Source organism: Nostoc sp., from assembly GCF_036919815.1.
Taxonomy (GTDB): Bacteria; Cyanobacteriota; Cyanobacteriia; order Cyanobacteriales; family Nostocaceae; genus Nostoc.
The window spans coordinates 1-56,262 of record NZ_JBALCE010000034.1 but is presented as its reverse complement, the minus strand read 5'-3'; the positions used below and the strand labels follow the sequence as shown (position 1 = coordinate 56,262).

Annotated in this window: 66 protein-coding genes and 2 pseudogenes (1 of these 68 only partly in view); 18 read left to right on the top strand and 50 right to left on the bottom strand. The window is 42.8% G+C overall.

Translation table 11 applies throughout. From position 1 onward, the window contains the following. Positions 1 to 179: the beginning of a glycosyltransferase family 4 protein gene (locus V7K15_RS09925; protein ID WP_334905232.1), read on the bottom strand. 1,093 nt of this gene lie to the left of the window's left edge; 179 of the gene's 1,272 nt are visible here — the first part of the coding sequence; it begins with the start codon at positions 177 to 179; its stop codon lies off the left edge, out of view. Positions 180 to 584: 405 nt separating this feature from the next. Between V7K15_RS09925 and V7K15_RS09920 the strand changes: the two genes are divergently transcribed. From V7K15_RS09920 to V7K15_RS09890, 7 genes are all read left to right on the top strand, one after another. Continuing rightward, positions 585 to 1,763 (top strand): DNA cytosine methyltransferase, encoded by a 1,179-nt coding sequence (locus V7K15_RS09920; RefSeq protein WP_334905230.1) that lies wholly within the window; start codon positions 585 to 587, stop codon positions 1,761 to 1,763. Positions 1,764 to 1,935: 172 nt separating this feature from the next. Then, entirely contained in the window at positions 1,936 to 2,616 is a 681-nt protein-coding gene (gene deoC / locus V7K15_RS09915) for a deoxyribose-phosphate aldolase (RefSeq protein ID WP_334905228.1), read from the top strand. Positions 2,617 to 2,709: 93 nt separating this feature from the next. After that, entirely contained in the window at positions 2,710 to 3,654 is a 945-nt protein-coding gene (recO, locus tag V7K15_RS09910) for a DNA repair protein RecO (RefSeq protein WP_334905226.1), read from the top strand. Beyond that, positions 3,641 to 5,293, top strand: a complete 1,653-nt coding sequence (locus tag V7K15_RS09905) for an MFS transporter (protein ID WP_334905258.1) — start codon at positions 3,641 to 3,643, stop codon at positions 5,291 to 5,293. The genes recO and V7K15_RS09905 overlap by 14 nt, the downstream gene beginning before the upstream one ends. A gap of 339 nt (positions 5,294 to 5,632) precedes the next feature. Next, positions 5,633 to 6,781: a glycosyltransferase family 4 protein gene (locus V7K15_RS09900; protein ID WP_334905224.1), complete on the top strand. Its 1,149-nt coding sequence runs from the start codon at positions 5,633 to 5,635 to the stop codon at positions 6,779 to 6,781. 146 nt (positions 6,782 to 6,927) lie between these two features. Next, positions 6,928 to 7,323, top strand: coding sequence for a hypothetical protein (locus tag V7K15_RS09895; RefSeq protein WP_334905222.1), 396 nt, complete (start codon positions 6,928 to 6,930; stop codon positions 7,321 to 7,323). 165 nt (positions 7,324 to 7,488) lie between these two features. After that, positions 7,489 to 7,932, top strand: a complete 444-nt coding sequence (locus V7K15_RS09890) for a DUF29 domain-containing protein (RefSeq protein WP_334905220.1) — start codon at positions 7,489 to 7,491, stop codon at positions 7,930 to 7,932. A 117-nt stretch (positions 7,933 to 8,049) separates the two neighbouring features. Here the strand turns inward: V7K15_RS09890 and V7K15_RS09885 are convergent, their stop codons facing one another. From V7K15_RS09885 to V7K15_RS09860, 6 genes and pseudogenes are all read right to left on the bottom strand, one after another. Continuing rightward, positions 8,050 to 8,865 carry a peptidase gene (locus V7K15_RS09885; protein WP_334905218.1) on the bottom strand — a complete coding sequence of 272 codons (816 nt, stop codon included), beginning with the start codon at positions 8,863 to 8,865 and terminating at the stop codon, positions 8,050 to 8,052. Positions 8,866 to 8,875: 10 nt separating this feature from the next. After that, positions 8,876 to 9,109, bottom strand: coding sequence for a preprotein translocase subunit SecG (gene secG / locus V7K15_RS09880; RefSeq protein WP_334905216.1), 234 nt, complete (start codon positions 9,107 to 9,109; stop codon positions 8,876 to 8,878). 120 nt (positions 9,110 to 9,229) lie between these two features. Continuing rightward, entirely contained in the window at positions 9,230 to 10,828 is a 1,599-nt protein-coding gene (gene gpmI, locus V7K15_RS09875) for a 2,3-bisphosphoglycerate-independent phosphoglycerate mutase (RefSeq protein ID WP_334905213.1), read from the bottom strand. Between the two features lie 220 nt (positions 10,829 to 11,048). Beyond that, the gene (locus V7K15_RS09870) at positions 11,049 to 12,743 is read right to left on the bottom strand and encodes an ABC-F family ATP-binding cassette domain-containing protein (RefSeq protein ID WP_334905211.1); all 1,695 of its coding nucleotides are present in this window, start codon (positions 12,741 to 12,743) and stop codon (positions 11,049 to 11,051) included. 156 nt (positions 12,744 to 12,899) lie between these two features. Beyond that, positions 12,900 to 13,694, bottom strand: a pseudogene (locus V7K15_RS09865) (Rpn family recombination-promoting nuclease/putative transposase). Between the two features lie 34 nt (positions 13,695 to 13,728). Further along, positions 13,729 to 14,238: a hypothetical protein gene (locus V7K15_RS09860; RefSeq protein ID WP_334905210.1), complete on the bottom strand. Its 510-nt coding sequence runs from the start codon at positions 14,236 to 14,238 to the stop codon at positions 13,729 to 13,731. 457 nt (positions 14,239 to 14,695) lie between these two features. Here V7K15_RS09860 and V7K15_RS09855 point away from each other — a divergent pair, with 457 nt between their 5' ends. Beyond that, on the top strand, positions 14,696 to 16,786 hold the full coding sequence (locus tag V7K15_RS09855) for a hypothetical protein (protein ID WP_334905208.1): 2,091 nt from the start codon (positions 14,696 to 14,698) through the stop codon (positions 16,784 to 16,786). Positions 16,787 to 16,878: 92 nt separating this feature from the next. Then, complete coding sequence (locus V7K15_RS09850) at positions 16,879 to 17,616, top strand: type I restriction enzyme HsdR N-terminal domain-containing protein (protein WP_334905206.1); 738 nt, start codon at positions 16,879 to 16,881, stop codon at positions 17,614 to 17,616. 52 nt (positions 17,617 to 17,668) lie between these two features. On the opposite strand, the gene V7K15_RS09845 is transcribed toward V7K15_RS09850, so the two are convergent. Together V7K15_RS09845 and V7K15_RS09840 are read right to left on the bottom strand one after the other, a co-directional pair. Continuing rightward, the gene (locus V7K15_RS09845; protein WP_334905256.1) at positions 17,669 to 18,127 is read right to left on the bottom strand and encodes a DUF29 domain-containing protein; all 459 of its coding nucleotides are present in this window, start codon (positions 18,125 to 18,127) and stop codon (positions 17,669 to 17,671) included. Positions 18,128 to 18,285: 158 nt separating this feature from the next. Beyond that, complete coding sequence (locus V7K15_RS09840) at positions 18,286 to 18,648, bottom strand: helix-turn-helix domain-containing protein (protein WP_334905204.1); 363 nt, start codon at positions 18,646 to 18,648, stop codon at positions 18,286 to 18,288. Between the two features lie 193 nt (positions 18,649 to 18,841). Here V7K15_RS09840 and V7K15_RS09835 point away from each other — a divergent pair, with 193 nt between their 5' ends. Further along, entirely contained in the window at positions 18,842 to 19,288 is a 447-nt protein-coding gene (locus V7K15_RS09835; RefSeq protein WP_334905202.1) for a hypothetical protein, read from the top strand. Positions 19,289 to 19,297: 9 nt separating this feature from the next. Here the strand turns inward: V7K15_RS09835 and prfA are convergent, their stop codons facing one another. From prfA to rplC, 31 genes are all read right to left on the bottom strand, one after another. Next, a complete protein-coding gene (gene prfA / locus V7K15_RS09830; protein WP_334905200.1) occupies positions 19,298 to 20,395 on the bottom strand; it encodes a peptide chain release factor 1 in 1,098 nt (365 codons plus the stop codon). Between the two features lie 103 nt (positions 20,396 to 20,498). Beyond that, entirely contained in the window at positions 20,499 to 20,741 is a 243-nt protein-coding gene (gene rpmE / locus V7K15_RS09825; protein WP_292799343.1) for a 50S ribosomal protein L31, read from the bottom strand. Between the two features lie 607 nt (positions 20,742 to 21,348). Then, a complete protein-coding gene (gene rpsI / locus V7K15_RS09820) occupies positions 21,349 to 21,765 on the bottom strand; it encodes a 30S ribosomal protein S9 (RefSeq protein ID WP_012410698.1) in 417 nt (138 codons plus the stop codon). After that, positions 21,765 to 22,226, bottom strand: a complete 462-nt coding sequence (gene rplM / locus V7K15_RS09815) for a 50S ribosomal protein L13 (protein ID WP_292799340.1) — start codon at positions 22,224 to 22,226, stop codon at positions 21,765 to 21,767. Before rplM ends, rpsI begins: the two co-directional genes overlap by 1 nt. 65 nt (positions 22,227 to 22,291) lie before the next feature. Next, positions 22,292 to 23,140: a tRNA pseudouridine(38-40) synthase TruA gene (gene truA, locus V7K15_RS09810; RefSeq protein ID WP_334905254.1), complete on the bottom strand. Its 849-nt coding sequence runs from the start codon at positions 23,138 to 23,140 to the stop codon at positions 22,292 to 22,294. A gap of 67 nt (positions 23,141 to 23,207) precedes the next feature. Next, positions 23,208 to 23,558, bottom strand: coding sequence for a 50S ribosomal protein L17 (gene rplQ / locus V7K15_RS09805; protein WP_094349105.1), 351 nt, complete (start codon positions 23,556 to 23,558; stop codon positions 23,208 to 23,210). A 32-nt stretch (positions 23,559 to 23,590) separates the two neighbouring features. Further along, positions 23,591 to 24,538 (bottom strand): DNA-directed RNA polymerase subunit alpha, encoded by a 948-nt coding sequence (locus tag V7K15_RS09800; protein WP_334905198.1) that lies wholly within the window; start codon positions 24,536 to 24,538, stop codon positions 23,591 to 23,593. Between the two features lie 393 nt (positions 24,539 to 24,931). Further along, a complete protein-coding gene (gene rpsK, locus V7K15_RS09795) occupies positions 24,932 to 25,327 on the bottom strand; it encodes a 30S ribosomal protein S11 (RefSeq protein ID WP_012410703.1) in 396 nt (131 codons plus the stop codon). A gap of 54 nt (positions 25,328 to 25,381) precedes the next feature. Continuing rightward, positions 25,382 to 25,762 carry a 30S ribosomal protein S13 gene (gene rpsM, locus V7K15_RS09790; protein WP_334905196.1) on the bottom strand — a complete coding sequence of 127 codons (381 nt, stop codon included), beginning with the start codon at positions 25,760 to 25,762 and terminating at the stop codon, positions 25,382 to 25,384. Positions 25,763 to 25,877: 115 nt separating this feature from the next. Continuing rightward, entirely contained in the window at positions 25,878 to 25,991 is a 114-nt protein-coding gene (gene rpmJ / locus V7K15_RS09785; protein ID WP_015129703.1) for a 50S ribosomal protein L36, read from the bottom strand. 117 nt (positions 25,992 to 26,108) lie between these two features. Then, the gene (gene infA / locus V7K15_RS09780) at positions 26,109 to 26,333 is read right to left on the bottom strand and encodes a translation initiation factor IF-1 (protein WP_006276978.1); all 225 of its coding nucleotides are present in this window, start codon (positions 26,331 to 26,333) and stop codon (positions 26,109 to 26,111) included. 206 nt (positions 26,334 to 26,539) lie between these two features. Continuing rightward, positions 26,540 to 27,094 (bottom strand): adenylate kinase, encoded by a 555-nt coding sequence (locus V7K15_RS09775; protein WP_334905194.1) that lies wholly within the window; start codon positions 27,092 to 27,094, stop codon positions 26,540 to 26,542. Next, on the bottom strand, positions 27,094 to 28,407 hold the full coding sequence (gene secY / locus V7K15_RS09770) for a preprotein translocase subunit SecY (protein WP_334905192.1): 1,314 nt from the start codon (positions 28,405 to 28,407) through the stop codon (positions 27,094 to 27,096). The genes V7K15_RS09775 and secY overlap by 1 nt, the downstream gene beginning before the upstream one ends. A gap of 74 nt (positions 28,408 to 28,481) precedes the next feature. Then, positions 28,482 to 28,925 carry a 50S ribosomal protein L15 gene (rplO, locus tag V7K15_RS09765; protein WP_292799326.1) on the bottom strand — a complete coding sequence of 148 codons (444 nt, stop codon included), beginning with the start codon at positions 28,923 to 28,925 and terminating at the stop codon, positions 28,482 to 28,484. 75 nt (positions 28,926 to 29,000) lie between these two features. After that, positions 29,001 to 29,528 (bottom strand): 30S ribosomal protein S5, encoded by a 528-nt coding sequence (gene rpsE, locus V7K15_RS09760; protein ID WP_094328453.1) that lies wholly within the window; start codon positions 29,526 to 29,528, stop codon positions 29,001 to 29,003. 106 nt (positions 29,529 to 29,634) lie between these two features. Beyond that, positions 29,635 to 29,997 carry a 50S ribosomal protein L18 gene (gene rplR, locus V7K15_RS09755; protein ID WP_099101131.1) on the bottom strand — a complete coding sequence of 121 codons (363 nt, stop codon included), beginning with the start codon at positions 29,995 to 29,997 and terminating at the stop codon, positions 29,635 to 29,637. A 2-nt stretch (positions 29,998 to 29,999) separates the two neighbouring features. After that, complete coding sequence (gene rplF, locus V7K15_RS09750; RefSeq protein ID WP_292759691.1) at positions 30,000 to 30,548, bottom strand: 50S ribosomal protein L6; 549 nt, start codon at positions 30,546 to 30,548, stop codon at positions 30,000 to 30,002. 110 nt (positions 30,549 to 30,658) lie between these two features. Next, positions 30,659 to 31,060: a 30S ribosomal protein S8 gene (rpsH, locus tag V7K15_RS09745; RefSeq protein ID WP_012410712.1), complete on the bottom strand. Its 402-nt coding sequence runs from the start codon at positions 31,058 to 31,060 to the stop codon at positions 30,659 to 30,661. Between the two features lie 20 nt (positions 31,061 to 31,080). Then, entirely contained in the window at positions 31,081 to 31,629 is a 549-nt protein-coding gene (gene rplE, locus V7K15_RS09740; RefSeq protein ID WP_334905190.1) for a 50S ribosomal protein L5, read from the bottom strand. 119 nt (positions 31,630 to 31,748) lie between these two features. Then, positions 31,749 to 32,102 (bottom strand): 50S ribosomal protein L24, encoded by a 354-nt coding sequence (rplX, locus tag V7K15_RS09735; RefSeq protein WP_334905188.1) that lies wholly within the window; start codon positions 32,100 to 32,102, stop codon positions 31,749 to 31,751. After that, positions 32,102 to 32,470, bottom strand: coding sequence for a 50S ribosomal protein L14 (gene rplN / locus V7K15_RS09730; RefSeq protein ID WP_069070772.1), 369 nt, complete (start codon positions 32,468 to 32,470; stop codon positions 32,102 to 32,104). The genes rplX and rplN overlap by 1 nt, the downstream gene beginning before the upstream one ends. Before the next feature lie 46 nt (positions 32,471 to 32,516). Further along, positions 32,517 to 32,765: a 30S ribosomal protein S17 gene (gene rpsQ, locus V7K15_RS09725; RefSeq protein ID WP_292799315.1), complete on the bottom strand. Its 249-nt coding sequence runs from the start codon at positions 32,763 to 32,765 to the stop codon at positions 32,517 to 32,519. Between the two features lie 6 nt (positions 32,766 to 32,771). Then, complete coding sequence (gene rpmC, locus V7K15_RS09720) at positions 32,772 to 32,999, bottom strand: 50S ribosomal protein L29 (protein WP_334905186.1); 228 nt, start codon at positions 32,997 to 32,999, stop codon at positions 32,772 to 32,774. Between the two features lie 3 nt (positions 33,000 to 33,002). Continuing rightward, entirely contained in the window at positions 33,003 to 33,428 is a 426-nt protein-coding gene (rplP, locus tag V7K15_RS09715; protein ID WP_334905184.1) for a 50S ribosomal protein L16, read from the bottom strand. A gap of 87 nt (positions 33,429 to 33,515) precedes the next feature. Then, entirely contained in the window at positions 33,516 to 34,295 is a 780-nt protein-coding gene (rpsC, locus tag V7K15_RS09710) for a 30S ribosomal protein S3 (RefSeq protein ID WP_334905182.1), read from the bottom strand. Positions 34,296 to 34,349: 54 nt separating this feature from the next. Next, positions 34,350 to 34,706 (bottom strand): 50S ribosomal protein L22, encoded by a 357-nt coding sequence (gene rplV / locus V7K15_RS09705; protein WP_334905180.1) that lies wholly within the window; start codon positions 34,704 to 34,706, stop codon positions 34,350 to 34,352. A gap of 81 nt (positions 34,707 to 34,787) precedes the next feature. After that, the gene (rpsS, locus tag V7K15_RS09700) at positions 34,788 to 35,066 is read right to left on the bottom strand and encodes a 30S ribosomal protein S19 (RefSeq protein ID WP_012410721.1); all 279 of its coding nucleotides are present in this window, start codon (positions 35,064 to 35,066) and stop codon (positions 34,788 to 34,790) included. 107 nt (positions 35,067 to 35,173) lie between these two features. Beyond that, a complete protein-coding gene (rplB, locus tag V7K15_RS09695) occupies positions 35,174 to 36,037 on the bottom strand; it encodes a 50S ribosomal protein L2 (protein WP_334905178.1) in 864 nt (287 codons plus the stop codon). Between the two features lie 154 nt (positions 36,038 to 36,191). Next, on the bottom strand, positions 36,192 to 36,506 hold the full coding sequence (locus tag V7K15_RS09690; protein ID WP_196518341.1) for a 50S ribosomal protein L23: 315 nt from the start codon (positions 36,504 to 36,506) through the stop codon (positions 36,192 to 36,194). Further along, entirely contained in the window at positions 36,499 to 37,137 is a 639-nt protein-coding gene (rplD, locus tag V7K15_RS09685) for a 50S ribosomal protein L4 (RefSeq protein WP_334905252.1), read from the bottom strand. The genes V7K15_RS09690 and rplD overlap by 8 nt, the downstream gene beginning before the upstream one ends. A 103-nt stretch (positions 37,138 to 37,240) precedes the next feature. Further along, positions 37,241 to 37,873, bottom strand: a complete 633-nt coding sequence (gene rplC, locus V7K15_RS09680; RefSeq protein ID WP_334905176.1) for a 50S ribosomal protein L3 — start codon at positions 37,871 to 37,873, stop codon at positions 37,241 to 37,243. 292 nt (positions 37,874 to 38,165) lie between these two features. On the opposite strand from rplC, the gene V7K15_RS09675 reads away from it, so the two are divergent. Then, positions 38,166 to 38,411, top strand: coding sequence for a hypothetical protein (locus V7K15_RS09675; RefSeq protein WP_334905174.1), 246 nt, complete (start codon positions 38,166 to 38,168; stop codon positions 38,409 to 38,411). A gap of 457 nt (positions 38,412 to 38,868) precedes the next feature. Beyond that, positions 38,869 to 39,345: an NAD(P)H-quinone oxidoreductase subunit N gene (locus V7K15_RS09670; protein WP_334905172.1), complete on the top strand. Its 477-nt coding sequence runs from the start codon at positions 38,869 to 38,871 to the stop codon at positions 39,343 to 39,345. Between the two features lie 42 nt (positions 39,346 to 39,387). Here the strand turns inward: V7K15_RS09670 and V7K15_RS09665 are convergent, their stop codons facing one another. After that, the gene (locus V7K15_RS09665) at positions 39,388 to 39,906 is read right to left on the bottom strand and encodes a GNAT family N-acetyltransferase (RefSeq protein WP_334905170.1); all 519 of its coding nucleotides are present in this window, start codon (positions 39,904 to 39,906) and stop codon (positions 39,388 to 39,390) included. Positions 39,907 to 40,466: 560 nt separating this feature from the next. Here V7K15_RS09665 and V7K15_RS09660 point away from each other — a divergent pair. Beyond that, entirely contained in the window at positions 40,467 to 41,006 is a 540-nt protein-coding gene (locus tag V7K15_RS09660; RefSeq protein WP_292799289.1) for a DUF3172 domain-containing protein, read from the top strand. Between the two features lie 71 nt (positions 41,007 to 41,077). Here the strand turns inward: V7K15_RS09660 and V7K15_RS09655 are convergent, their stop codons facing one another. Continuing rightward, positions 41,078 to 41,842: a DeoR/GlpR family DNA-binding transcription regulator gene (locus V7K15_RS09655; protein ID WP_334905168.1), complete on the bottom strand. Its 765-nt coding sequence runs from the start codon at positions 41,840 to 41,842 to the stop codon at positions 41,078 to 41,080. A gap of 302 nt (positions 41,843 to 42,144) precedes the next feature. Between V7K15_RS09655 and V7K15_RS09650 the strand changes: the two genes are divergently transcribed. After that, positions 42,145 to 44,064 carry a transketolase C-terminal domain-containing protein gene (locus V7K15_RS09650; protein WP_334905166.1) on the top strand — a complete coding sequence of 640 codons (1,920 nt, stop codon included), beginning with the start codon at positions 42,145 to 42,147 and terminating at the stop codon, positions 44,062 to 44,064. A gap of 306 nt (positions 44,065 to 44,370) precedes the next feature. On the opposite strand, the gene V7K15_RS09645 is transcribed toward V7K15_RS09650, so the two are convergent. The 3 genes from V7K15_RS09645 to V7K15_RS09635 form a co-directional block, all read right to left on the bottom strand. Further along, on the bottom strand, positions 44,371 to 45,219 hold the full coding sequence (locus V7K15_RS09645) for an AMIN domain-containing protein (protein WP_334905164.1): 849 nt from the start codon (positions 45,217 to 45,219) through the stop codon (positions 44,371 to 44,373). A gap of 82 nt (positions 45,220 to 45,301) precedes the next feature. After that, positions 45,302 to 45,784: a hypothetical protein gene (locus V7K15_RS09640; RefSeq protein ID WP_334905162.1), complete on the bottom strand. Its 483-nt coding sequence runs from the start codon at positions 45,782 to 45,784 to the stop codon at positions 45,302 to 45,304. Positions 45,785 to 45,788: 4 nt separating this feature from the next. Then, the gene (locus tag V7K15_RS09635) at positions 45,789 to 47,978 is read right to left on the bottom strand and encodes a cation:proton antiporter (protein ID WP_334905160.1); all 2,190 of its coding nucleotides are present in this window, start codon (positions 47,976 to 47,978) and stop codon (positions 45,789 to 45,791) included. A 995-nt stretch (positions 47,979 to 48,973) separates the two neighbouring features. On the opposite strand from V7K15_RS09635, the gene V7K15_RS09625 reads away from it, so the two are divergent. Further along, on the top strand, positions 48,974 to 49,792 hold the full coding sequence (locus tag V7K15_RS09625) for a hypothetical protein (protein WP_334905158.1): 819 nt from the start codon (positions 48,974 to 48,976) through the stop codon (positions 49,790 to 49,792). Positions 49,793 to 49,953: 161 nt separating this feature from the next. On the opposite strand, the gene V7K15_RS09620 is transcribed toward V7K15_RS09625, so the two are convergent. From V7K15_RS09620 to V7K15_RS09605, 4 genes are all read right to left on the bottom strand, one after another. Further along, a complete protein-coding gene (locus tag V7K15_RS09620; protein WP_292799275.1) occupies positions 49,954 to 50,664 on the bottom strand; it encodes a DevA family ABC transporter ATP-binding protein in 711 nt (236 codons plus the stop codon). Positions 50,665 to 50,783: 119 nt separating this feature from the next. After that, the gene (gene devC, locus V7K15_RS09615; protein WP_334905156.1) at positions 50,784 to 51,938 is read right to left on the bottom strand and encodes an ABC transporter permease DevC; all 1,155 of its coding nucleotides are present in this window, start codon (positions 51,936 to 51,938) and stop codon (positions 50,784 to 50,786) included. Positions 51,939 to 52,207: 269 nt separating this feature from the next. Then, positions 52,208 to 53,632, bottom strand: coding sequence for an HlyD family efflux transporter periplasmic adaptor subunit (locus V7K15_RS09610; RefSeq protein ID WP_334905155.1), 1,425 nt, complete (start codon positions 53,630 to 53,632; stop codon positions 52,208 to 52,210). Between the two features lie 910 nt (positions 53,633 to 54,542). Continuing rightward, complete coding sequence (locus tag V7K15_RS09605; protein ID WP_334905153.1) at positions 54,543 to 54,713, bottom strand: hypothetical protein; 171 nt, start codon at positions 54,711 to 54,713, stop codon at positions 54,543 to 54,545. A 13-nt stretch (positions 54,714 to 54,726) separates the two neighbouring features. Between V7K15_RS09605 and V7K15_RS09600 the strand changes: the two genes are divergently transcribed. Together V7K15_RS09600 and V7K15_RS29945 are read left to right on the top strand one after the other, a co-directional pair. After that, on the top strand, positions 54,727 to 55,128 hold the full coding sequence (locus tag V7K15_RS09600) for a GIY-YIG nuclease family protein (RefSeq protein ID WP_334905151.1): 402 nt from the start codon (positions 54,727 to 54,729) through the stop codon (positions 55,126 to 55,128). A 42-nt stretch (positions 55,129 to 55,170) separates the two neighbouring features. After that, a pseudogene (locus V7K15_RS29945) lies at positions 55,171 to 55,293 on the top strand (type I restriction endonuclease subunit R); the annotation flags it as partial. On the opposite strand, the gene V7K15_RS09595 reads toward V7K15_RS29945, so the two are convergent. Next, positions 55,288 to 56,025: a phycocyanobilin:ferredoxin oxidoreductase gene (locus tag V7K15_RS09595; protein WP_334905149.1), complete on the bottom strand. Its 738-nt coding sequence runs from the start codon at positions 56,023 to 56,025 to the stop codon at positions 55,288 to 55,290. The pseudogene V7K15_RS29945 and the gene V7K15_RS09595 sit on opposite strands and share 6 nt — an antisense overlap. Positions 56,026 to 56,070: 45 nt before the next feature. Between V7K15_RS09595 and V7K15_RS09590 the strand changes: the two genes are divergently transcribed. After that, positions 56,071 to 56,262: hypothetical protein (locus V7K15_RS09590; RefSeq protein WP_334905147.1), on the top strand; the 192-nt coding region annotated here is incomplete at its 3' end.

Genomic DNA, 56,262 nt, shown 5'->3' with positions numbered 1-56,262 from the left:
TTGACATACCACTTGCCCCGATATTCCTGGTAAATTTGACGCTCCGGGTAGTTGGGCATAGCGGTGACTACGCGCACTTGATGCCCACGCTTCACAAGTCCCTCTGCTAGTTCAGTCATCAGTGGGGCAATACCAATTGGCTCTGGATAGTAGTTGTAGGAGTAAATTAAAATTCGCATAAAAAGTTAGTCCTAAGTACCCTGGTTTTTATTTAATGACAAATATTTGTCTTAAACATAATTTGGAGCTGGGAAACTCCTATATCTAATTGTCGCTTCAGACTGTTTTTCTGTCAGGTATTTTCCTTAAAGATTGAGTAAACTTTGATATTAAATACTTAGGGAAACTGTGAATTTTTTTGACTATTTAAGCAGTGCTTCAAGTGTACATTTCTGATTGGTACGTAAGTAAAAACCCTAAGTAGTCCGATATGAATTAAGACTTTTTTATTATCCTAAGTAAGTGGGAAAGAATAAATAAAACTATGTTACGCAATGTAAAATTAATTCAATTGGCACGTAGTAAGCGGCTCCATATCTTAGTACCAACCTTTAATTATTCACGCCCACTTACTTAGTTATTGAATGAGCGATCGCCCTTGTATTTTCTCCTTTTTTGCTGGTTCCGGTTTCCTAGATTTAGGTTTTGAAACTAGCGGTTTTAATATTGTTTACGTCAATGAAATCTTCCATCCATTCATCGCCGCCTACCGTCATTCACGGGAAGTTCTGAATCTACCGTTGCCAGAATACGGGTATTCTGACGGAGACGCAGGAGATGTAACGCAACTTCTGGAAGGTTTACAAACACAACACCTCCGGGAGTTAGTACAAGACTGCCGCAAATCTAATAATATTGTGGGCTTCATTGGCGGGCCTCCCTGTCCTGATTTTTCTATTGGCGGAAAAAATAGAGGACGTTTAGGAGATAATGGCAAGCTTTCCGCTTCTTACGTTGAATTAATTTGCCGCAATCTTCCAGATTTCTTTTTATTTGAGAACGTTAAGGGTTTGTGGAGAACGACAAAGCATCGGTTATTTTTTGAATCGCTCAAGCAACAATTACTGGAAGCAGGCTATATATTAACAGAGCGGTTAATTAATGCGATCGAATATGGTGTCCCCCAGGATAGAGAAAGAATTATTCTCATTGGTTTCAAAAATAATTTTATCAAGGATATCGGAATAAAACTCGGTAGTGAAAAGTTACTACCTGAGAGATATTTTCCTTGGGACAATCACATTTTATATCCTCAAAAAAAGGTTTTTAGTTATCCTTGGCGTCAGTGCGAACCATTCCAAGAAAATTCCATAATACCTTGTCCTGATGGCATTCCTCAAGAATTAACAGTTGAATACTGGTTTAGAAAAAATAATGTGCTGAAGCATCCCAATGCTGAAAACTGTTTTCAACCAAGGGCAGGGATTACAAGATTTGCTGCTATTGATGAAGGAGATGATTCTAAAAAGTCTTTCAAGCGTCTTCACCGATGGCGTTACTCTCCGACAGCTTGCTATGGAAATAATGAAGTACATTTACATCCCTATAAAATCCGGCGAATATCTGTGGCGGAAGCTTTAGCCATACAATCTTTACCTGCAAATTTTGTACTTCCAGAAAATATGTCGCTCACGAATATGTTTAAGACTATTGGTAATGGTGTACCATACTTGGCATCGAAGGCATTAGCTAAAACTATTATTAACTTCTTAGGAAACAGCGTGATAAATACTGTTGATATTCCTAAGGTTATTGCTGCCTAATGTCAATTTAAATACTGACAGTAATTCTGCGAAATCTACAAAGCCAACATCCAAGAGAAGTCAACAGATTGTTTTCAGGATAAACTCGTAATAAATATGGTTTAATATATATATATAAGAAATGTTTTAGTTTTTTATAAAGTTTAATAATCAATCACTGGTAAAAGACACGATGGCAGCAGACTATCCAGACATTGATATTGCGCCATTTATCGATCACGCCCTGTTAACGCCAACAGCTACTCCAGAGCAGGTTGAGCAGTGGTGTGAAGAAGCATACAGATTCAATTTTGCGGCGGTTTGCTTGTACCCCGCCTATGTCAAACAAGCAGTCGAACTCCTCCACGGCAAGAACCCGAAAGTCTGTACGGTGATTGGCTTTCCTGCTGGTGCGACGACTTCAGCAGTGAAACTGTATGAGGCTCAAGAAGCGGCGGATAGTGGGGCTACTGAGTTGGATGTGGTAATGAATTTGGGCTGGTTGAAAGCTGGTAAAACTGAAGAAGTCCACCGAGAGATTGCCGAAATTTGTGAAGAGACTGGGCAAACTGTCAAGGTAATTTTGGAAATCAACCTGTTGACAGATGCGGAGAAAAAAATAGCTGCGGAAATAGCTATGGAGGCGGGAGCGGCATTCTTAAAAACTAGTACAGGTTTGAATGGCGGTGCAACAGTGGCAGATGTGCGACTTTTGCATGAATTGGCCAAAGATAGGGTGGGAATTAAAGCTTCGGGTGGTATCCGCACTATCCATCAAGCCTTAGACTTAATCGTAGCGGGTGCTACTAGATTAGGCACATCTCGCGGTATGGATTTGCTCCGCCAACGCGATAACCTGGGAAAGGGTGAATAGAATAGTCATTTGTCATTTGTCATTTGTCATTTGTCCTAAGCTAATGACCCTTGACTAATGACTAATAACTAGTGACTAATGACTTAAGAACTAATGAGTAGAACCTACAAAGCAACTGGTATTAATCTTAAAACCCAGGCGTTGGGAGAATCGGATAAAATAGTGACGATTTTGACACCGGAGTTCGGTCTGATTCGAGCAGTGGCTCCAGGGGCACGTAAGCACAACTCTAGCCTGGGCGGTAGGAGTGGGATGTTTGTTGTGAATGAACTATTGATTGCCAAAGGGCGATCGCTTGATAAAATTACTCAAGCACAGACGTTAAAAACTTATCCTGGTTTAGCTAAAGATTTGGGAAAATTGGCTGCTAGTCAGTATTTAGCAGAAATAGTCCTGTGTCAAGCTTTGAGCGAACAACCTCAAGAAGAACTTTATGAGTTGTTCAATGAACATCTCCATCGGTTGGAGGCGGTATCTAGTGCAAATCCATCTGGTGTTTTGGCTCATCTGGCTCATGGAGTGTTTCACCTTTTAGCCTTAGCAGGACTGACGCCGCAAGTGCAAGTTTGCTGCCTATCTGAGCGTCCCCTCAAGCCAGACTTTACAGACCCCAACTGGCAGGTAGGATTTAGCACCCCTGCGGGTGGAACGGTTTGCTTAGAAGCTTGGGAAGGTTTACGAACAGAGGGGCAGAGGGTCAGAGGGGCAGAGGGGGAGATTAGTAACCAATTCCCAATGCCCAATGCCCCATCCCCAATACTTCGACAACGCTCAGTACAAGTGCCCAATGCCCAAACAGTTGTTGTGCATCGGCAAGAAATACCTGTGATTTCTAGTCGTCCGGGTGCTATTGAATTGGCTTTGCTTCAACATCTGTCACAACCAGAGATAATGCAAATTGATGGTGCTAGAGATCATCACTGGTTATCTGTTGAGCAAATTTTGCGCCAGTATGCTCAATATCAATTAGGTCGCCCTATTCGCTCTGCTACCTTGATCGACTCTTATTTTGCTGCCAACCATGATGCAACCGTCTGATTTGGATAAAAAAATCCTGCCTTTGTCACCAAGCCTCGTCAAAAAACAGAATAGGGCATTAGATCCTACAGTTAAGAATGACTTGAGTGCCGTTTCCAACTGTACATCTAGTCAAATTAATAGCGAAGAAATGTCCCCAAAAGACGTTTCTAAAAAGGATCAAAGTTGTACAGAGGAGATCCCAAAAACTAATGTTTCAAGTCAATTAGAAACACCATCTGAGGACAAATTAACGACTGCTGAGGTAGATAGCAACGGCACTCGCAATGGGCATAATTTGCCAGCAGTCAGTATCCCAGAAAAAGAACCATCAAAATTAGATGGGTCTGGTTCAGGTGGAGAAGCAGTTACAAAGAATGTAACACAGCAGGGGTTTTTGCCTGTATTAAAAAACCCTAATTTCCTAGCTCTTTGGGGCGGTCAAGTGTTTTCCCAACTAGCAGATAAAGTTTATTTGGTGCTAATGATTGCTTTGATTAATACTCAGTTTCAAGCAAGCAATCAGAGTATTAGTGGTTGGGTATCAGTCTTGATGATGGCTTTTACTATTCCAGCCGTATTGTTTGGTTCGGTTGCTGGCGTGTTTGTCGATCGCTGGTCGAAAAAGGCTGTGCTGGTAGCAACAAATGTTTGGCGCGGCATCCTGGTTTTATCAATTCCCTTCCTGGTGTGGTTGACTCATGATTTGCAACCTATAGGAGTGTTGCCAGTCGGTTTTATAATCATCCTGGGTGTAACTTTTTTAGTTTCGACTTTGACGCAGTTTTTTGCCCCGGCAGAACAAGCGGCAATTCCTTTGATCGTGGAAGAACAGCATTTGCTCTCGGCAAATTCGCTTTACACGACAACGATGATGGCATCGGTGATTGTGGGGTTTGCCGTCGGCGAACCGTTATTAGCGATCGCAGATGGACTTTGGCTGCAAATTGGTGGTAATGGTAGTTTGGGCAAAGAACTTTTAGTCGGTGGTAGTTATGCGATCGCTGGACTAATTTTATTCCTTTTGGCAACTAAGGAAAAACACCACGATCCCGATACAGAATTCCCTCACGTATTCTCTGACTTGCGGGACGGTTTCAGCTACCTCAAAGCAAATCATCGCATCCGCAATGCTTTACTTCAGCTGATTATCTTGTTTTCTGTCTTTGCAGCATTAACTGTTCTAGCCGTTCGCATGGCAGAAATAATTCCCAACATGAAAGCCTCCCAGTTCGGCTTTTTACTAGCAGCCGGCGGTGTTGGTATCGCTGCTGGAGCAACAATTCTCGGCCAATTTTGTCAACGCTTTTCCTATACCCAACTAAGTCTGTATGGTTCTATGGGCATGGCAGCATCCCTTATTGGTCTATCAGTATTTACAACCCAACTGTGGCTAGTCTTGTTACTGGTGGCGCTATTAGGGATCTTTGGGGCTTTAGTGGGAATTCCCATGCAAACAGCGATCCAAACAGAAACACCTCCAGAAATGCGTGGGAAGGTTTTTGGCTTGCAAAACAATGTAATTAATATTGCCCTCTCCTTACCTTTGGCATTAGCAGGTGTAGCAGAAACCTTTCTGGGATTACAGGTAGTTTTTTTGGGATTAGCTGCGATCGTCTTTTCAGGAGGTATATTAACCTGGTATAACTCACGTAAGTAGTTAGTTATTATTCATTACGTTGAAGTAATTACTAATTTCTTTAAAGCTTTTCTGTTCATGGTAAACTGTCGTCAGTGAAAATTTATCACATACTTGCGGGATATTAATCTGACCTTAGTCAGAATAAGTTGTTTTAATATCAGAAATTAACAACTTATAAATAGAATAAATAAAGCCATAAATCCACTGGTTTAATCAGCTTAAAATAGGCTTTTTAAACTAAAGTGTCGTGGAAATCTGTAATAACTAAAAAAACCAGCAAGTATACCTAGATAAAATAAATCACAAAGCATACAGAAGTAATAGTTCAACCCCGCTTTTCTTACAGCTAAATAAAGAATGCGTATAGCCTGGATTGGAAAAAAATCGCCCTTTTGCGGCAATGTCACCTACAGTCGAGAAATTACAAATTCTTTGCTAGATAGGGGACATCAAGTTAGCTTTCTTCACTTCGCCCAGGAAGAGTCGGAACCTGACAACTGGCCAAATCTTCGAGAGGTTTCTCTCCCTTTCATTTACAAGTCCCAGGTTTACACAATTCCCACTTTTAAAGCGACCAAAGTTTTAACCGATTCGCTGCGGAAAATCAAGCCAGATATAGTCCATGCTTCCTTGACACTATCTCCTCTAGACTTTTTTCTACCGGAAATCTGTGAAGAACTGAGGTTGCCCCTAATTGCCACTTTTCATACACCTTTTGCTGGTAAGGGGGCAAAGCTGATATCGGGAACACAACTTTTGGCTTATCAGCTCTACGCACCTTTTTTAGTTAATTACGATCGCGTGATTGTATTTTCCCAAATTCAGCGAGAATTATTGGCAGGGATGGGTGTAAGGAAAGAAAATATTGCTGTAATTCCCAACGGTGTTGATACCGCTAAGTATTCTCCAGGACTTTCTCAAGTCAAAACAGAATTTAAAGCTGAACGCTTATTTGTTTATCAGGGTCGAATAGCACCAGAGAAAAATGTTGAAGCCCTCCTCCGGGCTTGGAAGCAGTCGGCAATGGGAGCTGGTACTAAGTTATTGATTGTTGGCGACGGACCTTTGAAGTCTTCTTTAGAGCCGTTTTTTGGTTCAGAATACGGCATTAGCTGGTTGGGATTTGTCGCTGATGAAGACCGACGCATCGAAATTTTGCGGGGTGCAGATGTATTTGTTTTACCTTCATTGGTAGAGGGTTTGTCCCTATCTCTGTTAGAAGGAATGGCATGTGGGTTGGCTTGTTTAGCAACAGACGTGGGTGCAGATGGAGAAGTATTGGAAAAGGGCGCAGGTGTAGTTATTAGTACCAAAACAGCGCGATCGCAATTAAGAACGCTCTTGCCAGTGTTCCAAGACCATCCAGAGTTAACAACCTTACTGGGGCAAAAAGCCAGACAGCGTGTATTAGAACGCTATACCCTGAGTAAAAATATTACTCTGCTCGAAGAACTTTATAAACAAGTTTTAGCACAGCGACCTCTACCGTTAAGTCGTAGAGCTTAGGGAAAAGGAAGAAGTGCGTAGGCGTAGCCCATCGGAGATATCGCACTGTAAATTATTCAGATGGCAATGAATGCGATCGGATAAAATATAGATACCTAACTAATAATTCTCTTACTAGTTTTACCAGACCATCTAGAGTTAACAAAATGAAGTATGACGTAAGTCAGATAAAGTTGAGAAATATCCCTGACTTAGAGCAGCTAGAACATGGAAAGTGCTGCCGAACATACGTCTATTGCTTCATAAAACCGTTGCCTGAACAAAACGTTATTGACCAAATTGCAAATAGTTTGGAGAAGAAATTCATCTGTTCAAAGGAAGTATATGAGATTCCTGAAGATGTTGAAATTTGTGCATCTATTTTCATGGAGCGTTCACAAGATGAGGAAGCCAGAGTTCGTGTTTTGACAGATCAACCAGAAGAAGTTTGCGTTTACATCTTTGGGATACACACTCTGCCACGCAAAATTGAAGAAAGGTTTGGAATTATACAGTCGATTCAGGGACAACAGCGAGAGAGTTGGATTACTGACAGACAGTAGGGTAGAACTTTTGGTTGATTGTTCTTCAGGGAGTCGCTGGATATCTTCTGACTTAACTTCTGTGTGCTGTGTATCTTTTTTTTCTGGGCAATTATCGGCAAAAATTAATAAATTAGTTAACATGAAATAATAAATAACAGTAAATTAAAGCTACAAAATCAACAAATGACTGCAATTATCGACATAAAAACATTATATGAATCCAATTACCTGCAATGGTTAGAGGAGACTATTAAATGTCTCCAAAATCGACAATTAGCAGACGTTGACTATGAAAACTTAATAGAAGAATTGGAAGATTTGGCTAAAAATGAAAAAAGGCGAGTCAGAAGTTTATTGGAACAGATTATTAGACATTTATTACTTTATCAATATTGGGATTTAGAAAAGCTAAGAAATGCTAATCATTGGGCAGCAGAAATTATTAGTTTTCGTAATCAAGTAAATGAAGATTTAAGTGCCAATTTACGCAAATATTTAGAGGATGATTTCAACAGAATTTATAGCTATTCCTTAGATTATGTTAAGGCTAAAACACAGCTAACCAATTTACCTGAATTATGTCCTTATACCTTAGAGCAAATTTTGGATAAAAACTGGTTGCCTTAATCTTAAATCTTTATGCGATAGATATTCATATTTTAACTCAGCAACACCATAAAATTATGTCGCTACAATTTCTCATATTCTTATTTTTGCCGTAGTGACGAGCTTATAGTCTACCTATTAATCAATCTTTAAATTATCCATTAAAGACCATCCTAAAGTAGTTGGCTGTTCATAAACCCGCTTTAGAGTGTTTACATCTCTCGGAGAAATCGGCGGCGGCTGACGAACTTGAGAAAAGTATAAAGCATCAGTTTGTAGCGGACTATGACCCCAAATTCCTAGCGCATGACCGAATTCGTGACGGGTAGCTGCAATGAGATACTCACCTGTTTGACTGGGACTTAACAAAATGGTGAAGCGGTGGGATAAAACTTTGTTGCTGGTGTATAACTCGTAACTAGTTTGTGCCGATCGCGCACGGGATATATTACTACCAGGGGAAATTTGTAAAGGTGGCGCTTTTCGGACAATCGTAATATCAGCAATTTCTGGCTGTTCGACTATTGTTAAAGGTAAATAAGTACTCCATTCTTGTACACCCTGCAAGACACCGTTAACCCATGCTTTAACTTGGTTTTCGCTGACGGCTTTTGGTGGTTCTACGTAAACTCGAACAGGAAATTGTGACCAGACTAAATAACCAACTTGAGTTGTTCTGACTTGGGAAAAGTAGTCACCACTGTTAGTACTATCTTGCCACTCTGCAAGTGTGGGCGGTAAGGGATGGGGTTTTGGGGGAGATGAGGTGGGGAGAGAAATTATTAAATTTGAATATACATATTTTGGTATTTTTGTAAACCCATGACTCGACTGGAGATTAGTAAAAACGATTAACAGCCCTGTGCCAATAAATAAGGCAAGAGCTGTAATTAATCGTCGTGAAATTAAATTTCTTAGGGTGTTAAGTACCGGGTGTTCGGTTCTTCTCCCCATTTACCTATCCTTATTTAGGCAGCCAACCAGCACTTAAAACTACCGTTAAACCGAGAAAAATTACTGTCAATGCCCAAGTAATTCGGTTTAAGGTGTTTTCTGCACTCTTGGCGCTGCTAAATAGCTGGGCTTGTCCGCCAATAGCCCCAATGCCATCACCTTTGGGGCTATGCAGTAAAACGAAGATAATCAAACCAGTAGCGGAAAATGCCCAAATGCCTTGCACGATATTAGTAACTGTCATGGTAGGAATCTCATTTATAAAAAGTTTCAAAAAACGGGAGTTAGGAGTAGAGACGCGATTAATCGCGTCTCTACAGGAGTTGGAAAGGTTTTAATTGATCACTCTTCACTCCTAACTCTTTTACAGCCCCACTTGTACGGGGGTGCGAGTGCGTTGTAGCTCATATTCTGCGGTTTTCAGCAGCGATCGCCCGGTCATTTCTGGTGGCTGAGGCAGCTGTAAAATATCTAGAATCGTGGGGGCGATGTCGGATAGCTTGCCATCGCTTCGCAGTTCGACATTTGTACCATATCCAGGGATTTTGACTTTCTCGCCTTCCACCAAGATGAAGGGGACTGGATTAGTGGTATGAGCTGTCCAGGGATTACCCCCATTATCTAGCATATACTCAGCGTTGCCGTGATCCGCAGTAATAATTGTTGTACCACCGACTTTGATCACACTCTCTAACAAGCGTCCCAAACAGCGATCAACTATTTCAACTGCTGTAATGGTAGCGTCGATTTGACCAGTATGCCCTACCATGTCTGGATTGGCATAGTTAATCACAACTAGGGAATATGTACCCTTTTGAATCGCAGCGATCGCTACATCTGTAACTGGTGCTGCTGACATCGCTGGGGCGTGATCGTAAGTCGCTACCATCGGGCTGCTTACCAGTTCTCGGTCTTCTCCAACAAAAGGTTCCTCCAGACCCCCATTAAAGAAATAGGTGACGTGGGCGTATTTTTCTGTTTCGGCAGTGCGGAACTGATTCAGACCATGATTGGCTATGACTTCTCCCAGAATGTTACTGAGATTCTGAGGCTCAAAGGCTACAGCCACGCGTAAATCTGAATCATACTGCGTAAAGGTGACAAAAGATAGCGGTGTGATTCGCTGTCTTTCAAAACCGTTAAATGTGGGACTTACCAAAGCTTGAGTTAGTTGTCTGGCGCGATCGGGGCGGAAGTTGAAAAATATCACCCCATCCCCTGGTTCGATCGCACCGGGAGCAATTCTGATTGGGTTGACAAATTCATCTTTTACCCCTTCGGCGTAAGATGCTAGCAAGACTTCCACAGCTTGGCGATCGCCACCCGCACCATCTTGGGTCATCACATCATAAGCGCGTTTGACACGATCCCAACGGTGATCGCGATCCATCGCGTAGTAGCGACCGCTAAGGGTGACTATGCGCCCAATTCCTCTGCGGTCTATATAATCTTGTAGCAGTGTGATTGCTTTTACACCGTCAGCTGGCGCGGTGTCACGACCATCAGTGATGGCGTGAATACAAACTTCTGGAATTCGCTGGTCTTTGGCTAAGTCAAGTAGTCCGAATAGATGGGTGATATGCGAGTGTACCCCTCCCTCAGAACAAAGTCCTACTAGATGCAGCTTGCTATTCCGAGAACGAACTTCCTGGCAAATTTTGAGGAGTGCTGGGTTAGAGGCAATAGAACCGTCTTCGACTGCATCGGAGATGCGTACAAGTTCTTGCGGTACAACTCGCCCAGCACCAATGTTCAAATGACCAACTTCCGAGTTGCCCATTTGACCCTCTGGCAACCCTACGGCTTTTCCTGATGTGTGAATGAGGGTATGCGGGTAAGCTGCCCATAAAGTGTCCACGATTGGAGTTTTGGCAGCAACAATAGCGTTTCCTCGCGTTTCCTCGCAGTAGCCCCATCCGTCTAAAATGACTAGCACCACAGGAGCAACAGGTGCTTTGGTCATAGTAAAATTGCCCTTTACTGTTTGTAATACCCGAATGATACCACTGCTAATCCACGCCGCAAGTGAATTTTTGCTTATTAATTTCTTTTATGAGTGAGTTGCAGTTTTTTGAAAGATTTTTAAATTTTAGTAGTTTTTCTGTAATATTTTTGAACGCTAATAAGCAGTGATTACTTAGTAGTAGCCTTTTCGCACTACTACTAAGCCATTTTCTACTTGCTCATTTCCTTTTCGTGGAAGCTTTAGCAGCTTTAGCAGCTTTTTTCGCTGTTTTTTCGGCTTCTACCGCAGCTAACTTTGCCTGTTCTTTTTCTTCGGCAATTTTTTCGAGATAGTAATGATAATCTCCTAAGTAAACGCGGAATTCACCATCACGAATTTCTACAATTTTGTTTGCTACTTGAGAAATAAAGTAGCGGTCGTGGGAAACTACAATTGCCGTACCATCATAATTTTTGAGCGCTTCTTCCAGCATTTCTTTAGCTGGAATATCTAGGTGGTTTGTCGGCTCATCTAAAATTAGTAAGTTCGCGGGACGTAAGAGCATTTTTGCCAACGCCAGACGAGCTTTTTCCCCGCCACTTAATGCCCCAACTGCCTTAAATACTGTGTCACCAGTAAATAAGAAGCGTCCCAAAAGCGTGCGGACTTCTTGATTATCCCAGTCAGGAACTTCATCATGGATAGTTTCCATGACAGTTTTCTTCAAATCCAAGGCTTCAGCCTGATTTTGCTCAAAGTAACCAGGAAGAACATTATGATCGCCTAATTTCACGCTACCTTCTGTGGGTGGTTCCATACCCATAATTACGCGCAGAAGGGTAGATTTCCCAGCACCATTGGGGCCAAGAAATGCAATGCGATCGCCCCTTTCAATTAGGAGATTTGCTGCCAAAAACAGGATTTTATCACCATAAAGATGAGTTAAATCCTTAATTTCCACTACCTCGCGTCCACTGCGGGGTGCAGGCGGAAAACGGAAGTGTAGAGTTCTCATACCACCAACGGGTGCTTCAATGCGCTCGATTTTGTCGAGTTGCTTTTCCCGGCTTTTGGCCTGGGTACTGCGGGTAGCACTGGCGCGAAATCTATCAACAAAGGTTTGCTGTTTCTCTAATTCTTTCTGCTGGCGTTCGTAGGCGCTAAGTTGTACTGATTGACTTTCGGCTTTTTGTAACAAATATGCTGAGTAGTTACCAAGGTAAGTAGCGGAAACGCCACGTTCAGTTTCCACAACTTGGGTGCAGAGGCGGTCAAGGAACTCTCGGTCATGGGAGACTATTACCATCGGCGTAATTAGCCCTCTGAGGTAATTTTCCAACCACTCAATAGTTTCTAAATCCAGGTGGTTAGTCGGTTCATCCAGCAGTAACAAATCGGGTTTTTGCAGGAGGATTTTACCTAAACTCATCCGCATTTGCCAACCACCACTGAAGGCGCTGACGAGGCGATCGCCATCTTCTACCCCAAACCCCATATCTGGTAAGATTTTCCCGATGCGTGCATCTAAGTTATAGCCATCTAAGGCTTCAAATTTCCGTTGCAAGCGATCCAACTTGTCGATTAGTCGATCAAGTTCCTCTGGGCTAGCCGTTTCCATCTCTTGTGGCACATGCGCCAGAGATAACTGTACTTCGTTGGCTTCTTTGAAGACAGTCCAAAATTCTTCTCTAACGGTGCGGGTGGGGTCTACTTCAAATTCTTGGTTGAGGTAAGCTATGTGTAAGCTATTAGGACGAATGATTTCGCCGGCGGTGGGTTCAATTTCCCCAGAGATGATTTTGAGTTGGGTGGATTTTCCAGCACCGTTGACACCGACTAAGCCAATGCGATCGCCTGGTTTAACTTCCCAGTTGATATCTTTGAGAACTTCGCCTGTGGGATAAATTTTACTTATATGTTCTAATCGCAGCATTAAGTTTCTCTCAGGTAGGGAGTGGGTGGTTGAAGACGAAGTACTAACACCGCTTCTAATATTAACAAAAATTAACTATAAATTCGTCGTGATCAAGTCTGGGGAGTCGCAAACAAAATTTAGCTTGAGTCACGGAGAAAATTTACCACATCTATCTCAAGGCTGACTTTGTGTTACTTGTTTGACTTCTTCGACACTCAAATCTAACACCTCTGCTACTTGTTCTACAGTCAACCCTGCTGCCAACATTGCTGGTACTGCTTTTAGTTTCCCTTTAACCTCACCTTGTTCAATGCCTTCCTGAAAGGCTTCCTGATAAAATCTGGTTTGCTTTAACTCGCTTAATCCAAACATTTCCTCCATCTCCTCCCTACTCATTGTGGGAAACTTGTAAGCCAAAATAGTCTCTATAAATTATAATAATTGTTGCTGTTTTGGTGGTGAGTTTATCTCTGACTTGGTTCTATCTATCAACTCCCTTGCTTGGACAATTGCGATATCGTCGGTTGCAATTACTAATTTAGCAGTTGCAATGCCAATTGGAAGCGATGCACCTTCACCTAATTCATCCAAATAAATGCGCCTGACGCGCCCACTTGTGAAAAACTCACGGTAATGTTTGATATTGCCTGTATCTACATTCCTGTTTGGGTATAAAACCACAGCACCCCAGTCATTTAACGGTTGATTCTGACGGAGGTATAAACATATTTCTGCAATTAACCGTGAATAAATTTCCCCATCGGCTTGAAATTGCATTTCAACAAAGTAAATTAGGTTCTCGCTTCCTTGTGTCGATAGAAACACACCATCTATTCTGAAGGCTGTTTGTTTGATTTCAACTGATGAAAATTGATAAAGGCTAGCTGATTCTGGAGGATTACCAATAAGTTCAAAGAAGATATCAGGGAATTCTTGAAACAGGCGATAAAAGATGATGTCTGTTTTCACAAGTTTATATCACTTGAATATTTGGATTTGCTGTTTATATGTTAGTTTCTTCTTCAGAACCATCGCGCACTTCCAACAACCGCTCTTTTGCAATCCCTAATATACGTGATATGGGCGCTAACAAACTATCATCAAATGCTTCTCCAGCATAAATATTATTCAGTTCATCGGGGGATAATTTAAAGCTATCGCAGAATTTAGCAAACTCCTGATTACTCAAGTCAAGTTCTTTTTGCCGATCACTAAGTAAAATAGCGATCGCTCTAGTTCCATGCTTCGGACGCTCACTATTTATTATATATTTGCCCATTAAATAATTGACTTTATCCGTATCGCCGCCCATTTTTTTAATTAAATCAGTACAAGCCATTTTTAAGGCTTTCTTTAAAACTACTTGCTCATTTAAAAACTTAATAACTTCACTGGCATAATCTGGTTTAAAAAATCCCACTAAATCACCTTGATGGTAAACTGGTATATAAGGATCATTTGATTCAACTTGCCAATCTAAAGGTTCGTTGCGTAGCGACATAGCTGCACCCATAAATATTTTCAGATTTCACTATTTTAAAACCACTTACTCATTACCCGCCAGTGGTTATATTTTGGTGAGATATCTAAGAATTTCAATTGATCAAGTAACTGCAATTTCTCCATAGAAGCAGAGGTTATTTGCAAGCATCTCACTTTGGCAAATTGTCCTTAGACTGGAAATCACTAGCTTACATACAAAGCCTTAACCACGGGATCTATACGTAAGTCCACCTACGCCGACTTACCTGCGAAAAGGCTATGCCTACGCTTGTGTAGTCGTTATGTATTTCTACCAGAATCTCGAACTCAACCAAAATTAGCGATCGCCTTTCGCCTTGTTCATCACCAAGTGACTAAAGGGTTCCCAGAGGGGGTTTGGTGGTGTTATGAGGCTTTTGTTAGATATTCAACCATAATGGGCATACTGTAAATATCAAGTAAGTAAGCATGGAAATGGGGTAAACAGTATGTTGACAATAACGTGGCAAGAAGAGATTGCATCCTTGAAACAAGATTTGAACAAGGAAATAAATAAAATTTCACGCAATTCTGATATTAATGTACCTAATTATATTTGCATCAATAACCTGAAATCCAAGTTAGAGCGATTAGATGAAATAGAAAAAATTCTTAGTATAGAAAAATATAAAATTGCTTTTATAGGTACTATCGGTCAAGGAAAAACGACGGCTATCTGCCATCTTTTTAACTTAATAAGTGACTTCACAGGTTCCAATAATAGTGGTAGTAAAACTGAAAATGTAACCGGAACAAAAGAGTTGCTGTCAACGGGAGCAGGTAGAACTACTATATGTGAAGTAATTATCAAAGCATCTGAAAAAACTTACATAGAGATAGAGCCTTATACAGTTGATGAAATGGAAAATCTTATTGTTGAATTCTGCGAATATATTGCAAACAAAGAGAATCCTCAACCAGAGGAGAGAATAATTATTTCTAAAGAAATTGAAAGAGCTATTAGGAATATTATAGGAATGAAGTTACGCTATAAAACAATTTATGTTGAGAATAAAAAGAAAAGTGAAACCATTGATCCAGCCAAGGAAGAATTTGATAAATTGGAATTAGATGAATTTAGAAACCTTGCTTTGAATAATGCAAATTTGAAATCTAGGGAAGAACTTGATAGGTTGGAATTAGATGAATTTAAAAAGCTTATTTTGAATAAATTTAAAAAGCTTGCTTTAAATAATGCCAATCTGGAATCTAGAACTACGAATAAGATTGAATTTGATAATCAAAAAAATGAGCAACAATGGATAAAAAACACCTTTGCTGCGATCAATACTGCTGAGTTAAAGGAATTTGCTATTCCGAGAAAAATATATCTTTATGTAAGCTATGATGTTTTATCTGGCTCAAACTTGTCTCAATTCGATTCAGTCGTTGATACCAAAGGACTTGATGAGAACCCAATTCGTCAAGACTTGCAGAAATATATTGAAAATCAGGATACTATCTGTCTCTTTGTAACTCCCTTCGCTGCGGCTCCTGAAGCTAATATCAGTAAATTAATAGGTTATCACCTTACATCTAAATCCAAAGATTTTCATCATAGATTCGTAACTTTGGTATTACCTCATAAAGATGAACCTGAAAAAGTGAATGAATGTGATGGAGATTATGATAGAGGAATTCAAATCAAAACAGATGAGATTAAAGCTACATTCCAGAATTTGAACTTAGATTTCTTGATAGAAAATATCTTATTCTATGATGCTTTGAGATACTATCCTAATGATATATACAGCGAAGAAAATATACAGGCAGATAAAGATGACTTTATCGAAGGTATAGCGGGTGTAGTAGAACGTAGAAGAAATATTTTATTGGATGAAATAAATAATATTCAAGAAAGCTTTACGAGAATAAAAAATGGTGATGCTTTGACGATATCAGAAATCAAAGCAATTGAAAATGCCATTCATAAGATAAAAGATTTACGGTTTTTAAATAAAAGAGTACCTAATTTTGTTTATAAAGAATTTGTTGATAAATATGTTGAATACTATCGTAACGTTTATCGGGCATGGAATACTAAACATGCTATCCATAGAAACTTCGGTTACTATGAGCCAAGGAATATAGATATATATTACGATATGAGGGTTATTGCCGAGGGAATAAATGAAGATGAAATGTTGAAGAAGTTTACCAAACAAGCAAAACAGGAATTAGAAAGTATTCTTAATGAGCTTATATCTGCAAATGAATCTTTAAAAACATTTATCCCTGAGTTAGTCATACAATTTAACTCATTTTATGACACTTTTATAAGTGAAGTAGGCGTAGAAATTCAATATGAAGCTATAAGAAAATTATCACCTCAAAGCGAAGATTCTGAATTCTGGACGGCTCTAATTAAGGAAAAGGGTAGGGAAAGACCTCAAGGTGAAAAATATGTAGATAATGTATGTCAGACCTTGAAGCACAAACTTGAAACTGAGCAAAGCTTAAATATATTTTTAGAGATTAAAGCAGGACAGTATTGGGCAGAATTAGTTACTAAAGTATTAAGCTTTTTCGGAGAAAAATAGGCATCCAGCAATTTTAAATTGCATGATAAATACAGCGGGATGCAATAAAATTGCGTCCCTAAAACCAGTTATTAACTAAATTAATACTAATTATGACTAGCTTAAGTGAAGAAATATCCAGAAAACTAAATATATACAATAGAAACTATACAGAATATACAAAGTGTTTAATTAGAGGGAGAGAAATTTTTATTGATGGACGACCAGAAGAAAAAGTTAGGCAATTATTCATCTACTTCTTGGTAAAGGAAAGTGGACTATTTCCAAATGAAATTGATATAAAAATAGAATCCGATAATCATGATATAGAATTATATAAAACTGTGAAAAATGAATATTTTAAACCATATTGTCCACCTATAATGATCGTAGAAGTGAAGCGAGAAGAAGAAAACTTACGGAATCATGAGAAACAGATTCAAAGATACCTAAAAACATCTTGTTCAGAAATTGGTATTTTATATAATTACCATGAAATTATTGCATATACGAAAAAAGATGCAGTATTTACGAGTAATAATCTCAATAGTCTTAAAGATATACCACCTTTAATCTTGCAAAGTTCTAATAAGTTAGAGAAAGACATACTAGAATTTGAAAAAGCTGTAAATGGAAATTTTGATAGCTTTATTTATCTTGTTAATAAATATGGAAAATATAAACTTAACAGAATAGTTTTCAGACTGAAACGTGAGCAGTTACCTATAGTAGGCTCTTTCTTCAAATTTCAAGACAACAACCTTTACTACAATATATACGTTCAAGATATTAAAAAACAGCAAAGCTGTGATTTACAAGATTTTGAAAAGCTAGTTTCTATTACTTATTGACAAATATAACGTGTCTAAAAATCACAAATAAGCGTAAGAAAAATGGCAGGAATTATCCTTCCCAGTCTTGACGAGTATCGCACAGAAAATTGTCTGCGACCGCATCATCAAATAAATAAAGGCAACGCTCTGGAAAAGTTCGTAATCGTAAGTTAGTTTCTCGTAGCGCCAAATCAACTCCTGCTTCAAAGCCATCTAACAAAGCTTCTTCTATTCGAGACTTTAAGCTAGGGTTCTGTCGCAAATGCCTGCGGATGGCGCGACGCTGTTCCCGAATTGTTAAAAACCAACTGCGAGAGCGCTGTTCGGGTTGATACTCCCACTTCAAGAGATGGCCGAGTAATACACTCAGACGACTTACGAGTTCCCGATACTCCTGTCTGCCCAAAGCTTGAATTTCCTCTTGCAGGTGTTGCCAATCTAGTTCCATAACTAGCCTCTGCTCTAACGCTTTAGCCTGCTGCTGTGTCCAGCCATAGAAATCCTCGTCATACAAAAAAGGTTTGTCCATATCCATAGAGTTGAATCTTCACAGCAAGAAACCACGAGCTAGTTTGCTCCGATTTTGCGCTCAATCCCTGTTACCAAACTTGATTACGAATTACGAATTACGAATTACGAATTACGAATTACGAATTACGAATTACGAATTACGAATTATTTTAATATTCAACTTGCTTTTACTTCATCCCCAGATGCTTCAGCCACAGCCGCCAATCGATCTGCCGCAGCTTGCACAATTTGAGCCACTTGTCCCAGAGGCATATGCTGGATTTGTCTCAGAATGACACTCAAATCTGAAGTTTCAGCAATTGGCTTGCCATCCAGACAGCTAAGTAACTCCTGGAGTGTGTAACCCGCTCTCGCTGCGATTTTTGCTAAATATTCCGTATCTGGCACATTCACACCCTTTTCCCACAACTGAACAGCAGTAGCAGAAACTCCCAAAAGCTTGCCAAACGCTCGCTGGCTCATTGAACCACGAGCTAGCTTGATGATTTCAATCAGTTTTTCTCTGCTTTCGATGTTCACTGCTTATATAGCTAGCCAACTGTATTTACAAGTTTAGTGAGGAAATCCTAAAAGTAAAGTTTGAGCTTGACAAGCTTCATTGTTAATGGTAATTTAAAATGATTATTGTAATACTGCAATGAAACTTGCAATATTGATATAAAAATTTCAATCACGTTATTGGTAGTAATGCCGACGATATAAAGGGTGCATCATGTTTGGCAAGCCACGCAAAACTAATCAATATCGCCGCAAGGGTCGAAATCTTATAGCCACTAATAAAATTAAACCAGAACAGTGGTATATTTCAAACACTGAGGCAAAAGAAGCCCTGAAAGCCAAAGGCTACGATGTGAAGCAAATCAAAAAAATCCACAGTCTGAAGCATCAAGTGTGTATTTCCTACTGGGATGCAAAAGGCAATATATGCAGCAGCTTTTTTAGCTACCGGATTTTTGCGCGTTGGCAAGAAGAAGCCCAAAAGCTAATTTATACCTGTCAAACCTTGAAGGAATGGGCGAGGCTAAATTACGTTATGAAGTACGAATTTGCCTATTACCATTATCCCCGTGAAATGGAAGATGCACTCCACGCGATATTAGAAAACCACCTGTGTGTGTTAAAAGTAACGGCGCTACAAGTGGTTTTACAGTATTTTTAACAGCAAAAATTAGTTAGCGGCAGAAGTCGCTAACTCCGCGAGACGTTCTTGCTGGTCTAGAGATATGCAAGATTGGATAAGTGTCTCTAAATCGCCTTCCAAAACAGGGTTAAGGGAATAATTCTGACCTAAGCGATGGTCAGTAGCGCGGTTATCTTTATAATTGTAGGTGCGAATTTTTTCCGATCGCGATCCAGTACCAACCTGCGATCGCCGCATGGAAGTTACAACTTCTTGTTGTTCGCGTAACTTGATCTCATACAACTTCGCCCGCAGAATTTGCATCGCCCGTTCTTTGTTCTGCAACTGGCTGCGTTCTTCTGTACAGAAAATCCGAATCCCTGTCGGTTTGTGCATCAAGTCGGCGGCTGTTTCCACCTTGTTAACGTTTTGCCCACCAGCACCGCCAGAACGAGCTGTAGTCATTTCAATATCTTTCGGGTCAATGTGAATTTCCACTTCATCCACCTCTGGCATAATCGCCACGGTAGCTGTGGAAGTATGAACCCGTCCCCCAGATTCCGTTGCCGGCACGCGCTGCACACGATGCACTCCAGCTTCAAACTTTAACTGGCTGTAAACGTCATTACCTTTAATTTCTAGAATGACCTCTTTCCAGCCACCCATTTCTCCTCGAGATTCGCTCACTAGAGAAACTTTCCAACCTTGAGTCTGGGCGTAGCGGGTGTACATCTGCATCAAATCGCCAGCCCAAATACTTGCTTCATCGCCACCAGTGCCAGCGCGAATTTCCAACATGATATTCTTTTCATCATTGGGGTCGCGTGGTAGCAGCAAGACTTTCAAGCGAGTCTCTAAATATTCTATTTTTGCCTCAAGTTCCTTTACTTCCAGTGTTGCCATTTCTTGCAACTCTGGGTCACTCGCAGATTCTTTGTGAACCTGACGCGCTCCGATCAAGTCTTCTTGGGCTGTTTTCCAAATTTCATAGGTATCAACTACCTCTTCCAAAGAAGAACGAGACTTAGCAATTTCTTGATATTCATCAGGGTTGCTAGCGGTATCGGGGTCGCCAAGACGCCGTGTTAATTCATTAAAAGTTTGTTCAACGGATTTTAGTTTGTCCAGTAAGTATGATTCAGCCATGACCAGTGCGATCGCTCCTTAAAAAATAACAAATTGGCTCGAGCATATAAATGAAAATCGACCCAGCTGATGCAGGGCCGTCGTTAACAGCAGAGCCAACTCGCTACTTTTTGTTTTCTTCGTCGCCAGATGTTTGAGTGCTGCTCATACCGTACTTGCGGAGGAAGCGCTCTACTCGACCTTCAGTGTCAATAATCTTCTGAGTGCCGGTGTAAAATGGGTGATTTCCAGACCAAACATCTACGTGCAATTCTGGCTTAGTAGAGCCAATGGTCATAACAACTTGACCGTTGCAGTAAACTTTAGCGTCTGGATACCACTTGGGGTGAATATCAGATTTAGCCATTGTTTTTTGTGGGATGAATCTATATAAATTTTGACACTCTCAAGTCTAAAGACACTGAGATTCTTGGCTCAACGACGGACTTTAAAACCCAATATCCTTACGGCAATACTTAAACTTTTTGACCGTACCATAGCACCAATCAACGAGCCTAATTTATTGAATCCCAGAGAGTCTATCTTCTCAAGCGTACTAGGATATATGAACCTAGAGTTCGAGCGTGCCCCGCCCTACTTTTTGATCAAAAATATTTGTTTTCTCTGTATTTGGGTACTTTGTTATTACCCTAACTGTTTTAAGAGTTTTCGTTGGCTCTTTGCCCCTAAATTCTTAGCTGAAAGTGTGTCTTAACTGTTTCACAATGCTAAAGGAGTTACACCTTGACAATATGATTATATCACAAGTGACTCTTCCTAAAGTCCCACGAATCGTACCTCAGCCCTAAAGGGACTGAGTTTTACGCTTACCAAGTGGTTTGTGGTTTCGTATAATTTTCAGGTTTCAATTGGGGCTAGGAAGTGGGCAGTGGGGAGACGAGGAAGCAGGAAAAGAATAACTATTGGTTATTTATTGATCAATGCCCCATGCTCCATGCCCAATGCCCCATACCCTAACGCTTAGAATACTGAGGTGCTTTCCGGGCTTTATGTAAACCATATTTCTTCCGCTCTTTTGCCCTGGGATCGCGAGTCAAATAACCTTCGGTTTTCAAAGGTGGGCGGTTGTCTGGGTCTAGTTGGCACAAAGCACGAGCAACTCCCAAACGAACAGAATCAGCCTGTCCGGTCAAGCCGCCGCCTTCTGCTTTCACCAAAATGTCATATTCGTTTTCTAGTCCCAGAGTTTCCAGGGGTGCTTTGATCACTCCCAGGTAGTTGGGGTTAAATTGGAAATACAAATTTCCATCTTTACCGTTTACAGTCAGTTGACCAGTGCCTGGAACCAAGCGTACCCTTGCTACTGCGTTCTTACGACGACCAGTACCCCAGTATACGGCGCGACCGCTATTGGCGTCTGCTACTACCATTAATTTTCTTCTCCAGGAATTGTACTAATTTGTAGTTCTTTAGGTTGTTGAGCATCATGGGGATGCGTCGGACCAGCGTAGACTTTCAGCTTGGTGAACAACTGCTTGCCCAGGCTATTTTTAGGTAGCATACCTTTAACAGCCTGTTCTAAAATCCGCTCTGGTATGCGCTGTTGCAATTTAGCGAAAGTTTCCGTTTTCATCCCACCGGGACGACCAGAATGGCGACGGTAAAGCTTTTGAGTGCGCTTTTTGCCTGTAACTGCGACTTTCTCGGCATTGATGACGATTACGAAGTCACCTGTATCTAGGTGGGGTGTATATTCGGGTTTCTTTTTGCCTCTCAAAATCTGGGCGATTTCGCTGGCGAGGCGACCGAGGCGTTGATCGGTGGCATCTACTATGTACCACTCATGCTCAAGGGATGCTTGAGAAGGAAGGTATGTTTTACTCGTTGTCATTTGTCATTTGTCCTTTGTCATTTTTAATTTGTCATTAGTCATTTGTCCTTTGTCATTTGTCGTTATTAAGAACCAATGACTAATGACTCTTGACTAGTGACGAACTTTGGCAAGGTGTCGTACCAAATCTCTTTGGGAAAAGGAAAATCTGGATAGCCGACTCGCAACAAGCACAAACCTTGGGGCGGTGCGGCGTATTTCACTTCTTCCCGACGTTGTTCTTTCCAGAGTTCGGTGAAGCTAGAAAGTGTCCGTTGTCCAGAACCTACTTGTACTAGCATCCCTACCAATAGCCGTACCATGCCATACAAAAATCCATCTGCCTGTATTTCAATATGGATAAATGGCCCACTGCGACGACACTCTGCTGCTTGCACCTCTACCCAGGAATGCGATCGCTTTGAGCCTGCACGGTGAAAAGCAGCTAAGTGATGCTTTCCCAACAGAGGTTCCAGGGCAGCTTGAATTAAAGATTCATCCAGGGGTGCATAATAATAATGCCAACTGAAGGGTCTTACAAACAAGTTAAGTCGATCTTCAGTATATATTGTGTAGCGATACCGTCGATAGGCTGCACTAAAGCGAGCGTGCCAACGGTTATCTACACTAGCTGAAGCCCTGATTAATATATCTGACGGCAGATAGCTATTGAGGATTGTTGCCCACTTGTGAGGCGGAATTAAACCTGTTGCTTCAAAATGGGCGACTTGAGCAGCAGCGTGAACTCCAGAATCAGTTCGTCCGGCACCGTGTAGTGTCACATGATGCCCAACAATAGTAGCGATCGCTGTTTCGATTTCTTCTTGGACTGTCCGCTGTTTTTTTTGCCGTTGCCAGCCATGAAAATGAGTGCCCAGGTATTGGATAACCAGGGCTACTCGATGAGTTTGTGTAGGCTGGTGGCTTTCTAACATACAGATTTTGTCCTTTGTCATTTGTCCTTTGTTATTCACTAATGACTAATGACCAATGACTAATGACTTAAACCAATTCAATTATGGCCATTTTGGCATTATCACCCCGACGCGGTACGGTACGCAGAATGCGGGTATAACCGCCCTGGCGATCGCCATATCGAGTCGGAGCTTGCTCAAATAGAGCGTGAACCAGTTGTTTGTCGAAAATATAGCCAAGGGCTTCGCGGCGTGCTGACAAGGAGCCATTTTTGGCTAGGGTAATCATTTTTTCCACTTCACTTCGCAGAACCTTCGCTCTAATTAAAGTGGTGGTGATTTTACCATGACGGATCAGCTCGGTGGCGAGCGATCGCAGTAAAGCACGGCGTTGATCGGCTGGTTTACTGAGTTTTTTGACGCGACAACGGTGACGCATAATTATGCACTATGAATTATGAACGGTTTTTTTTAAGGGTGTTTAGAGCCTCTTTCCATTGGCAGGGTGATGCCCAAGCGTCGCTGCAAAGCTTCCACAACTTCTTCTGCTGACTTCTGCCCAAAGTTCTTAATTTCTAAGAGGTCTTCTTGGGTATAATCCAACAAATCTGCCACAGAGTTAACTTGTGCCCGTTTGAGACAGTTATATGCCCGCACAGAAAGTTGCAACTCTTCGATGGGTATCTGGGCAGTTGGGTCGTCTGGAATATCAGAACCCGTATCTGTTGGTTCGAGGGAGATGTCTTTCAACGGGTTGAATAAATCTACCAAGATCGCAGCGGCCGAAGATAGTGCTTCTTGAGGGGAAATACTGCCATTTGTCCAAACTTCCAACAGGAGTCGGTCTTTTGGAATCAAGTCTTCCCCACGAGATTCTTCAACACTGTAGTTGACTTTTCGCACCGGCATAAATATTGAATCGATTTGGAGAAAATCCAACGATGTGGCTTCCTCACGTCCTCGCTCAACGGTGCGATAGCCTTTGCCTTTCTCGATCCGAAATTCCATTTCCAGCTTTCCACCCTCAGCGATGGTGGCTACATACTGGGTCGGATCGATCACTTCTACTTCACTGGGCAAATCAAAATGTGCCGCAGTGATTGTTGTTGGGCCGCTAACGAGTAATCTACCAATCTGGGGCTGCGAAGAATAGTTTTTCAGGATAACTTCCTTCATTTTCATGAGGATTTCCAGCACATCTTCCCGCACGCCCGGAACTGTGGCGAACTCATGTGAGACACCTGCAATTCGCACTGCTGTAACTGCTGTACCTTCTAGATTAGACAGTAAAACCCGCCGCAATGCGTTGCCAACAGTTGTTCCTTGACCGCGATCTAGAGGTTCCAGAACAAATTTACTGTAATGGTTCCGACTTTCTTCGGTATTCGACTCTACACATTCAATTTGAAACTGCGCCACGGATGAGCCTCCCTTTTTCTAAGGTGCTGCTAGCAGACAAATCAATTGCCTCCCGAATTGATTGCCAATTTTCGATTTTGGATTTTGGATTTTAGATAGTGCTTCTTTGGTCTATGCTCCACCTCTTGTAGGCAGAACAAATCTTAAATCATCAACTTAAAACCCACGAAGCCCTGCACCCTTATAGTCGGGATCAATCTAAAATCGCAAATCTAAAATCCAAAATTGATTAATAATATTTTGGATAGCCGGAAGTTTAACAGCTTTCCCGGCGGGAAAATCTGACACGCTTCTGCTCGCCCAAGCTTTCACCCAATGACAGTTTGCACGTTAGACGCCCAAGCGGTCATTGCTGGTTGTAACTTTTCGTCCTCACTGCCCAAGTCTTGGTGTTTAAACTCGACGGCGCTTGGGTGGACGACAACCATTGTGAGGAATCGGAGTAATATCCCGAATTAGTGTAATTTCCAGTCCTGCTCCTTGAAGTGCCCGGATAGCGGTTTCTCTACCTGCTCCTGGACCACTGACCATTACCTCAATTTGGCGCATTCCTTGATCAATAGCTCGACGGGCTGCACTTTCAGCAGCGGTTTGCGCTGCAAAGGGAGTTCCCTTTTTTGCTCCCTTAAAACCGCTAGAACCAGCACTAGCCCAGGAGATGACATCTCCATTTTGATCGGTAATGGTGACAATGCTATTGTTGAAAGTAGACTGGATGTAGGCCATCCCACTGGGTACATTCCGTTTCTGCTTCTTGCTCCCGGATTTTTTAGTTGGTTGTCTCGCCATACTTGTTTAGTTGATTTAAGGTAAAACTTGCTCGGATTAGCAAGCGTTGCAAAATTATTTCCCTGGAGCCTTCTTCTTCCCAGCCACTGTCTGCCTTCTCCCTCGACGGGTTCTGGCATTTGTGCGAGTTCTTTGTCCTCTGACTGGTAAGCCCATACGATGACGACGCCCTCTGTAGGTACCAATGTCAACTAGGCGCTTGATGTTCAAAGACTCCCAGCGCCGCAAGTCGCCTTCAACTTGATAGTTGCTTTCTATTTCCCCTCGCAGGGCTGTCACATCGGTATCACTTAAGTCCTTAACGCGGATGTCTGGGTTCACACCAGTAGCCGCTATAATTTCTTGAGAGCGTGATAACCCAATTCCGTAGATGTAAGTCAGACCGATCTCGACGCGCTTATCGCGTGGAAGGTCTACTCCGGCAATACGTGCCACAATGAACTCTCCCTATTGTTCTCGCAATTACTGTTGGTTGGAAAAACGTGATTAATCGCGTCTTTTCGTTTTAATGATCATCTGCGTGTTACAACTGGCTCTATTGGTAAGAGCGTTAGCCTTGACGTTGTTTGTGCTTGGGGTTCACGCAGATCACCATGACGCGACCACGACGTTTGATCACGTTGCACTTTTCACAAATTTTCTTGACTGAGGCTCTAACTTTCATCCCTTTTATTCTTTGACTCCAAATATAAAATTATAGCATTTCTAGAGAAATTAATCAACTTAATTGACTATGAAACAGTCAAAAAAATGGTTTTATGGTAAGATTCTCTACATATAGTTACTTCTTACGCAAGCGATAGGTAATTCTGCCTTTTGTCAAGTCGTAAGGAGTTAACTCCACCTTGACGCGATCGCCGGGCAAAATCTTGATATAATTTCGGCGAATCTTACCGGAAATGTGTGCCAGCACATTAAAGCCATTGTCCAAGTCAACGCGAAACATCGCATTGGGCAAGGACTCTGTAACCGTGCCTTCCATTTCAATCAAATCTTGTTTAGACAATTTGTTTTTTCCTCAACTCAACAATTTCATGTTCAGTTGCAGCACTTTATCTGCAAAGAAACACATTTTAATAAATATATCAACAGTTTATTAATATATCTTAGCTAAAATCGCTCTACTTCTTGCTAGGTGGTAATTGGGGAGTGGGGAGTAGTCAGTGGTGAATTCTCTACTCCCCACTCCCCACTCCCTACTCCCCCTACTTTTCAGGAAACGATTACCTTTTGCAGTTCGCCAGTGACTTCTTCTTGGGACTGATTGCCATTTACTGTTAAAAGTTTTTGGCGATCGCCGTAATAATCAATTAAGGGTGCAGTTTCAGCGCGGTACACTTCTAACCGACGACGAATCACCTCTTCGGCATCATCTTTTCGTCCTCTAGCTAGCAAACGTGCGATCACAACTTCATCTGGTGCATCTAGATTGACTACCTTTTCGCCACTCTGATGTATTGTTTCCAGCAATTCTTCTAAAAAAGTCGCTTGCGTCACTTTGCGGGGAAAACCATCAAGAATCCAACCATTTTCTGCATCTGGTTGGCTGAGGCGCTCCTGTACCAAGTCCTGCACTAGCTGATCGGGTACTAACTCACCGCTATTTACATAGTTTTGAGCTTTGATTCCCAAAAGAGTTTGCTCTTTCATGGCTTGTCTTAATATTTCACCAGTAGAAATATGGGGAATATTCAAGTGTTCAGCCAAGGTTTGAGCTTGTGTTCCTTTACCAGCTCCAGGTGGTCCCAAGAAGATTAGTCGCGTCACTATTGTTTCACCATTCCTTCATAGCGCTGAGATATCACGTAAGTTTGGATTTGTCTTGCCGTATCAATCGCCACACCAACTAGAATTAACAAAGAGGTAGCACCCAGTCCCTTAAAGGTAGGTACTCCTAAAGCACTTTCCACACCGGTTGGGATAATCGCAACCAAGCCTAAAAACATCGCCCCCAAAAAGGTGAGTCGGTTCGACACGCGTTCGATGTACTCACTAGTCGCCTTACCCGGACGAATGCCAGGAATACTAGAACCCATTTTTTTCAAGTTCTGCGCCACATCTACCGGGTTGAGAATCAACGAAGAATAGAAGTAGCTGAAGAAAATGATCGAAATCATGTAGACCAAGGCATAGACCCACGAGCTAGAACCGCTTGGACTGAGATAAGTGTTAACTATATTCGCCAATTCGGTATTTTTAGTAAAATTGGCGATCAGCAGTGGCAAACTGAGGATGGCCGCGGCAAAAATAATTGGCATTACCCCGCCTTGATTTAGCCGCAAGGGTAAAAAGCTACGTTGCTCTGCCAAAACTCGACGACCGACTTGGCGACGAGCCGAAATAATCGGGATGCGGCGCATTCCTTCCTGTACAACCACAATCCCAACAATGGTTGCCAGGAAAACTAAGATCAATACGATCACGCGACCCACTGTTTCTCGACCGCCGACTTGCACCAAGTCGATAGTATCGCCCAAAGCTTTTGGTAATGAGGCGACAATGTTGACAAAAATCAACAATGATGCTCCATTTCCAATCCCACGTTCTGTAATTAGTTCTGATGCCCACATTACGAACATAGAACCAGCTGTCAGAGCGATCGCAGTTTCAGCTACAAAGATTGGGCCTGGGCTTAAGGCAAATTGCTGGAGGAATAATGCCGAGAAAGCTGTACTTTGAATAATTGCCCAACATACAGTTACATAGCGGGTAATTTGCGATATTTTTCGCCGACCCGCTTCGCCTTCATTTTTCTGTAAATTTTCTAAAGATGGAATCGCGGCGGTGAGCAATTGGATAATAATAGAGGCATTAATGAAGGGTAAAATCCCTAAAGCAAAAACGCCCAAAGTTGAAAGTCCGCGTCCTGAAAATATATCCAATAAACCGAATACGGAATTATTTCCCGATATGGCTTCGTGAAACCGTTCTCGATTAATTCCTGGTATGGGCAAGAAGATGCCCAGGCGAACCAAAATTAAAATACCGACAGTGACAAGCAGCCTACCTCTCAGCCCGGCTGCTTGTGCCATCTGCATAAAAGTTTCTTGAGCCGTTGGGGCTTTATCTCGACTGATCATAGAGTGCTACCTTTATAGTGAACTCGGCGCTGACAGCGAGTTGGCTTGCATTTAAGTGCGCTGTTCCGGCTCACTCATAAGACTTCACAACTCCCCCCAGCTGCCTCAATTTTGCTACGAGCTGTACCTGTGAAAGCTGCCGCTTGTACTTTGAGCGGAGTGCTCAATTCCCCGTTACCTAAAATTTTCAATGGCCCCTTGACAGCAGTCAGGATACCTGCGGCTTTCAAGGAAATCAAAGTTACTTCTGTATTAGCGGGAAGGGACGCTAGCTTCTCTACATTAATCGTAGTGTAAATCTTCTGATTCACAATCGGAAAGCCCTTCAGCTTAGGCAAGCGGCGGTACAATGGCTGTTGACCACCTTCAAAACCTGGTCGAGTACCACTACCAGAGCGAGCTTTTTGACCTCGCATACCTAGACCAGCACTAGCACCTTGACCGGCAGAAATACCTCTACCTACACGCTTCTTACGTTTCTTTGAGCCTTTTTGTGGCTTAATATCATGGAGTCTCATAAGTTATCAAGTTCTCATTTGTCGTTTGTCATTTGTCATTTGTCCTTTGTTATTCACTAATGACTAATGACTAAATTAGATGTAGAGATTTTGAATAGGAATACCGCGATCTTCGGCGACCTCAGAAAGAGTACGCAGTGTAGATAAGGCATTGACTGCGGCTCTAGCATTATTGAGCGGATTGTTAGAGCCAAGTTGCTTGGCTAAGACGTTACGAACTCCTGCCAATTCCAACACAGTTCGCACAGCACCACCCGCAATTACCCCAGTACCAGGTGAGGCTGGACGCATAATCACCTTTGCACCGCCACCGACACCATCAATGGGATGGGGGATGGAGTTGGATTTGGTGATTGGGATATCAATGAGGTGTTTTTTGCCGTCGGCTACGCCTTTTTTGACGGCGCCAATTACATCTGAGGCTTTTCCTACTCCGACACCAACTTGACCACGTTCGTTACCGACAACAACGATCGCTCGGAAGCTGAGTTTTTTACCACCTTTGACCACTTTACTCACGCGTCGGATTTGGATTACCCGTTCTTGCCAAGTGGTTTCTTCTTTTTTGGCACGCTTTGTTCTACTTTTACGCTCTGTTGCCATAATCAATGCTCTCTTAATGTCATTTGTCAGTTGTCATTTGTCAGTTGTCATTTGTCTTTTGTCATTTGTCCAATGACTAATGACCAATGACTAATGACCAATGACTTTAGAAATCTAAACCAGCTTCTCGTGCTGCATCAGCTAGAGCTTTGACACGACCATGATATAAGTTACCACCGCGATCAAAGACTACTTTGGTGATGCCTTTTTCTAGCGATCGCACTGCGATCAACTTACCAACTTGCACCGATGCGTCGCGGTTTGCACATGACGCTAAACTAGATTTCAACTCTGGTTCTACAGTCGATGCTGCCACTATAGTTTGATGTTGAGTATCATCAATTATCTGGGCATAAATATGCTCATTAGAACGAAATACCGCTAAACGCGGACGTTCCGGTGAGCCAATAACTTTGCCACGAACGCGTCGATGACGACGGTTTTTTGATTCTCTACGAGTAAGTTTCATTTCTACTTCTTACCACCCTTACCAGTCTTACCAGCTTTCCGCCTGACCACTTCACCGGCATAGCGAATGCCTTTACCTTTGTAAGGTTCTGGTGGACGAACGGCACGAATTTTTGCGGCTGTGTTGCCGACGATTTCTTTGTCATAGCCGCTAACAATGACATTAGTAGTCCCTTCGACTGCAAACTGAATTCCATCTGGGGGAACAATTTGCACCTGATGGCTGTAACCCATATTTAAAACTAGGTTACGCCCTTGAAGTTGTGCCCTGTAACCAACACCTTGAATTTCCAACCGACGTTGAAAACCTTGGGAAACTCCCTCGACCATGTTGGCAACTAAAGTGCGGCTCAAGCCGTGCAGCTGCTTTGAGGTACGAGTTTCATCCCGACGGGTTACGTGTAATATTTCTCCCTCTTGAGAGACTGAGACATTAGCTGTGAGAGTGCGAGAAAGTTCTCCTTTCGGCCCTTTCACCACAACATTCGCACCATCGATCGCCACTTGGACTTTGGCGGGAATGGTAATTGGACGTTTACCAATACGAGACATGACTTTTTGTCCTTTGTTATTTGTCCTTTGTCCTTTGTCCTTTGCCTTTCACTAATGACTAATGACATAGGCGCTTCGCCTTCCCGCAGGGTATGACTAATGACCAATGACTACCAAACGTAACAAAGCACTTCCCCACCCAAGTTCTGACGCCGCGCTTCGCGGTCAGTCATGATTCCACTGGATGTAGAAATAATGGCAATGCCAATGCCGCCTAGTACCCTTGGTAATTCTTTTCTATTGGAGTAAACACGCAAGCCAGGCTTACTCACTCGCTTTAAGGCGGTGATCAGAGGCTGACGGTTTTTACCCTTGTATTTCAGGGAAATCACTAGGTTGTGTTTTACCCCTTCTTCTGCTTCTTCAATTTCAGCAATAAAGCCTTCCTCCCGTAGTACTTTGGCAATACTCCGGGTCATTTTTGTAGCTGGCACTTGTGTAGTTTGATGCCGCGCCAGGTTGGCATTGCGGATGCGCGTCAGCATATCTGCAATTGTGTCGTTAGCCGCCATCGTTCCCTCTATTGATGAACTTATTGATCGCGAAAGGGCATTCCTAATTCTTTAAGTAAGGCGCGACCCTCTTCGTCGTTTTTTGCTGTGGTGATGATGGAAATATCCATCCCACGCACTTGATCGATGCTGTCGTATTCGACTTCTGGAAAAATTAGCTGTTCTCTCACACCCAGAGTGTAGTTACCGCGTCCGTCAAAGCTTTTAGGGCTGACGCCGCGAAAATCTCGAATTCTAGGCAGTGATAGGCTAACGAGTCTGTCAAAAAAGGCATACATCCGTTCGGCTCTCAGAGTAACCATGATCCCTACAGGCATACCCTGACGAATCTTAAAGCCAGCGATCGCCTTTTTCGCCCGTGTCACCACTGGTTTTTGACCTGTTACCACGGCAATTTCGTTAATGGATGCCTCTAGTGACTTCGCATTTTGAGCCGCTTCACCCAAACCTCGGTTAATCGTAACCTTTACCAACTTCGGTACTTGATGAACGTTGCTATATTGAAACTGATTGACCAGTTTTGGGACGATTGTCTCTTGATATAAGGTTTTTAGTCTTGTTGTCGCCATAGTTTTTTTGTCCTGATATCCCTGGGCTTGGTCAGGGAACTTTTATTGTCCTTTGTTATTTGTCCTTTGTCCTTTGTCTTTTTACTAATGACTAATGACTAATGACCAATGACTAATGACTATTTATCCAGAATCTCGCCAGTTTTCTTGAGTTTCCTGACTTTTTTACCTTCTGAGTTAAAGGTATAACAGACACGACTGGCAACGTTTTGCTTGGTGGAATAAAGCATCACGTTGGAGCTATGAATCGGGAATTCCTGGGTGAGAATCCGCCCTGATTCCCCTTCTTGCTGGGGTTTGACGTGCTTGGTTTTAATGTTGACACCTTTGACGATAACTTTACTCAGTTGGGGAAGTGCCTGAGTAATTTCGCCAACTTTTCCTTTGTCTTTGCCAGCAATCACTTGTACGGTGTCGCCAGTTTTGACGTGCATTTTGTGGAATACTTTGGGCGTACCTTGTTTGGTTGCCATTAAAGCACCTCCGGAGCCAGTGAAACAATTTTGGTAAAGTTTTTATCGCGCAGTTCCCGTGCAACTGGGCCAAAAACCCGTGTGCCTCTGGGATTACCGTCTTTGTTGATGATCACAGCCGCGTTATCATCAAAGCGAATGCTCATGCCACTGTCACGAGATACAGCTTTCCGAGTTCGGACAATTACTGCTTCCACGACATCGGACTTTTTTACAGCCATGTTGGGTGTAGCATCTTTGACAACGGCGATAATTTTATCGCCGATAAAACCATAACGGCGGTTGCCTCCACCTAAGATGCGGATGCACATTAGTTTACGGGCGCCGCTATTATCTGCGACATTCAGGTAAGTCTGGGGTTGAATCACAATTATTCTCCCTTGTAATGTTGTTAGTTTCTAACAACGATGAGGTTTAAGTAGGTTTGACGTTGAGGACTTCTGTGATTTTCCAGCGCTTGGTTTTACTCAGGGGTCTAGTTTCCTGAATACGAACGCGATCGCCTACTTTACACTGATTTTCTTCGTCGTGAACTTTATATCGTTGAGTGTTAACTACAATCTTGCCGTACTTGGGGTGAGGAGCGCGGTTTTCTATGGCAACTACCACAGTTTTTTGCATTTTATCGCTCACTACCAAGCCAACTCGTTCTTTAACTGTCATAATCTCCTACTTTTCTTCTTTAGCCGATTGACTTGCAGCCCGTTTGCGTTCTGTTTCTAGCGTCAGCAATTGGGCTAACCGGTGTCGGATTTGTCGGAACTGGTGGGGCTTTTCTAGTTGTCTAGTGGCTTTTTGCAAACGCAACTGAAATAGTTGTCTTTTGATGGCGACAATTTCATCAGAGAGTTTCTCGTCACTTAATTCTCTAGCTTCTGACATTTTGGGAAGAGGCATAAGCTACTCCTGCTCCTGTGGTTGAGGGCGCACAATAAACTTGGTTTTTATGGGCAGTTTAAATGAAGCCAAGCGCATCGCTTCACGGGCGATTTCTTCAGTTACTCCACCGATTTCAAACAAAATTCGCCCTGGTTTGACTACAGCTACCCAATACTCTGGATTACCTTTACCGGAACCCATCCGGGTTTCAGCAGGACGCATGGTTACAGGTTTATCAGGGAAAATCCGAATCCAGATTTGTCCACCCCGACGAATATAACGGGTCATTGCCCGACGCGAAGCCTCGATTTGCCGGGCGGTAATCCAAGCAGGTTCTTGCGCTTGGAGTGCAAAATCACCGAAGTTCAGGGTGCTGCCACGGGTGGCTAGTCCCTCCATCCGTCCGCGCTGTTGTTTGCGGAATTTAGTTCTTCTAGGGCTTAACATGGTTTGTCACTTGTCATTTGTCAATGATCATTTGTCATTTGTCATCTGCCATTTACTAATGACTAATGACTAATAACTAATGACGATTTATCCTTCATTTGAGCGGTCTTCAAATTGCTGGCGACGACGTTGTTGTTGACGACGACGGGGTTCACGATCACGATCGCCGCGATCGCGTGGATCACGAGTTGCGGGTGGTAAAGGAATTGCTTCCTGTCCAGGGATAATTTCTCCCTTAAACACCCATACTTTGATACCCAAAATGCCGTAAACAGTTTTTGCCGTGCAATAAGAGTAGTCAATGTCAGCCCGTAAGGTATGTAAAGGTACTCTCCCTTCACGAGTCCACTCTGTCCGGGCAATTTCTGCACCGTTGAGCCGACCGCTGACTTGGATTTTAATACCTTGAACACCAGCGCGTTGGGCACGCTGAATCGATTGTCGCACTACCCGCCGAAAGGAAACCCGCCGTTCCAATTGTTGAGCAATGTATTCCGCAATCAGGTAGGCATCAGCATCAACTCGTTGGATTTCAACTACGTTAATGCGAATTTGGCGATTACTACCCAACAGTCCTTGGAGTCCGGTACGTAAGGATTCGATGCCTTGCCCACCACGTCCAACTACTACACCGGGTCTAGCTGTGCGTACTTCTAAGTCGATTTGGTCAGCTTTCCGCTCAATTCGTACCTCAGAAATTCCGGCGTTGTTTTGAGCCAGTCTACCCAGCTTTTGTTCTATGTATTGACGGAGTTTGTAGTCTTCTTGGAGAAGTTCTGGATAGCGATCAGGAACAGCAAACCAACGGGATTGATGTTCATGTGTAATACCCAGGCGAAAACCAACTGGATGAATTTTCTGTCCCACGAATGCTTCCTCTAAAATTTCTGACTTGACGCAATTTATTCGTGTAAAAAAAGCTTATTTTACTGGGGCAGCTGCAACAGCCACAGTAATATGACACGTCGGCTTGCGAATTTGGTAAGCTCGACCTTGCGCCCTTGGCTGGAAGCGCTTCAAGGGCGGTCCTTGATCGGCATAAGCTTGAGTAATCACGAGTTGAGTCCGATCTAATCCAGCGTTGTGTTCGGCATTAGCAGCAGCGCTTCTGAGAACCTTCAATATGGGTTCAGTAGCGCGATAGGGCATGAATTCCAGAATGATTAACGCTTCTCGGTACGATCGCCCCCGGATTTGATCGAGTACGCGACGCACTTTGTAGGCCGAGATGCGGATAAAACGAGCGATCGCCTTTACTTCAGTAGTATCATTAGCCATAATTTTCTCCAATTTTGTCATTTCTCATTGGTCATTTGTCACTTGTCTTTAGCTAATGACTAATGACTTCATGACTAATGACTACCTACCTGCTTTTTTATCGCTTTTTCCATGACCCCTGTAGGTGCGTGTCGGGGCAAATTCCCCCAACTTATGACCTACCATCTGTTCATTTACAAAAACTGGAACGTGTTGGCGTCCGTTATGAACAGCTATGGTATGACCTACCATTAGGGGTAAAATCGTCGAAGCTCGTGACCAAGTTTTAATAACTTCTTTTCTATTGTTGTCGTTGAGCTTTTCAATTTTCTTTAGGAGATGGTCCGCAACGAAAGGACCTTTTTTTAGAGAACGACCCATAGTTCTATTTTGGATTTAGGATTTAGGAATTAGGAGTGAGGAGTTAGGAGTGAGGAATTAGTAAGTTAGATTCAACTCATAACTCATAACTCATAACTTCTAACTCTTTAAGATTCACGACCACCGCGACCGCGTTTAGAAGACTTACGGCGACGACGTATAATCAATTTGCTGCTGAGTTTCTTGCGATTGCGTGTCTTCGCACCCAATGTAGGTTTACCCCAAGGTGTTACAGGTCCCGATCTACCGATAGGTGCCCTACCTTCACCACCACCATGTGGGTGATCCACTGGGTTCATGACGCTACCTCTAACCTTAGGACGGCGACCTTTCCAGCGATTTCTTCCGGCTTTACCTGCACTCAGGTTTCTCGCATCCGTGTTGCCGACTTGCCCAATGGTGGCGTAGGACTCGCGTCGAATCAAGCGGACTTCTCCTGAAGGCAACTTCAGAGTTACATAATTACCTTCTTTTGCCACGACTTGGGCGCTAGCACCAGCAGCACGCACCATTTGACCACCTTTACCAGGAGTCAGTTCTACGTTGTGAACACTAGTACCCAAGGGAATCTTCCAGAGCGGTAAAGCATTACCATCTTCAAAGGGAGCCTCAGGCCCAGCAATAATTATGGTTCCAACTTTCAACCCGTTGGGGTGGAGAATGTACCGTTTTTCGCCATCTTGGTAATACAAAAGGGCAATTCGGGCATTGCGGTTAGGATCGTATTCAATCGCTGCGACTTTGGCAGGAATATTAAGTTTATCCCTTTTAAAATCGATGATCCGATAAAGCTGTTTGTGTCCGCCACCCCGGCGACGACTAGTAATCCGCCCGTGATGATTCCGACCTTTAGCGCGATGCTTCGAGGTTGTTAGGGATTTCTCTGGCTCGGTTTTGGTAATTTCCGCAAAGTCAGAGATTGTAACTTGGCGAGTGCTGGGGGTATAAGGGCGATAAGAACGAGTACCCATAATCTATTTTGGATTTTGGATTTTTAATTTTGGATTTACTTAATTTTGGATTTTGGATTTTGGATTTAATGAGTGTTTAAATAATTGCGACCATCTTTGGTACTTATTTACTAAACTCTTCAATCTAAAATCTCAAACCTAAAATCTAAAATTCCTAGACATCTGGGAATAGGACTTGTCTAATCTTGTCTTCATCTCCAGGTGCGACGGTGACGATCGCTCGCTTATATTGGGGTTTATAACCAATAAATTTACCAACGCGCCGCTTTTTACGCGGTGGTAGGATGGTGTTGACTTTTACAACCTTGACCTGAAACAAGTCTTCGATCGCAGCCTTGATTTCTGGCTTAGATGCCTTTGGAATTACTTCAAAGGTATACTTATTCTGCTCCATCAAGATAGTCGCCTTCTCGGTGACAATTGGGCGACGCACTAAGTCGGCAAGGTCGCGGGGGTCAAAGCTAGGCACTGTAGACCTCCTGAATTTTTTCTAGGGCTGATGCCGTAACTACAATTTTGTCAGCGTGCAGTAAATCAAAAACATTTAGCTGGTCGGCTGCAATTAGTTTTAAATTTTCAATGTTGCGGGCTGACAAATAAATGTTATCTGTATCCGCAATCTCAGACAAAATTAACAGTGACTTGCTTTCTGGTACAACTCCCCAACGGGCAAGGGCTGCCACTAATTCTTTAGTCTTGGGGCGAGATAGCTCGGTGCTAAATTCTTCTACTACTATCAAGTCGTCAATGCGGCCTACAAATGCTGTCCGCAATGCTAAACGCCGCTCTTTGCGGTTCAACTTGAGGTTGAAGTCTCTGGGCTTTGGCCCAAAGATCACACCACCACCACGCCATAGTGGTGAACGAATAGAGCCTGCACGAGCGCGACCAGTACCTTTTTGTCGCCAAGGTTTACGGCCGCCACCTCTGACTTCAGCACGAGTTTTTGTACTGGCATTTCCTTGACGAGCATTGGTCAATTGCCGTACTAAGGCGCGGTGTACTATATGAGACGCTGTTTGTTCTTTGGCAACGCGCAACTCGAAGGTTGTCTCACCAACCTGTTCTCCTTGCCAATTTTTAACTACGCTTTCAACCATCTTTGTTATCTGTCCTTTGTCCTTTGTCATTTGTCATTGGTCTTTTGCCATTTGTCCTTAGCCAATGACTTTTGACTAATGACTTTTGACTAATAACTTTTGACTATCCCACTATTTTTGCAGGCACAACACTTACTAAAGCACCCGGTTTACCAGGAATGGCTCCCTTAATTAGCAATAAGTTGCGTTCGGGGTCAACTCGCACTATGGTCAGCTTGCGGATTGTGATCCGTTTCCCACCTAAACGCCCTGCCATCCGCTTACCTGGATAGACACGACCTGGTGTTGTACCAGCACCAATAGAACCGGGCGCTTTGTGGTTTTTGGAACCATGTGACATGGGTCCACGAGCAAAGTTGTTGCGCTTCTGGTTTCCCGCAAAGCCGCGACCGATGCTTGTGCCGACTACATCGACAATTTGACCTGCACTAAAAATATCTGCTTTAATCTGTTGACCTAAAGCATAATCACTAGAGGTATCGGTGTGATACTCATTTAGGTGACGCAATGCTGGGGCAGATGATTTCGCCAAATGACCCAGTAGTGGTCTGTTTAGTGCTTTTGGTTTGACTTCGCCATAACCAACTTGAATGGCAAAGTAACCGTCGGTTTGTTTCGTTTTAACTTGTGTAACGGTGCATGGACCTGCTTGAATGACAGTCACAGGAATGGCTACTCCTGCTTCGTCAAATATTTGGGTCATGCCCAGCTTGGTGCCGAGAATACCTACAGACACAGTAACTGGTTCTCCTTTATACTTGCTGACCTTGGAATTGGACTCTAGAAGACACGTTTTGTCCGCATCAGTTTAGGCTGGGTTAGCCTGCGAATTTGGGAATGGCTTCAATAAACCGCTCCAAATGCTTTGGGCACAACAAACCGTGTGCGTACTGCTAGGTGAATCTGTTTAGCTTCACTGCTATATAAAAACTAGACAAGTCTAGATATTTATTTCTGACTTCATCGGGGGCATGGAAGCGGTTAACCCTCAGTAAGCTTTCACGCTTTAGCTAAACGTGATCAATTACTTGCTCACTAAGTCACCAGAACAACCACAAGTTCCTTTCCAATGGGAAGGAATAACTTCTGGAATCAATGCAATGCTCTACAACTTTAACCTGTGTGCAGCAATGCTTTTGTCCAAGCAATTGCTCTGGCACTTTCTGGAGGCGGGTTTTCCGATTTGTATAAGCCCAAAGACCGGCTTCCCGAAGGTTGGCTACTGCCCTGTTGCAGTTGGACTTAAGCGGTTCTTACCGCCCAGTATCCGTTAACTGAGACTGACGTCATGCCATAAACCAACATTGCTGCTCAGTTTTTACTTCCTTAAATACCTTAAACTATTGTTTAAGATTTTGCCTGCTTTTTCAGAGGCATAGGAGTAAATGTACTTTGGAGCTTAGGATTAGCTTTGGTTTTTCTTCCATCAGATCCAATATTGACCTGAAAGCTTTCTTAGTTTACCAGTCTATGAGCAATCTGAGTTAGATTCAGCTTTTGATGCTAACACTACCTCAGAATGACAGTAAAAAGGCCACCTAATTTGCGTCTTTGGTCACAATCTAATAATATAAATTATTTATTTATTTTTGTCCAGTAATTTATAGAGTTATTTTTGGGGAGTAGGGAGTAAGGACTAAAGAAATGGGCATTCTTTCCCAAAAGCTTTAACTTAATCTATCGGTTCCGGGTAAATAATAGAGATATCTAAGTGGGATAAGAGGAAAATCTATGGCACTAATTACCACTGGCAACGGTTTAATCCGCGATCTGGAAAAATTTGGCGCTCTTGGAGTGTATGTACCTCTGGAAGGGGGTTATGAAGGTCGATATCAGCGCCGACTACGCGCAGCTGGCTATACCACCCTCCACATTACCGCTAAGGGACTAGGCGATGTAGCTGCGTATCTCACAAGAGTTCATGGAGTCAGACCTCCTCATCTTGGTAAAAAAAGTACTGGTAGTGGTGCAGCAGTAGGCTATGTATACTATATGCCGCCAATTATCGGTTATCACTTAGAACAGCTACCACCAAAGTCAAAGGGGCTGGTTTTGTGGATTATTGAAGGGCATATTCTTTCTAATGAGGAACTTGAGTATTTAGCGAATTTGCCTCAGCTAGAGCCACGAGTCAGAGTAATCATTGAGAGAGGTGGCGATCGCGCTTTCCGTTGGACTTCTCTAGAAAAAACTCTGTTAGCTAGTTAGTCATTAGTCATTAGTCATTAGTCATTTGCTGATAACTAATGACTAATGATTTAATTCAATCAGCATTTCAATAATGCTGAGTCGAAAACCACAAGATGCAAATAACCGGCGTGAAGCTTCGTTAGCAACTGCTGTATCTAGACGAATTTGCTTGATGCCCATCTGATGAAAGCGTTCAACACTTAGCATCACCATCTGCCGCGCAATTCCGTTTTGGCGATATTCTGGCTCAACCCAAATATCATGAATAAAAGCAAATTCCTGTAAGCGGTAAATTGGTATTTCTCGCTCAATTGTTGCCACCAGAAAACCTACAAGTTGTCCTTCGTTTTCGGATACTAGAAATACGCTGCGATCGCTGGAAGCGTCGGCATTCGCGTAGCGTCTCGTAGAGAAGCCATCGCTATTTGCTAAACGCGTCAACCATTGTTCATAACGCTGTTCTGGATGGGTTAGAAAACCATATTTGGCGGAATCCCAAGACTCATGCAAAGCACAAATTTTGGCAACCATTGGTAAAACTGCGGGTACGTCAGTTGTTGTGGCGGGGCGGATCAGCATAAGCTCTCAAGCACAAAAAGTACAAAGAAAAAAGAATGCCTTGCAGTCAGGTATTGGTTTTTATCCACTTACCTATAGGACTTACGCAAAAATCGCCAAAAAGCTTAGTTTATCGAACTGCTTTCTGTTCTTAGGCTGCGCCAACGAGACGCTGCGCGTTATTGGTGTCTGGCAGAAAAGAATTCGGAGAGCGTGTATAAGTCTTAACTAAAAACAAAAAGCTAGATAGGCTATCTGAGAAAAATCAAAAATATCGTATAATTATAGAACACAATCCCTAAGTGATTTGCAAGTCAAGCAAAATAAAACAAATAACTAATAACAATTCTTTAATCAGCAAAAAAAAATAAAAATACCTCCCAATTTTTTCCAGAAAGAAACAAGAACCAAAAAGGTTAAAATTCTGTCCAGATATCTAGATAAGTTCCTATTTCTCTTATTTAACAAGAATATCGCCCAAAAACTCACAGGCAATTACAGTCAAGACTAGGCATACTGAAAAAAGGGAGAAAACTTTAGACGACTCCCTCCCAAATCGGCGTGAAGGTGATTAAGCAACAATGAAACGTAAACCCCCTGGTAAATCGGCTACTACTTCTAAACCCTCTATTTTCCAATCCCCGATGTTTAACCTCTTCACCATCGCAATTATGGGAGGGGTATTGATTTTGGGTATTGGGATTGGTATTGCTTTTAGTTCTACAACCACGTTAGCCCCATCAAATGTGGCTTCCCGTGAATTCATTGACACCAAAGCACCAAACCCGGAAATTTGTGTGCAGTACGGAGCCAGCGCGATGGTGATGGACGCTAGACTGTTCGTTACTCTCAACCCCTTCAATGTTTATGTTGCCCAGCCCAGTATGCGTCCTGGATGCGTGATCCGACAAAATAATTGGGCGCTTTTAGAGCAACGTAAGTTGGTGACATCTGATCAGGTAAATGAGTGCAAAAATCGCCTGAACACCTTTGGCTTTACAGGTAATTTGGACAGTGACAAACCTGATATTAGGTGTATATATCAGAATGAAGCGGCTCAAAACTTATTTACGGCTCAACCTGGAGCAGTTGGAACACCTCAGGAAACGGATAGATTTTAGATTTGGGCATGGGGCATTGGGCATGGGGCATAGAGTAATTGGTTATTCTTTCTTTCCTTGCTTCCTGCTCCTTATTCATACTCGTCACGTATAATGGTCAAACCTAAAGCTTTGTAGGCACTGAGCATATTATTAGATACTGTAGGTGCAGTTACTAAATAAGTTAGGGCACGAATAGACTCGACTACATAAGGAGCAGCCGTGTCTAATTTTTCTGCTGTCACTAATCCCACGACTTCAGCCGATCCAGCAATCATGGCTCGTTTGACGTGGGCTTCGTCTAGGTTAGGTACACTAATTCCAATTTCTGGATGTAAACTGCAAACTCCCAACATACACAAATCTGCACGAATCATCCGTAATGTTTCAATCGTAACAGTACCTACGTTGACCAAGGCTTTTTTGTAGAGCTGTCCACCTAACATCACAACCTCTATGTGGGGATGTTCTGCTAATGCAATGGCAATTGGCGGACTATTTGTGATGACTGTCGCTCGCAGATCTAGGGGCAAATGACGGGTTATCTGGAGAGTTGTTGTACCTCCATCTAAAATCACTACCTGTCCTGTACAAACTAATTTTGCTGCTGTACGAGCGATCGCTTCCTTTTCTTTTGGCGCTTGCTTTTGGCGATCGCTATAACTGGCGATCGCTGGAGATTTTTGCAGCGCTCCCCCATGAACGCGTTGCAATAGTCCAACTTCTGCCAGTTCTCGCAAGTCCCGCCGAATCGTATCCTCGGAAACCTTGAGAACAGCACTGAGTTCTGTTGAAAGTACCTTTTTATCACGACGAAGAATTTCCAAGATGAATTGTCGTCGTTCAGCAGTTAGCATAGTTAATTTTCCTGAAATTGCGTTTTTGGTCTTGAAGTTGCCCGTTTGTGAGTTTATACTTATTTGTATGCAGGTCTTTGTACGGTAATCCGTACTTCAATTGAATTCAAGCACATTCAACACTGCATGAATGTGTTGATTTTGTCCACTGAAGCCAGATGGTTCCACAATGGTTCCTAGCGGTTGACTTTAGATTAGGAAACGGTTCGATAATTGTTGCCCAATCTGGGTTTTAACAATTTTTTTGTAGTGCGCTCATGCGTCCCGTCTGTTCAAATTGCTTTTTATTCAATAAATAAGCCATGACTATTATTAATTCCCAATTTCCAATTGATCTCGGTGCTTACAAACCTTTAGGACTCAATCCAGCAAATTCGAGCCTCACAGATGAACAGCGAGAGACTCTAAAAGCGAATATTCAACTCTGCCGAGATGCGATCGTCTTTTTTACTGCGACTGGCGCTGCTAGAGGAGTGGGTGGTCATACTGGTGGGCCATACGATACAGTGCCAGAGGTGATGATTCTTGATGCCTTCTTCCGAGGAGCATCGGAGCAATTTGTGCCGATTTTCTTTGATGAGGCAGGACATCGAGTCGCCACCCAATATCTGATGGCAACGTTGCATGGTGACTTACCTGCCGAGCAACTTTTACGTTATCGCCAAGCAGATTCTCATTTGCCGGGACACCCTGAACTAGGGCTAACTCCTGGTGTGAAATTTAGTTCTGGACGTCTGGGGCATCTTTGGCCTTACATCAATGGTGTGGCGATCGCAAATCCAGGCAAGGTTGTTTTCTGTCTCGGTTCTGATGGCTCTCAGCAAGAAGGTAACGATGCTGAAGCTGCTCGCTTGGCTGTTGCTCAACATCTCAACGTCAAGCTGATCATTGACGACAATGATGTAACGATCGCTGGACATCCTTCTAAATATTTACCTGGTTTCAGTGTCGCCAAAACCTTAGAAGGCCACGGGTTGAAAGTACTTGCGGGAGATGGGGAAGACTTAGACGATTTATACCGTCGCATGAGCGAAGCTGTGAATACTCCCGGAGCGATCGCCCTGATCAATAAACGCCCGATGTGTCCTGGTATTGAAGGTTTAGAAGGCTCGACTCACGGTCATGATGTAATTTCTGTAGATTTAGCAGTTAAGTATCTAGAATCTCGTGGACAAACTACGGCGATCGAATACCTTCAAAGTATTGAGAAACCCAAGCAAACCTATACATTTCTCGGTTCTAGTGATAAATGGGGCGCTAACCGCAATGTCTTTGGTGAAGCCGTGGTAGGTGTCCTCAGTCGCATGAGTGAGGCGGAGCGTAAAGAAAAAATCAAGGTTATTGATAGTGATTTAGAAGGCTCCTGCGGGTTAAAGAAAATCCACGATACATACCCAGAAATATTTATTTCTTCTGGGATCATGGAACGGGGTAACTTCTCTGCTGCTGCTGGATTCGGGATGGAGAAGGGCAAGCAAGGTATTTTTGCGACTTTCAGCGCCTTCTTAGAAATGTGTATTTCAGAAATCACGATGGCACGGCTGAACTATTCTAATGTGCTGTGCCACTTTTCCCATGCGGGTGTGGATGAGATGGCAGATAATACCTGCCACTTCGGTTTGAACAATATGTTTGCCGACAATGGCTTGGATGATGGCTATGAAACACGGCTGTACTTCCCGGCAGATGTCAATCAAATGACAGCCTGTGTAGAAACTATATTCTTTGAGCCGGGACTGCGGTTTATTTTTTCTACCCGTTCCAAGGTGCCCAATATTAAGGACAGCAACGGCAATGACTTCTTTGGGAGTGGCTACAAATTTGTTCCTGGTAAAGATGAGGTTGTACGAGAGGGGACGCAAGGCTACATCATTAGTTTTGGCGATGCTCTCTACCGTGCCCTTGATGCCGTAGAGCGTCTTCAGCAAGAGGGGCTAGACGTTGGTTTGATTAATAAGCCAACCCTAAATGTTATTGATGAAGAAATAATGACCAAAATTGGTAATACTCCCTTTGTGCTTGTAGTAGAAGCCTTCAACCGTCGGACTGGCTTAGGCAGCCGTTTTGGTTCCTGGTTGCTTGAGCGGGGGTTGACTCCCAAATATGCTCATCTTGGAACTCATAAAGAAGGTTGCGGTGGTTTGTGGGAACAGTACCCATATCAAGGTATCGATCCAGTGAGCATCATTAAGAAGGTAAAGGAGTTAGTTGGAAGAAATTGACACTCCTCGTGCCTTTAGGCACGTTCGCGTTAGCGATATCATTTTGCTTTCATTAAGCTACACATGGTGGTTCTCAGTTAAGTGCAATACAGACCTAACCCCCAGCCCCTTCCCTACTAGCGTTGGGGAGTAAGATTCAATTCCTCTCTCCTTCTCTCTGTGTTCTCTGTGCCTCTGCGGTTTGTTATTTAACCCAGCAAAGTTGGCTTGACAGACTACTAGAGGCACAACATTATTAGGATATGGCGCATAGCGGATGGGGCATTGATTCAATTATTCTATGCCCAATCCCCAATGCCCCATGCCCTATTTGAATTTGGTTTTGGGTAAAGGTTGACCAAACTCTATCACCTGGGGATTGGGAACATTGGGGATTGTTGGGACTGGAAATTCCGACATACCGAAAGAGGGAATGCTATTCAAGTTACTAGGTTGATTTGGGAAAGAAGGAGGGGGAAGAATTAAAGCAGGTTGTTGAGGGGATGTATTCGGAGTTAGGGGAGGTACGGTGACAAAAGGCTGCCCTGAGTTAGTAGTAATTGCTGAGGGCAGTTCACTGGATGGAGGCGGAACTGTAAGTAAGGGCGCTTGTGGATTAGTAGGAGTTACGGGTAGGTTATTAGGCGGCTGTGAGTACTTATACGGTGTTTGAGGTTGTTTCTTGGGTGAAGGTGGGGAATTTCCTGGTTTCACGGCAGTAGTTTTACCAGAAATAACCGGACGTAATACCCAGCGAGTGGAATTTTTTCGGGAAACCGGTTGCAGTTGTACCTGTTTGGGATTTAAAACAGTCCCTGCTGCTAAATCTAGGACAATGCGGGTGGCGTTTGCGTTCAGTTGAGAAACGCGAATGCTTTTGATTACTCCCGAATAATTTTGTTGGGTGGTAATCTTGCCCAACTTAGTATTCGGTAAATCTACAACCAAACGAGGGGGTTGGGTTAGGTAGAAATAACGGGGGGTTGTGCCTACTGAAAGGGTGATTTCGAGTTGCTGTGTCTTGGGGGAAAAACGCCAATTATTCAGCTTTGCCACTGGTGTAGCGGCACTGCTGCAAGTTTCGAGGGCGATCGCAGCATAAAAGCCGAATATACTGATGCTAAATAGCTGCTTGCGCCATTGGCAAAATTGCCTAGTCTTTAGTCCCTGATGCATTCTTTTTATTTGCTCCATAAAACCCGTACAATGCGCTCACATTGCCGTTTACTTCGCACTTCCAATTTTCCCCACCCCCAATTCAAGGAGCTTTTTGGGGCACAGCGGTAAATTTCAGAGTTTGTGGGATGCCATTTATATTTAATTGACCTGTTATATTACCTTTGTCCACAAGTTGCATTTGAATTTTGACTGAGTTTAGAGGATCATTTTGGGGGCGAGGAATATTACAAAGGATTGATCTGCCAACTTTTCCAGATAAATTTAACTGTTGATTTCTGAAGATGCCTGTGAGCGAGTGCTTTTCGTCAGTATCGGCGTTGGCTGTTGCTGGTAATACAGAGGCATTCAAGTAAATACCTGATTGCTCAATGTTTAAGGTTAGGGTATCCGATTTTTCACAGTTCGGCAAATTCTCCGCTAGTGTTAGACGATACCGGCCGTTAACTGGAGGAGGAGCCTTGAGATTGTTTTCCCCATAAACGCTGACAGTTCTAAACAACAGTAGCACTGAAATTATTGCTACTCCGTAAAAAGCTAAAGATTTGAAGTTGAAATGATTCATAATCTCAACTCCTTAATGTTGGCTCTTGACTAATAATCTCAGGAAGTACGGAAGCTAGATGAGCGGTGACTTGACTATAGCGGCGGGTAATCAGTAGGGAAGAGCAACATTGGGTGGCTAGTTGATCTGTATATCTTCCCAAGGTTTGACGCTCGATCCCCCAAGTGCGGCTGGTGCCAGCAATTGTCAGGTCTACACTTTTTGAGGCTTCGACTACAGCTGGGATTGCTTCTGAAGTTTGGACAGTTTTGATTTCTATGCGATCGCGTACACTACTCGGTAATTGCTCCATCATTTTATGTAACTCGTAGCTCAATTCATCCTTGAGGTGATTTTCGGGTACAACCTGTAAAACCTGTAACATACAAGTTTCATGATTGATTAGCAGTCTGAGCGCCAGTATCAGGGCCAAATCATCATGAATATTTGCCGAATAAGGCACCAACAAGCTTTCTAAGCGATCGCCTCCTCTGTCCACAAACACTGCAACATCTACTGGTGCAGTGGTGAGCATTTGACCGACTCTTCCACCTAAGCGATTGCTACTAAAAGCTGGGCGATGCCATCCTACAAGAATTAAATCAACTTGTTTGAGTGCGGCAATCTGTGCTGTTTCTTGTGCGACATTGCTGGATATGCGAACGATGGGATGTACATGAGAGCGTATTTCTAACGGTTCGAGAGTATTAATCAGTTCTTCTAGCTGCTGGCGGCGCTGGGCAATTAATCGGTCTGCTTCAACTGGAGTACTTTCAAAGGCATAATCTTCTTCAAATTCAATCAGGCTAAGAGGGTTAACAATGGCGGGATGTCGGAAGTTGAGAGCGATGCTGACTGCCAACTGTACCAAACCTTTCTGTGTAGTCGGATTAGCCACTGGTACCAAAATTCGGTAGGGACGAACGTAAACTTGCCCACCAGTAGCGCTTGTAGCTGTTTCTGCTTCCGACTCCGATTCCACGACATCCAACCTGATCAGCTTCTTCGGATATGTCCATTCCAGCAGTGGCGAGGTCATGAATGTAGTTACCAATGCCATAATTACCAGCATGGTAAATATTAAGGGGGAAATTACCTTTAACTCTAGACCAATGTTTAGCACTATCAGTTCGGTCAAGCCGCGAGTATTCATTAACCAACCGAGTGCCGAGGCTTCGCGTTTATTAATGCCACTCACACGAGCCGCTACATAAGTGCCAACATATTTACCTGCGATCGCCACTCCTAAAATCAACGCACACAAAAGCCACAATTCTGGACGGTTGAGTAAGCCAATCTGTGTCTTTAAACCACTGTAGGCGAAAAATATTGGCAGCAAGAAAATTAGGACAAAATCTTCGGTTTTTACTGCCAATTCCCGCACTAAATCTTCATTTTTGGGCATGGCTGCACCCAGTAAAAATGCCCCAAAAATTAAGTGAATACCAATTAGTTCGGTGATTAGTGCTGAGGCCACTACTCCCATATAAATCCCAGCTAGCAGCAATTGGCTGAGGCGTCCCGCCCGCAGGTAGTGTCTGGTAAGACGTTGGAGAAACCAACGACCTGCTGTCAACATCAAGCCGATGTAAACTATGCTGGCAATAATTGTCGGTACCGCATCAGCAAAGTCACCAGTTCGAGCGACTGCGATCGCTACTGCTAAGAGACACCAAGCTGTCACATCATCCACTGCTGCACAAGTTAACGCCAAGGTTCCTAAACGCGTTCCTTGTAAATTGTTTTCAGTAATGATTCGCGCCAACACTGGAAAGGCAGTAATCGACATCGCCGCCCCCAAAAACAAGGCGAAGGCGGTAAAGGATACACTTGCATTGGAAACTAGGGGATAAAGTAGCACCGCTAGCAATGTTCCTAAAGAAAACGGCACCAAAATACTTACGTGAGAAGTTAAAACTGCTACTTCTAATTGTCCACTGAGGTATTTTGGATTTAGTTCTAGCCCAATCAGAAACATGAAAAATATTAGTCCCACCTGAGACAAAACATTTAGAAAAGGAAAAGTTTCTGGTGGAAACAAGCTAACTGCTAGATGGGGAGCAACTAAACCAAATAAAGATGGTCCAAGCATAATCCCGGCGACAATCTCACCAATTACTAGAGGTTGCTTAATGGAACGGAATCCTAGCCCTACTAGCCTGGAAAGTCCAATAACAATCAGCACCTCAACCAGAACGAGAACAACTATGTGCATGGTTTCCTCACAATTAACTATCTGGTTTCTCTAAGATAATTCTTTAAAACACTAGAAAATGTCAAGCTTATTAGATACACCCCAAGTTGATTTGTGCTTTTTTGTCATGTTAATTCCTGTTACGATGCAGTTGCAGCCGTGAAACATGAATTCTGATGATTTTAGGCGCTAAATCTCGAAAAACTTCCGAATTAAACCACGTCTATCTTGAAACCTGTAGTTCTTCGGTGATGAAAAGGATTTGCCCTCATCCCCCAACCCCTTCTTCCAGATTGGGGAGAAGGGGAGCCAGAATTTCAAAGTCCCTCTCCCATATCTGGGAGAGGGATTTAGGGTGAGGGCAAAAACTACGCTTATAAACTTAGATCAGGTTTAACGATATCAAACTCCCCACCCTGGAAACGCCAACGGGGAAAAATAATTTGCATCAGGCTTTGTGAACTAATAAAAACCGCTAGCCAGACGACGCTATAGTGCAATATAAAAGCTACTGGCGAAACAGGAACTTTCGCTAAAGGTATTGGGGTGGGGAGTAATGAACAAGAGAGAAATTAGAGTTTTTATAAATGGATTTATAAAGGGATTTTAGACTCACTTTCATTGAAAATTCAATGTATTTTAATAAATAGAGTGTGAGAATCGAACCGCAGAGGCGCTGAGGACGCTGAGGAAGAGAGGAGAGAGAGCGATCGCTATTATATGCAGGGTGGTTTTATCCAAACAGAGAAAAATTACAATACTTCTGTCAGGCGATCGCAGTTGGGAATACTAATATAAGTACAGTTTTACGCCATTCCGCCAGGGAATAAATTTCTATGGCTATCAGACAAATATTGCTTAGGCTAGTAGATAAAACCTCAGACAGGGCAGGCAGGCTCTGGTGTCTGGTATGCAGTTTGTAAAATGCTGTAAAAAATATTCACGATACAGCAAGATGGCATTGAAGATTTGGGCATCCTAAACATCAGGAGCCAAGTTTTTCAGTTTCCCAACCTATGCCCACTTCGATGTTTGTTGCCCAATCCTCTGGGATAAAGACTAAAAAGGCATTTCAGGAAGTGCCAGTAAGTAATCCTCAAATACTACCATTATTGGTGGTCACTTCTGGAGGACTTGCTTTAGCGGTGATTGCTTTAATTGTGTATGGTAAGCTCCAGATGAATAAGCTGGAGAAAAAACTTAAGTTTGAACAATTCCGCGTGCGAGAACTAGAGAAAAAGTTTAAGCTAGCGCTGGAAACAATTCGCAAAATGGAAACTAATCCCGATTTGGTCAACTCACGGGACTTTAACCTGGATTATCTGCGAATGCGGATGGCAGAGGAGGTGTTTCATTTTGCAATTCTTAATCAAATTAAGATTCAGATCAAAGAGAAAATTTCTCAAGCCCTGCGTCCAAATCAAGCACAACTTGGATCAGTTGGAATTGCTAACAGTGTTGGACGGCAAGTAGATGAAATTTTTGATGTAGAGTATGAGACTGGTACTCCGCCGAACTCTGCCAAGCGAGTACTATTTCGTATTCAAATCCGGTTAACGAAGTTACCGACGCAAGCAACTTCTGCGACTATTAGTCAAATTATTGACTGTATAGAAACTTACCTCAGCCCCATAGAAAACGAAGATAGTTGGCAACCAATAATTCAAGGTCGGATTGCTACTATGCAGTGGGATCAAAAGGCTAAACCTACGCCTTTACTGGTGCTGGAGCAATCGAATGAAGGCGTGAATGTGACTTTTCGCACCAGTCGCCAACCAAATACTCCACCTCAGCCAAATCCACCTGGGATGAAAAAATCAGGCTCGACTAGATAATAATTATGGCTGTCATTAGTCATTAGTCATTTGTCCTCTGTAGATACAAATGACCAATGACATAGAAGCTTTGTGCAAGGTAGGACAACCCTTATGAGTAAATAGGCTATGTTTATTTGCGTCACAGCTTAGTTATTGAGTTGTGATTTCTGACTTTGGAATCATGACTGAATAGCTGTATTGGGGGAATTACGGGTTAAAAGACCATCTTCCATTTCTACGATGCGATCGGCTATGTCTAAAATGCGGTTGTCGTGTGTCACTAATAAGATAGTAGTTCCCTGATTTTTGGCTAGACTTTGCATTATTTCCACAACATCACGTCCTGATTGTTTGTCTAATGCTGCTGTTGGTTCGTCTGCTAGCACTAGGGGGGGACGATTCACTAAGGCGCGGGCGATCGCAATTCTTTGTTTTTGTCCACCAGAAAGATTGTCTGGGTAGTAATCAACTCGTTCTTCTAGACCAACTGACCCCAGCATGGCTTTTGATTTAGCCACTGCTTCTGTTTTAGAAATATGATTATTCAATTCTACTGCCATTTGCACGTTTTGCTTTGCTGTCAAGAACCCTAGCAAATTGTGAGCTTGGAAAATATAACCAATCTGGCGTCGCATCTGCACCAGTTTGCTTTGACTGACGCCCACAAGTTCTTCACCTAAAAATTTTAAACTTCCCTCTTGTACAGACCGCAAACCACCAATTAAGCTCAGTAATGTTGTTTTACCTGAACCTGATGGCCCGGTCATAATTACAATTTCACCTGAATAAATTTCTAGGTTTATATCAAATAATATCTGTTTTCTCAATGCACCTTTACCATAGTAGTGATTGAGATTTTTAATGGCAATTACAGGTTCTTGTTTCATCATAAATTCGTTAGCTATAAGTTAGTAGTTCTGAGACTCAACTGTAGTGCATATCTAAAATTAATGTTTGTTACTTTTAAACTAAAATTATCAACAATATCTTTTAATTAATATTGAATTAATTAAAAGATATCTGCTGGATCGGCAGAACGTAATTTTCGGACTGCGATCGCACCAGAAATAATACACATCATTATAGTCAAAACCAACACCATTACCGCCCGATCAAAACTCATAAAAACTGGTAAAAGTGTCGCGTCTCTAGCGCTTTTATACATAAATAATGAAAAAACAATTCCTGGAAAATATCCTAAAACTGCTAATAACAAAGCCTCTTGAAGAATAACTGTCAATAAATAGTTTTGTGTATAGCCTATTGCCTTGAGAGTAGCATACTCAGCTAAGTGATCTGCAACTTCTGTATAAAGGATTTGATAAACAATCACAGTCCCGACAATGAAACCCATCACAGTCCCTAATGTGAAGATAAACCCAATAGCTGTACTATTTGCCCAATAACTCCGCTCAAAATCAATAAATTCTTGCTTAGTTAAAACATTTACCTCATTAGGCAAATACTTTCGCAATTCTTGGGCGACAACATTAGCATCTGCTCCCGGTTTTAATCTAATCAGCCCAATATCAATTAATCCTTTTTGACGATTGTTGAATATCCGCAAAAAGTTAAGATCACTCGTAATTAAATTCCCATCTGCGCCAAATGATGCACCTAATGTAAATAGTCCCCCGACTTTAATTCGCCGCCTTCGCACTTCTGCGGTTACAGGCTTTCCTTGGTCATAATTAGCAGCAATTGGCCCATACTCTACCCTTGAAGAACGGTCAAATAAAACTACATCAGGTAGTTTAAGTTTATCTAAATTTTCCTGAACTCCAGGTAAGTTAACTATGTTAGTTTCTGGGTTCATGCCAAAGATCAGAATACTACGAGGACGGCCAGTTACAGGATTTTTCCAGATTGTAAAGTCTAAATATATCGGATATACTGATTGGACTGCGGGTAAATCTAAAGCTTTATATAATCGCCGTTGTGAAAAACTTCTCATCGCCAGGACAGCGCTAGATTGACTATTGATTAAAACAATATCACCTTGCAAGCTGTTATGGAATCGAACGTTACTATAATACAGAGCATCCCGGAAGCCGAGTTGCATAAACATTAAAATATCAGCAAAAGCAATTCCTGCCAAAGCCACGGCTAGGCGAGTTTTTTCTCTTGTGAGTTGTAGCCATGACAGAGGGATTTTTTGATTCATTTTCTAGGCGTCCAAGCACAGTTAAGATAATTCGTAATTCGTAATTTGTAATGACGCTCTCTACGAGACGCTAAAAGCGAACCAATACTCGCTAACGCTACGCTAACGTAATTCGTAATGACGCTTAATGACTCGCTAACCCTTCTCTACGAGACGCTACGCGTAGCTTGCTTATTTGTAAGGGTACGCTAACGTAATTCATAATTAAGAACATTTACAATCCAAAATATCAAATCACAAATTGGGATTACTGCTCACCTATAACTGAATTAGTTATTAATTTCGACAAGAACTTTAGCGTAAGTTAAACCAGAAACTTTCTGACTATCTGCTGGAGGTAGAGCAATTTTCACTTCTACGACTCTGGCATCTACATCTGCTGCTGGATCTGTATTCAACACATCTTTTTTACCAATTTTTCTGCCAATTTCAGTGACAGTTCCCTTTAATTCGCTGCTAAATGCTCCATTATCACTGGTGATAGTGGCGTTTTGACCAATACGCACTTTACCAATGCTGTCTTCGGGGACTTCAGCAATCACAAACATTTGACTGGTTTGGCCAATTTCAGCAATACCATTTGCACCGATCGCTTCGCCTGATTTGGTGTAAACTTTTAAAATCTCTCCAGCGATTGGTGCTTGAACGTAGCTCAATCTCAGTTCGGCTTCGGCTTTTCTGACATTTGCGATCGCATTACTAACTTGGGCTTGCGCTACTTGCACATCGGTAGGACCAACATCTAAAATTTTGCTCAGTTTGGCCTTTTCTTCATCGATTTGTCTTTGCAAAGTTGCTACAGTTTTGTCACGGTTAACTTTGGCTTCGATTAGCTGCTGTTGCAAAGTTGCTAAATTTTGTATTTGGTTAGCTCTAGCCTCAGCAATTTGCTGTCGCAGGGTTGCTAATGTCTGCTTCAAGGTAGCTCGGCTTTCAGCAACCTGCTGATTAGAAGTTACTGCACTCAAGCGTCTTTTGTCCCGCTCTTGCTGAGAAATCGCACCTTCTCTGTATAAATAATCATAGCGTCCGGCATCGACTTGAGCATTGCGCTGTTCGGCTTGGACACGTCCAACTGTCGCTCTTTGGACATCTCTTTGCCCACTAAGTTCAGCTTCTAGGCGATTTACGGTTGCTTGTTGGACGAGTTTATCACCACTTAACTGGGCTGCAACCCGCGCGATCGTTGCTTGTTGAGCATTCCTTTCGCCAATTAACTGCGCTTGTAGCCGAGCAATAACTGCTCTTTGGGCTTGAATATCTCTTGGAGATCCGGCTCTGATTTGCGCTAAATTCGCACTGGCTTCTTGCACCTTCGCTTTTGCCTCTTGTAGTCCGGCTATTTGGGTATCGCGGTTATCCAAAATTGCCACAATTTGACCTTGCTTTACCTGTTCACCTTCTCTCACCAGAAGTTGCTGAATTCGTGACGATGGTGCTAATCCTGATGATGGGGCGGACAATTTAACAACTTCGCCTCGCGGTTCCAAACGCCCTACAGCACTAATGCTATTGCTAGATGGCATTATGGGTACAGATGTAGTTAGTTTCCTGAGCTGCTCGATTTTGGCTGTACCTAATATCCCAGCCGCGATTACTACTGGCACAGCGACAGCGATACCCCACCAAATCTTCGGTTGTTCACTATTAAGTGGCTGCTCACTTGGCTTTGGCTTTTCAGTCACCCTTGACATAGTATGTTGCCCGTTTATCTAAATTGTGCTGATGGAAGTAAAAATAAAAGGGTTTTTAATCAACAGCCAACCGCTTAAGACAAACAACAGTGGTTTAAAGCTGGGTATGGCTTAAAATTCATTGTGTGATGAACGCTCAACACTATGGCTTTCTAAAATGGTGTTTTCTATAGTGCTTCTCGTTTATATGCAATATACTTTGACCTCTCTCCAAACCTCTCTCCTAAAAGGAGAGAGGCTTTGAGGCTTACTTCTCCCCAACGCTAGTAGGGGTGGGGGTTAGGTCTGTATTTAACTCAACACAGAAGCGCTATAGTAGTTGGCTATTCAATAACTCTGAGTATTATTAAGACATGAGTGCAATGGGAGTTAGCAGAATTCACAAGCAGTATAAATCTAGATGTAGAAACGTGATATGTGATGTCTCTAGACAAAATCCTAAATTGGTATGATGCGGTACTATACTGCTACATTCATTACGATTACAGTTAGTCACAAAATTGAAAAGAAACATCAAAAATAGATTGTTGCCAATGCTTGATACAATCTTGCTACAAAAGTTAGTCTTCCTTAAGTCAATCAACGATTAACTAACTAAAAAATATCTGTTGACCCTTCGGCTTCGCTCAGGGTCAACTTGAGCATTTCTAACATTAGAGTTTCCTTAACTTTCTGGTCAATGAGTTAGCTGTCTCTACTTGCTTGCACCTACCAAGACAACAAACCATTTTGTAATATTCGCTTCAAAGACCTTACTATTCTCCCTGCTGCTGTTTTGGGACTCCATTAAACTCTCGTTGAATGAATTCTACATTTATCCGTTACGCGAAAACGTAACACAGCCTACAGATGAGGAACTGTGAGTCTCGTAAACCAATCAAAGTTAAAAAGGATTTCAAAATTGCGGTTGCTACTTACGGTTGTACCAAAGTCGAGCGATCGCGGCACTGGATGCAGAGAGTGGTGATATTTTGGCGGGAATTGGGGGAATGTTATAAGAGTGCTGGTTTTGACTCCGCTCAACCAGCACAAAATTTGAGGACTGAGCGAAGTCGAAGTCCGTTTTTTTGCACAAGGTCATAACAATGCCCTATATGTATATTCTTGAATGTGCCGATCGCTCATTCTATACGGGAAGTACAAAGGATTTGCCGCGTCGTTTGTGGCAGCATCAAAATGGGCTGGGGGCAAACCATACGATAAAACGACTGCCTGTAAAATTGGTCTATGCGGAGCATTTTGATTATGTAGCGGATGCTTTTTATCGTGAAAAGCAGGTTCAGGGTTGGAGTCGAACGAAAAAAATTGCTCTGATGGAGAGTAAATGGGAGCGGCTTCATATTTTGGCGGAGTGTCAGAATGATTCGCATTATAAAAATGCTGGTTTCGACTCCGCTCAACCAGCGTCGGAAGTTGCTCAACCAGCGTCGGAAGTTGCTCAACCAGCGTCGGAAGTTGCTCAACCAGCGTCGGAAGATATCAGGGACGGGCAATGATTAAGGGATGGTCAACAACCCCTCGTGAACGAAGCCGAAACTATCAGGTTAAGCGAAGCCGAAACCGGCGCTAAACTAATCAACCCCGCACTTAAAGCCGCAGGCTGGGGTATGATCGAAGGCAGTCGCATCCGCCGTGAAGTTATCGCCCCTGGTCGCTTAATTTGGCAGATCGAATAAAACTGTGGTCATGTAATTTTCTGCCCAAGCAGTGCCAAAAGCTTTTTCTAGTACGCGGCGGGTTTTATCGTTTTGCTGCTGTTTGGTGCAATAGTTGTGTTGTCCGGCGATATTTTGTGTAACTTGTTCACCTGAAACAGGATGTGAGGCGATCGCTTGGATGCAATGTATGTCTAAAAATTCTCGCACCCGCGTAAGAAACATGGTTTCTTCTTCTGGGGAACTGGGGCGCACAAAGATACAAAAATCCGAAAAAATATTTCCCCATTCAGGTAATTCACGGGGTTGGGAAAAGTTAAGCACTGTTAGCTGTGTCAGTGCAAAAGTATAAACTTCTGGTAAGGTACGATCTAATTGAATCGGAGAAACGTCTGCGATCGCTGCACTAATTTGACCTCTACCCCCAACTAAATCGCAACCAAACATCGGCAAGTTGTATTCTGGACGGGGAAACATGACGCAGTGCAAAATATCCAACATATTTCCGATTTTTGCCAGTTCCAAGTGCATTTTCCGAAACTGGGGCGTTTGATAGCAGCGATTTTCAATTGTCAGTTTTTCACCTTCTAGTCTACCTTCCACATACCCCAACTCATCAGGCAAATGGTAGGGCGATAGATCCAGGTGCTGATGCCAAGCTGCCTCAATAGAATCAGCTAGCTGACGAATTAGAGGATGTTGTTGCTCACGCAGCGAGGCCATAGAAGTAAATGACATATTCATAGTTGGAAATGCGATCTAGTTGCTAGTCTACAACCTGTCGTGGCCTGCAATATAAACAAACACTTACTGAACCTGCAATGGCATAACATCGACTTGCAATGGCATAACATCGACTTGCAATGGCATAACATCGACCTGCAATGGCATAACATCGACCTGCAATGGCATAACATCGACCTGCAATGGCATAACATCGACCTGCAATGGCATAACATCGACCTGCAATGGCAT

Coding starts and splice junctions, on each gene's coding strand:
- V7K15_RS09920 (WP_334905230.1), top strand. CDS start 585: ATGAGCGATCGCCCTTGTATTTTCTCCTTTTTTGCTGGTTCCGGTTTC.
- deoC (WP_334905228.1), top strand. CDS start 1,936: ATGGCAGCAGACTATCCAGACATTGATATTGCGCCATTTATCGATCAC.
- recO (WP_334905226.1), top strand. CDS start 2,710: ATGAGTAGAACCTACAAAGCAACTGGTATTAATCTTAAAACCCAGGCG.
- V7K15_RS09905 (WP_334905258.1), top strand. CDS start 3,641: ATGCAACCGTCTGATTTGGATAAAAAAATCCTGCCTTTGTCACCAAGC.
- V7K15_RS09900 (WP_334905224.1), top strand. CDS start 5,633: ATGCGTATAGCCTGGATTGGAAAAAAATCGCCCTTTTGCGGCAATGTC.
- V7K15_RS09895 (WP_334905222.1), top strand. CDS start 6,928: ATGAAGTATGACGTAAGTCAGATAAAGTTGAGAAATATCCCTGACTTA.
- V7K15_RS09890 (WP_334905220.1), top strand. CDS start 7,489: ATGACTGCAATTATCGACATAAAAACATTATATGAATCCAATTACCTG.
- V7K15_RS09885 (WP_334905218.1), bottom strand. CDS start 8,865: ATGGGGAGAAGAACCGAACACCCGGTACTTAACACCCTAAGAAATTTA.
- secG (WP_334905216.1), bottom strand. CDS start 9,109: ATGACAGTTACTAATATCGTGCAAGGCATTTGGGCATTTTCCGCTACT.
- gpmI (WP_334905213.1), bottom strand. CDS start 10,828: ATGACCAAAGCACCTGTTGCTCCTGTGGTGCTAGTCATTTTAGACGGA.
- V7K15_RS09870 (WP_334905211.1), bottom strand. CDS start 12,743: ATGCTGCGATTAGAACATATAAGTAAAATTTATCCCACAGGCGAAGTT.
- V7K15_RS09860 (WP_334905210.1), bottom strand. CDS start 14,238: ATGGGTGCAGCTATGTCGCTACGCAACGAACCTTTAGATTGGCAAGTT.
- V7K15_RS09855 (WP_334905208.1), top strand. CDS start 14,696: ATGTTGACAATAACGTGGCAAGAAGAGATTGCATCCTTGAAACAAGAT.
- V7K15_RS09850 (WP_334905206.1), top strand. CDS start 16,879: ATGACTAGCTTAAGTGAAGAAATATCCAGAAAACTAAATATATACAAT.
- V7K15_RS09845 (WP_334905256.1), bottom strand. CDS start 18,127: ATGGACAAACCTTTTTTGTATGACGAGGATTTCTATGGCTGGACACAG.
- V7K15_RS09835 (WP_334905202.1), top strand. CDS start 18,842: ATGTTTGGCAAGCCACGCAAAACTAATCAATATCGCCGCAAGGGTCGA.
- prfA (WP_334905200.1), bottom strand. CDS start 20,395: ATGGCTGAATCATACTTACTGGACAAACTAAAATCCGTTGAACAAACT.
- rpmE (WP_292799343.1), bottom strand. CDS start 20,741: ATGGCTAAATCTGATATTCACCCCAAGTGGTATCCAGACGCTAAAGTT.
- rpsI (WP_012410698.1), bottom strand. CDS start 21,765: ATGGTAGTAGCAGACGCCAATAGCGGTCGCGCCGTATACTGGGGTACT.
- rplM (WP_292799340.1), bottom strand. CDS start 22,226: ATGACAACGAGTAAAACATACCTTCCTTCTCAAGCATCCCTTGAGCAT.
- truA (WP_334905254.1), bottom strand. CDS start 23,140: ATGTTAGAAAGCCACCAGCCTACACAAACTCATCGAGTAGCCCTGGTT.
- rplQ (WP_094349105.1), bottom strand. CDS start 23,558: ATGCGTCACCGTTGTCGCGTCAAAAAACTCAGTAAACCAGCCGATCAA.
- rpsK (WP_012410703.1), bottom strand. CDS start 25,327: ATGGCGAGACAACCAACTAAAAAATCCGGGAGCAAGAAGCAGAAACGG.
- rpmJ (WP_015129703.1), bottom strand. CDS start 25,991: ATGAAAGTTAGAGCCTCAGTCAAGAAAATTTGTGAAAAGTGCAACGTG.
- secY (WP_334905192.1), bottom strand. CDS start 28,407: ATGATCAGTCGAGATAAAGCCCCAACGGCTCAAGAAACTTTTATGCAG.
- rplO (WP_292799326.1), bottom strand. CDS start 28,925: ATGAGACTCCATGATATTAAGCCACAAAAAGGCTCAAAGAAACGTAAG.
- rpsE (WP_094328453.1), bottom strand. CDS start 29,528: ATGGCAACAGAGCGTAAAAGTAGAACAAAGCGTGCCAAAAAAGAAGAA.
- rplR (WP_099101131.1), bottom strand. CDS start 29,997: ATGAAACTTACTCGTAGAGAATCAAAAAACCGTCGTCATCGACGCGTT.
- rplF (WP_292759691.1), bottom strand. CDS start 30,548: ATGTCTCGTATTGGTAAACGTCCAATTACCATTCCCGCCAAAGTCCAA.
- rpsH (WP_012410712.1), bottom strand. CDS start 31,060: ATGGCGGCTAACGACACAATTGCAGATATGCTGACGCGCATCCGCAAT.
- rplE (WP_334905190.1), bottom strand. CDS start 31,629: ATGGCGACAACAAGACTAAAAACCTTATATCAAGAGACAATCGTCCCA.
- rplX (WP_334905188.1), bottom strand. CDS start 32,102: ATGGCAACCAAACAAGGTACGCCCAAAGTATTCCACAAAATGCACGTC.
- rpsQ (WP_292799315.1), bottom strand. CDS start 32,765: ATGACAGTTAAAGAACGAGTTGGCTTGGTAGTGAGCGATAAAATGCAA.
- rpmC (WP_334905186.1), bottom strand. CDS start 32,999: ATGCCTCTTCCCAAAATGTCAGAAGCTAGAGAATTAAGTGACGAGAAA.
- rplP (WP_334905184.1), bottom strand. CDS start 33,428: ATGTTAAGCCCTAGAAGAACTAAATTCCGCAAACAACAGCGCGGACGG.
- rplV (WP_334905180.1), bottom strand. CDS start 34,706: ATGGCTAATGATACTACTGAAGTAAAGGCGATCGCTCGTTTTATCCGC.
- rpsS (WP_012410721.1), bottom strand. CDS start 35,066: ATGGGTCGTTCTCTAAAAAAAGGTCCTTTCGTTGCGGACCATCTCCTA.
- rplB (WP_334905178.1), bottom strand. CDS start 36,037: ATGGGTACTCGTTCTTATCGCCCTTATACCCCCAGCACTCGCCAAGTT.
- rplD (WP_334905252.1), bottom strand. CDS start 37,137: ATGGTTGAAAGCGTAGTTAAAAATTGGCAAGGAGAACAGGTTGGTGAG.
- V7K15_RS09670 (WP_334905172.1), top strand. CDS start 38,869: ATGGCACTAATTACCACTGGCAACGGTTTAATCCGCGATCTGGAAAAA.
- V7K15_RS09665 (WP_334905170.1), bottom strand. CDS start 39,906: ATGCTGATCCGCCCCGCCACAACAACTGACGTACCCGCAGTTTTACCA.
- V7K15_RS09660 (WP_292799289.1), top strand. CDS start 40,467: ATGAAACGTAAACCCCCTGGTAAATCGGCTACTACTTCTAAACCCTCT.
- V7K15_RS09655 (WP_334905168.1), bottom strand. CDS start 41,842: ATGCTAACTGCTGAACGACGACAATTCATCTTGGAAATTCTTCGTCGT.
- V7K15_RS09650 (WP_334905166.1), top strand. CDS start 42,145: ATGACTATTATTAATTCCCAATTTCCAATTGATCTCGGTGCTTACAAA.
- V7K15_RS09645 (WP_334905164.1), bottom strand. CDS start 45,219: ATGCATCAGGGACTAAAGACTAGGCAATTTTGCCAATGGCGCAAGCAG.
- V7K15_RS09640 (WP_334905162.1), bottom strand. CDS start 45,784: ATGAATCATTTCAACTTCAAATCTTTAGCTTTTTACGGAGTAGCAATA.
- V7K15_RS09635 (WP_334905160.1), bottom strand. CDS start 47,978: ATGCACATAGTTGTTCTCGTTCTGGTTGAGGTGCTGATTGTTATTGGA.
- V7K15_RS09625 (WP_334905158.1), top strand. CDS start 48,974: ATGCCCACTTCGATGTTTGTTGCCCAATCCTCTGGGATAAAGACTAAA.
- V7K15_RS09620 (WP_292799275.1), bottom strand. CDS start 50,664: ATGATGAAACAAGAACCTGTAATTGCCATTAAAAATCTCAATCACTAC.
- devC (WP_334905156.1), bottom strand. CDS start 51,938: ATGAATCAAAAAATCCCTCTGTCATGGCTACAACTCACAAGAGAAAAA.
- V7K15_RS09610 (WP_334905155.1), bottom strand. CDS start 53,632: ATGTCAAGGGTGACTGAAAAGCCAAAGCCAAGTGAGCAGCCACTTAAT.
- V7K15_RS09605 (WP_334905153.1), bottom strand. CDS start 54,713: ATGACCTTGTGCAAAAAAACGGACTTCGACTTCGCTCAGTCCTCAAAT.
- V7K15_RS09600 (WP_334905151.1), top strand. CDS start 54,727: ATGTATATTCTTGAATGTGCCGATCGCTCATTCTATACGGGAAGTACA.
- V7K15_RS09595 (WP_334905149.1), bottom strand. CDS start 56,025: ATGTCATTTACTTCTATGGCCTCGCTGCGTGAGCAACAACATCCTCTA.